The 57,185-nt window shown below is 44.6% G+C and carries 62 protein-coding genes and 1 pseudogene (1 of these 63 running past the window's edge); 13 read left to right on the top strand and 50 right to left on the bottom strand.

The genetic code is table 11. The annotated features are described in order from the left end of the window. From FZD51_RS02690 to FZD51_RS02625, 14 genes and pseudogenes are all read right to left on the bottom strand, one after another. A protein-coding gene (locus tag FZD51_RS02690) for a dienelactone hydrolase family protein (protein ID WP_148973364.1) crosses the window boundary here: on the bottom strand, window positions 1–227 show its beginning. Its footprint begins 343 nt before the window's first position; only the first 227 of its 570 coding nucleotides appear in the window; its start codon is at window positions 225–227; its stop codon lies beyond the left edge, outside the window. 484 nt (window positions 228–711) lie between these two features. Then, window positions 712–1,491 (bottom strand): ABC transporter permease, encoded by a 780-nt coding sequence (locus FZD51_RS02685; RefSeq protein WP_148973363.1) that lies wholly within the window; start codon window positions 1,489–1,491, stop codon window positions 712–714. Further along, window positions 1,488–2,393, bottom strand: coding sequence for an ABC transporter ATP-binding protein (locus tag FZD51_RS02680; protein ID WP_148973362.1), 906 nt, complete (start codon window positions 2,391–2,393; stop codon window positions 1,488–1,490). Before FZD51_RS02680 ends, FZD51_RS02685 begins: the two co-directional genes overlap by 4 nt. After that, window positions 2,393–2,596 carry a PLDc N-terminal domain-containing protein gene (locus FZD51_RS02675; protein ID WP_148973361.1) on the bottom strand — a complete coding sequence of 68 codons (204 nt, stop codon included), beginning with the start codon at window positions 2,594–2,596 and terminating at the stop codon, window positions 2,393–2,395. The genes FZD51_RS02680 and FZD51_RS02675 overlap by 1 nt, the downstream gene beginning before the upstream one ends. Window positions 2,597–2,779: 183 nt before the next feature. Next, window positions 2,780–3,331, bottom strand: coding sequence for a GNAT family N-acetyltransferase (locus tag FZD51_RS02670; protein WP_148973360.1), 552 nt, complete (start codon window positions 3,329–3,331; stop codon window positions 2,780–2,782). A 33-nt stretch (window positions 3,332–3,364) separates the two neighbouring features. Further along, window positions 3,365–3,607, bottom strand: a pseudogene (locus FZD51_RS02665) (GNAT family N-acetyltransferase); the annotation flags it as partial. A gap of 37 nt (window positions 3,608–3,644) precedes the next feature. Then, on the bottom strand, window positions 3,645–4,205 hold the full coding sequence (locus FZD51_RS02660; protein WP_148973359.1) for a GNAT family N-acetyltransferase: 561 nt from the start codon (window positions 4,203–4,205) through the stop codon (window positions 3,645–3,647). A gap of 53 nt (window positions 4,206–4,258) precedes the next feature. Then, a complete protein-coding gene (locus FZD51_RS02655) occupies window positions 4,259–4,732 on the bottom strand; it encodes a GNAT family N-acetyltransferase (RefSeq protein WP_148973358.1) in 474 nt (157 codons plus the stop codon). A gap of 49 nt (window positions 4,733–4,781) precedes the next feature. Continuing rightward, window positions 4,782–5,009 (bottom strand): hypothetical protein, encoded by a 228-nt coding sequence (locus FZD51_RS02650; RefSeq protein WP_148973357.1) that lies wholly within the window; start codon window positions 5,007–5,009, stop codon window positions 4,782–4,784. A gap of 34 nt (window positions 5,010–5,043) precedes the next feature. Next, entirely contained in the window at window positions 5,044–5,493 is a 450-nt protein-coding gene (locus tag FZD51_RS02645) for a hypothetical protein (protein ID WP_148973356.1), read from the bottom strand. Between the two features lie 274 nt (window positions 5,494–5,767). Further along, window positions 5,768–6,493, bottom strand: a complete 726-nt coding sequence (locus FZD51_RS02640; protein WP_148973355.1) for a hypothetical protein — start codon at window positions 6,491–6,493, stop codon at window positions 5,768–5,770. A gap of 52 nt (window positions 6,494–6,545) precedes the next feature. Continuing rightward, window positions 6,546–7,001: a sigma-70 family RNA polymerase sigma factor gene (locus FZD51_RS02635; RefSeq protein WP_148973354.1), complete on the bottom strand. Its 456-nt coding sequence runs from the start codon at window positions 6,999–7,001 to the stop codon at window positions 6,546–6,548. Window positions 7,002–7,187: 186 nt separating this feature from the next. Then, a complete protein-coding gene (locus FZD51_RS02630; protein WP_148973353.1) occupies window positions 7,188–7,727 on the bottom strand; it encodes a hypothetical protein in 540 nt (179 codons plus the stop codon). Window positions 7,728–7,745: 18 nt separating this feature from the next. Next, window positions 7,746–8,180, bottom strand: a complete 435-nt coding sequence (locus FZD51_RS02625) for a DUF4181 domain-containing protein (protein ID WP_187445604.1) — start codon at window positions 8,178–8,180, stop codon at window positions 7,746–7,748. 246 nt (window positions 8,181–8,426) lie between these two features. Between FZD51_RS02625 and FZD51_RS02620 the strand changes: the two genes are divergently transcribed. Next, window positions 8,427–8,828: a DUF4362 domain-containing protein gene (locus FZD51_RS02620; protein ID WP_148973351.1), complete on the top strand. Its 402-nt coding sequence runs from the start codon at window positions 8,427–8,429 to the stop codon at window positions 8,826–8,828. Window positions 8,829–8,910: 82 nt separating this feature from the next. Here FZD51_RS02620 and FZD51_RS02615 read toward each other — a convergent pair whose 3' ends face one another. From FZD51_RS02615 to modA, 6 genes are all read right to left on the bottom strand, one after another. Beyond that, window positions 8,911–9,636 (bottom strand): ABC transporter permease, encoded by a 726-nt coding sequence (locus FZD51_RS02615; protein ID WP_148973350.1) that lies wholly within the window; start codon window positions 9,634–9,636, stop codon window positions 8,911–8,913. After that, window positions 9,620–10,489, bottom strand: coding sequence for an ABC transporter ATP-binding protein (locus FZD51_RS02610; protein WP_148973349.1), 870 nt, complete (start codon window positions 10,487–10,489; stop codon window positions 9,620–9,622). The genes FZD51_RS02615 and FZD51_RS02610 overlap by 17 nt, the downstream gene beginning before the upstream one ends. 31 nt (window positions 10,490–10,520) lie before the next feature. Beyond that, complete coding sequence (locus tag FZD51_RS26470; protein ID WP_148973348.1) at window positions 10,521–10,871, bottom strand: DUF2178 domain-containing protein; 351 nt, start codon at window positions 10,869–10,871, stop codon at window positions 10,521–10,523. Continuing rightward, window positions 10,861–11,100, bottom strand: a complete 240-nt coding sequence (locus FZD51_RS02600) for a helix-turn-helix transcriptional regulator (RefSeq protein ID WP_022543327.1) — start codon at window positions 11,098–11,100, stop codon at window positions 10,861–10,863. The genes FZD51_RS26470 and FZD51_RS02600 overlap by 11 nt, the downstream gene beginning before the upstream one ends. A gap of 218 nt (window positions 11,101–11,318) precedes the next feature. Beyond that, window positions 11,319–11,888: a YdhK family protein gene (locus FZD51_RS02595; RefSeq protein WP_148973347.1), complete on the bottom strand. Its 570-nt coding sequence runs from the start codon at window positions 11,886–11,888 to the stop codon at window positions 11,319–11,321. Window positions 11,889–12,044: 156 nt separating this feature from the next. Beyond that, window positions 12,045–12,842, bottom strand: coding sequence for a molybdate ABC transporter substrate-binding protein (gene modA, locus FZD51_RS02590; protein ID WP_148973346.1), 798 nt, complete (start codon window positions 12,840–12,842; stop codon window positions 12,045–12,047). 275 nt (window positions 12,843–13,117) lie between these two features. Here modA and FZD51_RS02585 point away from each other — a divergent pair, with 275 nt between their 5' ends. Beyond that, a complete protein-coding gene (locus FZD51_RS02585; RefSeq protein WP_148973345.1) occupies window positions 13,118–13,504 on the top strand; it encodes a DUF3995 domain-containing protein in 387 nt (128 codons plus the stop codon). A gap of 57 nt (window positions 13,505–13,561) precedes the next feature. On the opposite strand, the gene FZD51_RS02580 is transcribed toward FZD51_RS02585, so the two are convergent. From FZD51_RS02580 to FZD51_RS02500, 17 genes are all read right to left on the bottom strand, one after another. After that, the gene (locus FZD51_RS02580) at window positions 13,562–14,386 is read right to left on the bottom strand and encodes a class I SAM-dependent methyltransferase (protein WP_148973344.1); all 825 of its coding nucleotides are present in this window, start codon (window positions 14,384–14,386) and stop codon (window positions 13,562–13,564) included. An 83-nt stretch (window positions 14,387–14,469) separates the two neighbouring features. Further along, window positions 14,470–15,264, bottom strand: coding sequence for an SDR family NAD(P)-dependent oxidoreductase (locus tag FZD51_RS02575; protein ID WP_148973343.1), 795 nt, complete (start codon window positions 15,262–15,264; stop codon window positions 14,470–14,472). A 42-nt stretch (window positions 15,265–15,306) separates the two neighbouring features. Continuing rightward, a complete protein-coding gene (locus FZD51_RS02570) occupies window positions 15,307–16,326 on the bottom strand; it encodes a helix-turn-helix transcriptional regulator (protein ID WP_148973342.1) in 1,020 nt (339 codons plus the stop codon). A 371-nt stretch (window positions 16,327–16,697) separates the two neighbouring features. Next, the gene (locus tag FZD51_RS02565; protein ID WP_148973341.1) at window positions 16,698–17,804 is read right to left on the bottom strand and encodes a glycosyltransferase family 2 protein; all 1,107 of its coding nucleotides are present in this window, start codon (window positions 17,802–17,804) and stop codon (window positions 16,698–16,700) included. A gap of 56 nt (window positions 17,805–17,860) precedes the next feature. Next, entirely contained in the window at window positions 17,861–19,387 is a 1,527-nt protein-coding gene (locus FZD51_RS02560; RefSeq protein ID WP_148973340.1) for a phytoene desaturase family protein, read from the bottom strand. Window positions 19,388–19,419: 32 nt separating this feature from the next. Further along, on the bottom strand, window positions 19,420–19,908 hold the full coding sequence (locus FZD51_RS02555) for a glycosyl-4,4'-diaponeurosporenoate acyltransferase CrtO family protein (RefSeq protein ID WP_148973339.1): 489 nt from the start codon (window positions 19,906–19,908) through the stop codon (window positions 19,420–19,422). Window positions 19,909–19,939: 31 nt separating this feature from the next. After that, the gene (locus tag FZD51_RS02550; RefSeq protein ID WP_148973338.1) at window positions 19,940–21,337 is read right to left on the bottom strand and encodes an aldehyde dehydrogenase family protein; all 1,398 of its coding nucleotides are present in this window, start codon (window positions 21,335–21,337) and stop codon (window positions 19,940–19,942) included. Continuing rightward, complete coding sequence (locus FZD51_RS02545; RefSeq protein ID WP_148973337.1) at window positions 21,330–22,826, bottom strand: phytoene desaturase family protein; 1,497 nt, start codon at window positions 22,824–22,826, stop codon at window positions 21,330–21,332. Before FZD51_RS02545 ends, FZD51_RS02550 begins: the two co-directional genes overlap by 8 nt. Next, window positions 22,816–23,712 carry a phytoene/squalene synthase family protein gene (locus FZD51_RS02540; protein ID WP_262380659.1) on the bottom strand — a complete coding sequence of 299 codons (897 nt, stop codon included), beginning with the start codon at window positions 23,710–23,712 and terminating at the stop codon, window positions 22,816–22,818. Before FZD51_RS02540 ends, FZD51_RS02545 begins: the two co-directional genes overlap by 11 nt. Window positions 23,713–23,880: 168 nt before the next feature. Next, window positions 23,881–24,768 (bottom strand): alpha/beta hydrolase, encoded by an 888-nt coding sequence (locus tag FZD51_RS02535; protein WP_262380658.1) that lies wholly within the window; start codon window positions 24,766–24,768, stop codon window positions 23,881–23,883. Between the two features lie 268 nt (window positions 24,769–25,036). Continuing rightward, window positions 25,037–25,378: a DUF3147 family protein gene (locus FZD51_RS02530; RefSeq protein WP_148973335.1), complete on the bottom strand. Its 342-nt coding sequence runs from the start codon at window positions 25,376–25,378 to the stop codon at window positions 25,037–25,039. Further along, window positions 25,379–25,777: a MarR family winged helix-turn-helix transcriptional regulator gene (locus FZD51_RS02525; RefSeq protein ID WP_148973334.1), complete on the bottom strand. Its 399-nt coding sequence runs from the start codon at window positions 25,775–25,777 to the stop codon at window positions 25,379–25,381. A 99-nt stretch (window positions 25,778–25,876) separates the two neighbouring features. Next, entirely contained in the window at window positions 25,877–27,247 is a 1,371-nt protein-coding gene (locus FZD51_RS02520) for an aspartate kinase (RefSeq protein WP_148973333.1), read from the bottom strand. Between the two features lie 627 nt (window positions 27,248–27,874). Continuing rightward, entirely contained in the window at window positions 27,875–28,480 is a 606-nt protein-coding gene (locus tag FZD51_RS02515; RefSeq protein WP_148973332.1) for a response regulator transcription factor, read from the bottom strand. Between the two features lie 15 nt (window positions 28,481–28,495). Then, entirely contained in the window at window positions 28,496–29,617 is a 1,122-nt protein-coding gene (locus FZD51_RS02510; RefSeq protein ID WP_148973331.1) for a sensor histidine kinase, read from the bottom strand. After that, window positions 29,618–30,358: an ABC transporter permease gene (locus FZD51_RS02505; protein WP_148973330.1), complete on the bottom strand. Its 741-nt coding sequence runs from the start codon at window positions 30,356–30,358 to the stop codon at window positions 29,618–29,620. 3 nt (window positions 30,359–30,361) lie between these two features. Beyond that, complete coding sequence (locus tag FZD51_RS02500; protein WP_338120369.1) at window positions 30,362–31,285, bottom strand: ABC transporter ATP-binding protein; 924 nt, start codon at window positions 31,283–31,285, stop codon at window positions 30,362–30,364. 327 nt (window positions 31,286–31,612) lie between these two features. On the opposite strand from FZD51_RS02500, the gene yiaA reads away from it, so the two are divergent. After that, entirely contained in the window at window positions 31,613–32,086 is a 474-nt protein-coding gene (yiaA, locus tag FZD51_RS02495; protein ID WP_148973329.1) for an inner membrane protein YiaA, read from the top strand. Between the two features lie 117 nt (window positions 32,087–32,203). Here the strand turns inward: yiaA and FZD51_RS02490 are convergent, their stop codons facing one another. From FZD51_RS02490 to FZD51_RS02470, 5 genes are all read right to left on the bottom strand, one after another. Then, window positions 32,204–34,930, bottom strand: a complete 2,727-nt coding sequence (locus FZD51_RS02490) for a dynamin family protein (protein WP_148973328.1) — start codon at window positions 34,928–34,930, stop codon at window positions 32,204–32,206. 284 nt (window positions 34,931–35,214) lie between these two features. Then, window positions 35,215–35,736 carry a YflT domain-containing protein gene (locus FZD51_RS02485; RefSeq protein ID WP_148973327.1) on the bottom strand — a complete coding sequence of 174 codons (522 nt, stop codon included), beginning with the start codon at window positions 35,734–35,736 and terminating at the stop codon, window positions 35,215–35,217. A gap of 70 nt (window positions 35,737–35,806) precedes the next feature. Beyond that, the gene (locus FZD51_RS02480) at window positions 35,807–37,003 is read right to left on the bottom strand and encodes a class I SAM-dependent rRNA methyltransferase (protein WP_148973326.1); all 1,197 of its coding nucleotides are present in this window, start codon (window positions 37,001–37,003) and stop codon (window positions 35,807–35,809) included. A 185-nt stretch (window positions 37,004–37,188) separates the two neighbouring features. Continuing rightward, window positions 37,189–38,346, bottom strand: a complete 1,158-nt coding sequence (locus FZD51_RS02475; RefSeq protein WP_187445626.1) for an MFS transporter — start codon at window positions 38,344–38,346, stop codon at window positions 37,189–37,191. A gap of 239 nt (window positions 38,347–38,585) precedes the next feature. Beyond that, entirely contained in the window at window positions 38,586–39,329 is a 744-nt protein-coding gene (locus FZD51_RS02470; protein ID WP_148973324.1) for an alpha/beta hydrolase, read from the bottom strand. Window positions 39,330–39,502: 173 nt separating this feature from the next. Here FZD51_RS02470 and FZD51_RS02465 point away from each other — a divergent pair, with 173 nt between their 5' ends. Further along, window positions 39,503–39,688, top strand: coding sequence for a hypothetical protein (locus FZD51_RS02465; RefSeq protein ID WP_148973323.1), 186 nt, complete (start codon window positions 39,503–39,505; stop codon window positions 39,686–39,688). A gap of 181 nt (window positions 39,689–39,869) precedes the next feature. Here the strand turns inward: FZD51_RS02465 and FZD51_RS02460 are convergent, their stop codons facing one another. The 3 genes from FZD51_RS02460 to FZD51_RS02450 form a co-directional block, all read right to left on the bottom strand. Continuing rightward, entirely contained in the window at window positions 39,870–40,064 is a 195-nt protein-coding gene (locus tag FZD51_RS02460) for a hypothetical protein (RefSeq protein ID WP_009792341.1), read from the bottom strand. A 39-nt stretch (window positions 40,065–40,103) separates the two neighbouring features. After that, window positions 40,104–41,009, bottom strand: coding sequence for a hypothetical protein (locus FZD51_RS02455; protein ID WP_148973322.1), 906 nt, complete (start codon window positions 41,007–41,009; stop codon window positions 40,104–40,106). 113 nt (window positions 41,010–41,122) lie between these two features. After that, the gene (locus tag FZD51_RS02450) at window positions 41,123–41,356 is read right to left on the bottom strand and encodes a hypothetical protein (protein ID WP_148973321.1); all 234 of its coding nucleotides are present in this window, start codon (window positions 41,354–41,356) and stop codon (window positions 41,123–41,125) included. A gap of 274 nt (window positions 41,357–41,630) precedes the next feature. On the opposite strand from FZD51_RS02450, the gene FZD51_RS02445 reads away from it, so the two are divergent. Together FZD51_RS02445 and FZD51_RS02440 are read left to right on the top strand one after the other, a co-directional pair. Continuing rightward, window positions 41,631–43,289, top strand: a complete 1,659-nt coding sequence (locus FZD51_RS02445) for a glutamine--tRNA ligase/YqeY domain fusion protein (RefSeq protein ID WP_148973320.1) — start codon at window positions 41,631–41,633, stop codon at window positions 43,287–43,289. 138 nt (window positions 43,290–43,427) lie between these two features. Further along, window positions 43,428–43,853: an RrF2 family transcriptional regulator gene (locus FZD51_RS02440; protein WP_148973319.1), complete on the top strand. Its 426-nt coding sequence runs from the start codon at window positions 43,428–43,430 to the stop codon at window positions 43,851–43,853. Between the two features lie 55 nt (window positions 43,854–43,908). Here FZD51_RS02440 and FZD51_RS02435 read toward each other — a convergent pair whose 3' ends face one another. Further along, entirely contained in the window at window positions 43,909–44,259 is a 351-nt protein-coding gene (locus FZD51_RS02435; RefSeq protein ID WP_148973318.1) for a hypothetical protein, read from the bottom strand. Window positions 44,260–44,480: 221 nt separating this feature from the next. Between FZD51_RS02435 and FZD51_RS02430 the strand changes: the two genes are divergently transcribed. Both FZD51_RS02430 and FZD51_RS02425 read left to right on the top strand, forming a co-directional pair. Continuing rightward, complete coding sequence (locus FZD51_RS02430; protein WP_148973317.1) at window positions 44,481–45,188, top strand: nitroreductase family protein; 708 nt, start codon at window positions 44,481–44,483, stop codon at window positions 45,186–45,188. 361 nt (window positions 45,189–45,549) lie between these two features. Further along, entirely contained in the window at window positions 45,550–47,043 is a 1,494-nt protein-coding gene (locus FZD51_RS02425; protein ID WP_009792349.1) for a peptide MFS transporter, read from the top strand. Window positions 47,044–47,538: 495 nt separating this feature from the next. Here the strand turns inward: FZD51_RS02425 and FZD51_RS02415 are convergent, their stop codons facing one another. Then, window positions 47,539–47,895 carry a DUF2383 domain-containing protein gene (locus FZD51_RS02415; RefSeq protein WP_262380655.1) on the bottom strand — a complete coding sequence of 119 codons (357 nt, stop codon included), beginning with the start codon at window positions 47,893–47,895 and terminating at the stop codon, window positions 47,539–47,541. Between the two features lie 95 nt (window positions 47,896–47,990). Between FZD51_RS02415 and FZD51_RS02410 the strand changes: the two genes are divergently transcribed. Both FZD51_RS02410 and FZD51_RS02405 read left to right on the top strand, forming a co-directional pair. Beyond that, window positions 47,991–48,755, top strand: a complete 765-nt coding sequence (locus FZD51_RS02410; RefSeq protein ID WP_148973315.1) for an ABC transporter ATP-binding protein — start codon at window positions 47,991–47,993, stop codon at window positions 48,753–48,755. Next, window positions 48,742–50,664 carry an ABC transporter permease gene (locus FZD51_RS02405; protein WP_187445602.1) on the top strand — a complete coding sequence of 641 codons (1,923 nt, stop codon included), beginning with the start codon at window positions 48,742–48,744 and terminating at the stop codon, window positions 50,662–50,664. Before FZD51_RS02410 ends, FZD51_RS02405 begins: the two co-directional genes overlap by 14 nt. Window positions 50,665–50,695: 31 nt before the next feature. On the opposite strand, the gene FZD51_RS02400 is transcribed toward FZD51_RS02405, so the two are convergent. Together FZD51_RS02400 and FZD51_RS02395 are read right to left on the bottom strand one after the other, a co-directional pair. Beyond that, a complete protein-coding gene (locus FZD51_RS02400; RefSeq protein ID WP_148973313.1) occupies window positions 50,696–51,694 on the bottom strand; it encodes a sensor histidine kinase in 999 nt (332 codons plus the stop codon). Continuing rightward, a complete protein-coding gene (locus FZD51_RS02395) occupies window positions 51,691–52,371 on the bottom strand; it encodes a response regulator transcription factor (protein WP_148973312.1) in 681 nt (226 codons plus the stop codon). Before FZD51_RS02395 ends, FZD51_RS02400 begins: the two co-directional genes overlap by 4 nt. 133 nt (window positions 52,372–52,504) lie before the next feature. On the opposite strand from FZD51_RS02395, the gene FZD51_RS02390 reads away from it, so the two are divergent. Further along, window positions 52,505–53,098 carry a hypothetical protein gene (locus FZD51_RS02390; protein ID WP_009792351.1) on the top strand — a complete coding sequence of 198 codons (594 nt, stop codon included), beginning with the start codon at window positions 52,505–52,507 and terminating at the stop codon, window positions 53,096–53,098. A 46-nt stretch (window positions 53,099–53,144) separates the two neighbouring features. On the opposite strand, the gene FZD51_RS02385 is transcribed toward FZD51_RS02390, so the two are convergent. Then, window positions 53,145–53,693: a glutathione peroxidase gene (locus FZD51_RS02385; protein ID WP_148973311.1), complete on the bottom strand. Its 549-nt coding sequence runs from the start codon at window positions 53,691–53,693 to the stop codon at window positions 53,145–53,147. A gap of 202 nt (window positions 53,694–53,895) precedes the next feature. Here FZD51_RS02385 and FZD51_RS02380 point away from each other — a divergent pair, with 202 nt between their 5' ends. Both FZD51_RS02380 and FZD51_RS02370 read left to right on the top strand, forming a co-directional pair. Continuing rightward, window positions 53,896–55,326, top strand: a complete 1,431-nt coding sequence (locus tag FZD51_RS02380; RefSeq protein WP_262380650.1) for a vWA domain-containing protein — start codon at window positions 53,896–53,898, stop codon at window positions 55,324–55,326. A 399-nt stretch (window positions 55,327–55,725) separates the two neighbouring features. Beyond that, the gene (locus FZD51_RS02370; RefSeq protein WP_148973309.1) at window positions 55,726–56,925 is read left to right on the top strand and encodes an IS256 family transposase; all 1,200 of its coding nucleotides are present in this window, start codon (window positions 55,726–55,728) and stop codon (window positions 56,923–56,925) included. The last annotated feature ends 260 nt before the right edge of the window (window positions 56,926–57,185 follow it).

Raw genomic sequence — 57,185 nt, 5'->3', positions numbered from 1 at the left:
ACAAGATTACGTGAAAGCTCGCTGGCTGCCCGAACGCCGCGCGCCGTCACTTCTTCAAATCCGATTTCCTTCACAAATGCCAAGCCTTCCTCCAGCGAGGTAAACACGCGCCCGTCAAATAAATCCGGCACGTGAACCGTATGCCCCGCATCTCTCAGTTGATCGGCGATTGCTTCAATCCCCTTCGTTCGGCCTACAACATGGTGTAACAACAAAACCTCTGCCATCGTTTCCGCCCCCAAATAATTGAATTTCATATGTCTAGCTTCGACAAGAACATCTGTTTGACCTGCAAGAACTTTAAAATTTAGATATATTCACCTTAATAAAGCTCAGCCTTTATGCCGCCCCAAGAATAAAGTTATTCCCAAATGCTTTTTTTACTTTTATTTCTAAATAAAAACATGAGTATGCCACCTATTGTGAAATATATGAAAGCCAAAAATCCGTTAACTATTTCGTATCCATTTAAAAGAACTGTACTTGTAGTCATAAGCACACCAATCCATCATTCCCCACCACTTCTATATATAGCAACCCTATTAATGAGTTCGATTTTAAGGCTAAACTCTCCTGCCCTGTGTTTGTTAAATAATAAAAGCTGCCATATTGGCAGCTGATTTAAACAAGCTATTTATAGTTTCACAGGCCCCCGGGACAGACCCCATGGCCCACAACCTCAAAACGAGCCAAGGGACCTGTCCCCTTGGCTCATTCCAAAAGCTCTTTGCGCTTAAAGATTTGTATGGATAAGATGAGAACGACGATAATAATTGCAATAGTTGTAATGAAAGCCGGCAGGAAACTGGAATCCAGTTCTCCTGACAGCAGGACCTGTCCTGTGTGCTCTGTCATTGCAGCCGGACTCCATTTCATATACTTATCCAGTAAGCTTGTAACCGCCGAAATGGCAAAAACCACTAAAATAGTGACAAAAGCGATGCCTGCATTTCCTTTCATGATCGTGCTGAAAAACAGCGTCAGTGTAACAACAAAAACTAACCATATGCTGTAAATCGCGGCACTTTGAAATACCTGACCTACAGCGACTGTTCCAATGAGTATCTTCGTATAATACCAGGAAGCTGCATATCCGATAAACAAGGAAAAAAGTGTAATTGTCAGTAATCCGGCCCATTTCGATAATATATACGAGGAATAAGGAACTGGTTTAATCATCACCATACCCGCTGCCCCGCTCTGTCTTTCTGCAGATACGATACCCATTGCACTCAATACAAGAATAAGTACACCAAGCATCCCATAATTGGATAGAACCGCCATTAATACTTCTCCACCAGTTGGAACAGGCATTTCCAGGATTGTACCTTCTGGAAGACCGCCAAAGGTATCTAAAATTTCCGGCATATAGTATGAACTGACCGGCTGCATCACACCCAGCAAAATAAAGACAATGGGAATCCATAAAATTTTATAATTCCGCTTCATTTCCAGCATTTCCTTACGATAAAGAACAGTCCATTGTGTCATGACTTCACCACTTTCAAAAATAAATCCTCTAATGTCGTCTGGGAAACCTCGAACTTTCGGATCGGAAGTTTTCTGTCCACGATATCTTTCAATAATGTTTGCTTCCCATTTACCATATCATTTAATACAATGCTGGATTTATTACCCTGGATGTTCACTTCAGATACAAAGCCATAACCTGCTATGCTCTTAAGCCATTCGGCTGCCTGTGATTCGAATTCAACTTGTATAATAGGCTGCCGAGACTCTGCCATTACACTTCCCAGGCTGCCTGATACCGCAATTTCCCCTGCATGCATGATGAGAATGTCGTCACTTATTTCTTCTGCATCGTGAAGGACATGCGTTGAGAAGAGAATGGTGGTTTCCTCTTTAATCTCCCTCATCATGTCCAATACCTCCCGCCTCCCAAGGGGGTCGAGTGCTGAAACAGGCTCATCTAAGATAAGCAGGCTTGGACGGTGAATGAGTGCCTGTGCCAATCCAAGGCGCTGCTTCATTCCGCCGGAATACCCCCTAATTCTTCTTTTCTTCGCATCCGTCAAACCCACCCGTTCAAGTAATTCTTCACTTCTTTTCTCCGCTTCTTTCCGAGTCAGCTTTGCTAATTGGCCTGTGAAAACAAGAAATTCCTTTCCGCTCATCCAATTAAAGAAAGCAGGATATTGAGGTAAATACCCAATGAACTGCCTTAAATCCTTTGCTTTCTCCCCTTTAAAATCAATGCTGCCTGAAGTCGGTTTCAGCAATCCAGATAGCATTTTCAATGTCGTTGTTTTTCCTGCTCCATTAGGTCCAAGTAATGACACGCACCTGCCTTCTTCAATATGAAAATTGATTCCTTTAACAGCACTCGTGTTTCCGTATCTTTTCACTAAATCGCTTGCCTTTAATAAATCCATCAATCATTTCTCCTTCCAACCACAAAATAAAGCACTGGTCCTATGATGTTGATCAAGAGAATAATAAGGATCCACAGCCATTTTGGTCCGTTCGTTTTTTCTTCTCTAATGCAGGAAACTAATGCGGCAACCATCAGTATTAGCTGCAAGACAAGAATGGGCGCAACCACTTCCCATGGGATTGCATTTAACAGTTCATTCATTTTCTTCTCCACCCCAATTGTTTTTTTACTTTTAATACGATTACGATCGTCGAATCGTTCACTCACGAAAAAAAATCTCAGGGATTTGATCCTGAGATTTTTCTTTTACACTTTAGACACTCATATGCTTCTTCACCTAAACTGCTGGGTGTATCAAATATGAACCTTATTACATCTATTATTCTAATTAGATTGAAACACCATAACTGGTCCGTTCCAAAGATTGCTTTCCAATATTTCCTCATGGTAAGAAGAATCTTGTGTAAACTCAGCAATCACCTTTTTCCAAAAAGCATATGCAGGTTTATTTTCAGAGGTTTGCCTCACTTCCCAAGCACCTTTAAACTGTTCGAATATAGAAAAAGCAACATGCCTGCCAATGCCTCTACCTCTAAACTTTCGCATGATGAAAAAATCGCTTATTACGTTTGTTTTTTCCCTGTTGCTTAATTTAGTGAAATCTCTTGGTACATCAAGGATGACTATTAATTTAGTGAAATCTCTTGGTACATCAAGGATGACTAATACGAACCCTGCTATTTCCCCATCAACTTTAACGATAAATGGACGTCGGTACTCTTCTGTCCATTGATGGTCCAGGTATTTATATGAATATAAACCATGCTGACTTAAAATATGGCCCTCAAACTCACTGCTGTCATAACGATATAACTGAATCAGATTAGATAGAACCGTTTTATCTTCATAAGGACAAAGCGATAATGTTACGGTCATTTGATATCCTCCCGTGGTTTTTGCTAACCTTAACTAAATGCCCTGTTCCCCGAAGAATTCATCTTTAAGAATGCTCATCCTCAGACGGTCAACAAATTCTCCATTTCTCAATCTATCCTGCCTCAGGATACCTTCTTCTTGATATCCTGCTCGGCTATATGACTTAATCGCTTTTTCATTATCCACTTCTACCCTTAGCCAAATCTTATTTAAGCCTAATTCATTAAAGCCAACCTTCAGCATTTCTTGCATAGCTGCTAAACCGAACCCCTTATGCCAGTAATTTTTACCCCGTGGTTTTTGCTAACCTTAACTAAATGCCCTGTTCCCCGAAGAATTCATCTTTAAGAATGCTCATCCTCAGACGGTCAACAAATTCTCCATTTCTCAATCTATCCTGCCTCAGGATACCTTCTTCTTGATATCCTGCTCGGCTATATGACTTAATCGCTTTTTCATTATCCACTTCTACCCTTAGCCAAATCTTATTTAAGCCTAATTCATTAAAGCCAACCTTCAGCATTTCTTGCATAGCTGCTAAACCGAACCCCTTATGCCAGTAATTTTTATCACCGATGGCTATTCCAAGCTCAGCATGTTTATTCAATTGATCTATATTCTTTAAATCTACCCAGCCAATGTGCCTTCCTTCTTCGGTCATAATCGCTCTTTGTTCATAGCCATTCGTACGGTGCATGCACATTTCAATCCACTTATGTGTCTCTTCCCTGCTAAACGGAGGATATTTATTAGGCATATTTAGATGCTTTATAACCTCTCTATCCAGACACCATTTATAACGGTCCTCAACATCATCAAAAGATAACTCCCTAAGTATTACTCTGGGTAACTGATGGCTTTCCAAACTTTCCAACTCCCTAAGAAGACTTTATGTAATGAATATGCCACGGGGACAGACCCCTTGGTTCATAAACGCAAGGTCATTTTTCTGCTGATGGTTTCCATCCCAAAATTCTCATAGAACGAAATGGCTTTTTTGTTAAACTCCCATACATTTAGATCTAAGGATGCAGCATCTTTGTTTTTAGACCATTCCACACATGCTTCAAATAAGATTTTCCCTATTCCTTTTCTTTGGCAGCTTCTCTTTATGCCAAAATCATTCATATAAGCAAATTTCCTTGTTACCATTGAGTCAAATGGCGGAGATTCATTTAATTCCATTACCGCAAACCCCACTATTTCTTCAGAGATTTTAGCAATTAAAATCTCACTCTTTGGATCTTCCAGCAACTCACGGTAGTAGCTTTCAGGCATGACCTGGTCCACCTTATTAAATATGTATGGCAGTGCTTCTGAGTGCTCATCCTGCCCCTCTTTAACTATTAAATTGATAGCGTTATGGTCATCGATCTTTGCTGTATCGATTGAAATATTCATGGATTGATCCTCCTTTAGGAGTATGATAATTCCCCCTGCAACAATTAGCTTAACTAAATTTATACATAACAAATCCAAAAAAGAAATAAACAATAGCCGCAAATACTTTTCCTTTAGTCCTTCTACTTTCGATAACTAAGGCAGCACATAGTATAGTGAAGAGAGCAAAGCCAGCAAGTCTTAATTGCCCAGCAAATGGCCCAATTTTATGCAGGATTAATACAATAATTGCAATAATAGTTAAAGGTATATAAACCTTGTTGTATGGTGACTTCATCTGCTATCTCCTAATCAAATAAGATCTTTGATGCTTAATCTTCTAAGGTAAATTCCTCGCCTTCAAACATAACCATTTCAACTTTTTCTAACTTTTCTTTGTCTAACTTGAAAACAAAAGTCCTTGGAATTCCAATGTCGTTACAGGTATTCTCTTTTTGCACGGTTTCAATTATTAAATATTCTCCTGCCTTGTCCAACTCTAATTTTTCAATTTCTTTAGGACAAGAGTTCTCCATTGTTTGTGCGATTAAAATAGCCGATTTTTCAAAATCAACACTGGGAAGTTCTTTTTCAAAGTTAAAGATCCTCCCCAATTCAGCAAATTCTTTTTCACTGTAGGCCACCTCTACAGCCTTACTCAGTTGGTCTGCTGATTGTGTTTGCTCATCATGAATTAGGCTGCCATCTTCAAAGTCTGTTTTACTGCATGACGCCATCAATAAAACAAGGATTAACATTATGGCTGATAGTATTTTTTTCAAATGGCAGCCTCCTTTTTGATAACTATTTTTCTAACTCTTATATCCCTTTATAAAAACAAGAGGCTGCATGGTTTATAAGATAATCATGAACCCATGCATCACCTCCTTGTCGTTTCTATCAATAGATTCTATTTTTATTCTCCATGTCCTTCTTTCGATATACTGTCCCTTTTTGGGTGTAGAAAAGCCGCCTGGTTTGAATGAGCCAGGGGGACAGGTCCCCTGGCCCAGTTTTCAAAAAGATCAAAGGGACCTGTCCTCATGGCTCTATATTTTACGGAGAGATTTTATTGAATTGTTTTGTTATATCATCTAGAACCTTTTCAGAATCAGCCAGTGTAAAGTTCTCGTTGATAAGAAAATCCATGAAATAGGTTCCCTCATTCGACTTAAAGCTCACCATCACGAGTTCATTATCTCTTTGAATATGTTCATACTGGATGGAGATTCCATTGAGTTCTCTTTTCTTTACTTGGTCTCCTTCAAAGAATAAATGGTTAGGGCGGTATTGAAGGCTAAATGCCCTTTTTCCTTGATAGGGTCCGTACAAAAGGTCTGCACTTTGCTCCTTTTCCCATCTTTCCCGGTTCGTTTCATTAGCGAAAGGTTGAACCCATTTTCCTGTGTTTGTACCATAATCAATCGTCAAATCCACGGCCTCTTTATTAATCGGATATGAAATTGCTGCAAAGTTAATGGAATAGCCTTCTATTTCCGGGATGAGCACCGAATGGCCAAATTCTTCTGTTGCCTGCTCTTGAATATCTGCTGATACATTATTTATATCTTCTACAAAAGGCTTAAACAGGAGGAAGGAGAACAACAGTACAAAACCCACGGCTATTGCAGGGAAAATAAATGCTGTTCGCTTGGATGGCTTTCCCTCTGGTTTCTTTTTAATACTGGAGGCAAAATGGGCAGCTTCTGTTTCTGATAAGGCAAGCTGGTCAAAGAAATGTTTATCCAGTGCCTGTTTGATGGGCTTTTGGTATTGATCCATTAAAAGTCAAACCTCCTTTTAAGCAAGTCCCTTCCGCGGATTAATCTGGTTTTTACTTATTCAGCTTTAGGCCAAGAATGATACTTATTTCGGCTGTATCGTAATCTTCATAATAGTATAGGAGGATGACTTCACGATATTTAATTGGAAGATCCATAATGGTCCTGGCGAGCTCCGTGTCCCTATCATGATCAAGCACCATCTGTTCTGTATCTCGTTTGACGGTATCCTCCTTTATTAGATTCGTAAATTGCATTGTCCTGTAATGCCAGCTTTTTAAATAATCCTTTGCCTTATTAACAGCTATTTTAATCAGCCACGTTTTCACTGAGCTTTCTCCTCGAAACTGCTCATAATTCCGATAGGCAGACCAAAACACTTCCTGAGTAATATCTTCCATTGTGTGATGGTTTCTGACATATGTGTAAACAACTTTCCGAATATCATTTACATATTCTTTAACGATCTCATCGAACTCAACGTTTCCCCCATCTTTAAATGGCTCCACATCTCAGCCCCCTTTCTCTGGCTTTCAACATAAATGACGAGGCACTATGGGGTTGCGGTTCATAAATGTTCACAAAAAATGCAGTCCGAGACATTTAGTGTGAAATACGACACTCTTATCGTCTTCTTCTCATAAAAATGCCCTTTTTACGGAATAAGAAAAGCCGCCTGGTTTGGCAACTAAACTTTAATAAAATTTTTTAAAATGATCTTTTTCTTCCCAGTCCCTAATAATTTTCAATCCATCTTCAGATGAAACGGTTAATTGTCCATTGTTTTTAATGATTTCTGCATTAGCCCCTTCACCAAGCTGGATTTCTACAGTATAAGTATAATCAGCTGTACCATCTTCATTTTTCTCCAGCTCTTTAATCTGAACATCGTTCACCTTAACGGGTTTATTTGTGTGGGACGCAATATCCGGTGCAATGCTGAAGACACGATTTGCACTCAATTCCTCTAATGCTTCTGTGCTCAAATATGTCTTTATGCGTTGAACTATTTCATCCTCTGTGGGTGGGTCAGAGGGCTCCTCAATTGTATATTGTTCCTTCTTATATACTTTCAGCAATTCTAAAACATCATCATCATTTATGGGGTTTTTCGAGCAGCCAAACAGACTTACAATCAATATGAACATAAAAAATTGGATTACTTTTCTAATAAAAATCACCTTCTCTTGGAGCCAGAGGGACAGGTCCCCTGGCCCAGTTTCAAAAAGAGCCAAGGTACCTGTCCCCCTGGCTCACCCTAATCCCCAAAAATCTGTCTGGTATAGTGTAAAGAACAATATAAGTATAAATATTAACTCACTGAGTGTTACTTTATACGCATTGGGATTCTGGGCATACTTCTTTTCCATGACTGCTGTAACTGCTTGAGAAATGACGATAAAAACAGGAAGGAAAAACCACGGCTGTAAAAACCAATACCAGTCTGATGGGTCTCTTGTGATGTTTATCGCATATCCCACCAAGATGCTGGCCATTGATGTAAGCCTGATTGTCCAATCAATCTTCATATGTTTATCGTTCACATGGTTATAAGAAAAGAATTTCTTCTTCTCTACTTTAAACCATTTTCTTGCTAACATATTGAAGCTAAATAACAATACTAGAACAATAGCTAACAACAAGGCTAATCTCGCACCAGCAGCAGGTTCAACACCGTATACGTACATAACAAAACCGCCTATCTGTATATTCAATATGTGTTTATAATATTCTTATATAATATACGGTTAACCCGGTAAAAGAGTTTCAAATTTTTCCCTTTTTTCAAAAAACCTTCCCACTTATGAAGGAAGAGAAGCTGCCTGGCTCGTCAGCTGGTCTTCGAACTATAAAGAAATGCTGGATTCACTTGTTCAATGACAATCTATTGATACGCAATAATTGATGGCATCTTACTGTTAGGGAGTGATTAAATGAGGAAATTATTTATGGGCTTTTTATTGCTATTTTTTCTTTCAGGCTGTGGCGAATATTCTCCTTCTAAGCATGATGTAGTCAATACTCACGGACAGATTGAGAATCTTAGTTTACTTGAAGAATTTACTGAAGATGTTTCTAAGAATAAGGACAGTAGAATCCGGGTAGTAAATTACACAGACGAAGGCGATCCGATTATTCATGACTTAAACTATTCCAATGGTCAACTAACCTCGATAAAGGATACAAGAGAAGATGAATTTGGGGATCAATTAGTAAAAGAAGATGTGTGTGAAAGCATAAAAAAATTAGACAAAAATAATCAAACCACTTATCAGTTAGAAGGATGTAAAGGCAAGGAAGACGTCATACATGTGACCACCATTATTAATGATTAGTATTCACACTTAGTGATGCCAAGGGGACAGGTCCCCTGGCCCAATTTCATAAAAAAGAGCCAAGGGACCTGTCCCCTTGGCTCTATATTTCGATTCTTTCACTTTTTTTAAGTACAGCCGTAAACAAAACGGCCAGTGTAAGGCAGCCAATTGAATATTGCAGAGGGGAGAGCGGATTTGATCCGACCATGATGGGATAGAAGTACCCGGGAAAGTTCTCAATGATTTTTGAGAGAAACCCGTTGTGGGTCATTCCTTGGATACTGGCCAGGGCATTGGGGAAAAACAGCAGTATGGCTGTTAAAATTCCATATACCGCACCACTGCGAAAATTATATAAGAATAACAGATAGCCTAATAAGAAATAGGTCAATACCAGGAGAAAGACATTCACAGAGAAACCAGCCAGGAAAGAGAGCTCTAAGTCACCGGACACCCCCCGCATTTTTGCCGCTTGAAACAGCACCATTCCTATCACTGCATAAAGGAAGCTTACCGAAAGTGCGATAATACCATTAGCGAAAACATAGTTTCTTCTGTTCTTCACTGAGTTATTAATCAGAGAAATCGTTTTGGCCGAGTAGTCTCTATTAATAAAGTAAAGCGGCGTTAAGACTGCTGCGAGCATGCCCAGCATACAGTAAAAATTAGAAACATGCTTGATGTTGAACGGAGTGCCTCCCTTAAGAATTACAAAAGCCATAATCAATGCAGGTACACAAGCCCCAAGCAAACCAGCTGCCAGATAGCCATTTTTAAGCAGCTCTTTCAGGTTGTAAACCACATATCTGTTAATACTGATGGTCATGATCTTCACCCCTGAATTTATTCATATACACACTGCGCAGGGTTTTCTTCTCCGCAGTAAAATCGGTCAGCCGGATGCCCAGACGGTTTATCACCTCAAAAATCTCTGCATTCTCCATAGCGGTTTCAAACTGAATATCTCTGTCACCCGAATGGATTACCCTGCCGAAATGCTGTTCCGAAGTGAAATCGGCTAAATCATCTGGATTATCAAAGACTAGCCTGATCATACGCTGCTCTTCCTGTAAAAAGTCCTGTTCAGCAGCAATTGTGCCATCCTCTATGAATAAAACCCGATCACAGACTGCTTCAATATCTTCAAGCTTATGGCTGGAAATCAAAATACCGACATTTCGCTCATCAGCCATTTTTCTCAGTTCCTGCAAAACCTCAAAAGATGTTTCCACATCCATGCCGTTAGTAGGTTCATCTAATACGATGTAGCTTGGATGATTAAGCAGGCTTATGGCGATTCCCAGCTTCTGCCGCATTCCAAGTGAATATTCTTTTACCTTTTTATTCAGCACATCGGATAACTGCAGGTTCCTCAAAAGCTCTTCATAAGAGGTTAATTCAAAAGTATTACCGTAAATCCCCGAAAAATAGGTTAAGTGGAAAAGTCCTGTTTTATTGCTGAATAGTTTTGGCTCCTCTATTAAGTATCCTACCTGATGGTTATCAGCAACTGATCCCTTATAGGTTTGAACAGTTTGCGCTATAATCCTCATCAAAGTGCTTTTTCCAGCGCCATTTCTGCCCACCAGACCAACGATTTCTCCTGGATGTAACTCTAAAGAAAGATCGTGTAAGACTGTAGATCTTCCGTATTGCTTAGTCAGATTACTTATCAACATCGTTTAACCCTCCATCCTAAGCTGGAATTCCTTACGTGAAATCCTTTTTATATTGAGCTGCCAAATAAATGCCGCAAGCCAGAATTGCCAAAGCATATTTAAATAAGAAAAATATATTCCACATATAGTCCCTCGGAAAAATGGTGTCACATAAAATAATGGCCATCAGCATAAAGTAACTGCTTTTCAAAAAGATCTTATTTGTCCGTTCGTCGTCCTTCCCAATCTTCTTGTAAAAAATGTAAGCAAAAATGGCACTGCCTATGAGCAGTAAAAAACCGATTCCCACAAGGATATTCCAATTCCCGGAGGACTGTTCGGCCCATGTCTTCAAAGGGTAAAAAATGGCGTTGGGGATATCCGATATAGACTTAATTTCCATTAGAATCATTTCCTTTCTCATAAGTGAAAATATCGTTTACATCAACCTTAAAAAATTCTGCAATACGAAAAGCCAACAGCAAAGTGGGAACATAATTCCCTTTTTCCATTACGAAGATGGTTTGTTTAGAGACCCCGACTTGCTCAGCCAATTCTTGCTGAGACATCCTGGCAAGTACCCGGTATTCATAAACCTTATTTGATATGGAGTCACCAAAATCTTTCTTCATGACCATCACCTCTTGAATAAAATATAAACCATTCATATACAAAAGTAAAGTAAACTTATACTTTATTTAACTTCGTTTTAATTTAAGCATTAAATACTTTTATAATGCCAAGGAATGCCAGGGGGTCTGGCCCCCTGGCCCAATCTCAAAAAAAGCCATGGGGTCTGTCCCCCTGGCCCAATCTCAAAAAAAAGCCATGGGGTCTGTCCCCTTGGCTTCTATTTCGCTGAAATCTCGTCTCCTGTAACCCACTGGTGATTTTCCACTTTTTCTCCACCTGTTGTCGGCGTGAAATCTACCATATAAACAGTCGTACTTTCTGCTGAATCAATTACAGCCTTAGCACCCTTCATTCCTTCCATATGCTGCACGTTCAAGGTGACTTCATCTCCCGCTTTATATGGAGAATCTCCGGCATCCTTTATATCCTCTTGGATGATCCACTTATGGTTTTCCACCTTTTCCCCACCAGTTGTTGGCGTGTAAGAAACGGCATATACTGTTGTGTCATAGGCACCGGAAACTTCTGCTTCAGCACCTTCCATTCCTTCCATATGGCCGGTTTCTAATATAACGGTGCTTCCGACTGGATATGTGGCATTATCTGCTTCTTTTAACCCTTCATGCACTTCCCCGGAACTGGAATGGTTCATTTCCGAATGCTCCGAATGATCCACCTGTCCCTCTTCAGCTTCATTATTGTAATTTTCTGTGCTTGAATCATTGCCACAGCCGCTTAGCCCAATAACTGCAGCAAGGCTAAGAACACCAATTAGTTTTTTCTTCATCCCCATTCACTCCCCAATATTATTTGTTATATATTATACCCCCATACGGTATAAATAAATATAAGAATTATGAATTATTTTTGAACTGCATTGTCCTTTTTTCTATAAAAAAAGCCGCCTGATCTGGCAGCTGAATACAAAATACCTATTCACAATTCATCTCAAACCCTTAAACCCGTGCTTTTCAAAAATCTTCATTGACGTTTCGTTTTGCAGATAATCGTAAAATAAATGGGCTTCTTCAGGATGGGCACTATCCTTGATCACACCCACAGGATAAATGATAGGAGCATGGGCACCCTCTTCCGCAGTTGCTGCAATCTTTACCTTCTGCGAAACCAAGGCATCTGTTTTATAGACGATGCCTGCGTCAACATTGTTTGTTTCTACATATGTAAGGACCTGCCTGACATCCTTCGCATAAACAACCTGGCCTTCGATAGATTTCCAGACATTTAAATGTTCCAGTGTATCTTTGGCATATTGTCCTGCTGGCACAGCCGCCGGGGTGCCGATTGATATTTTGTCAGCTTTAGCCAGGTCTTCAAACGACTGAATGTTTTTATCAGAATTCTTTGGCACAATCAGCACAAGGTCATTTCCGACCAGATCCAATCCTTCGGCACTATCAATTACCCCATCCTCTGCCAGTTTATCGAATTTGTCTTCTGCCGCTGAGAAAAAAAGATCCACCGGTGCTCCTTGGGATATTTGCTGCTGGAGTGCCCCTGAACCCCCAAAGTTAAAGTTGACTATCACATTAGGATGTTCTTTTTCAAAAGAAGCTTTTATATCATTTAAAGCATCTTGAAGGCTTGCCGCAGCAGAAACTGTCAATTCCTGTTTCTTTTCACTGTTCCCATCTTGTCCTTCCTTTGCTTCATTACCCGAACACCCTGCCATCACTCCAAATAGCAGCAGGACATAAAACAAAATAACAAATTGCTTTTTCACATCTTTCTTCCTTTCCAACTAAACATAACTAATTATACATAATCATAACTAGTTATAGCTGTAAAGGCCAAGGGGACAGGTCCCTCGGCCCAAAAAGAGCCAAGGGACCTGTCCCCTTGGTTCTTTCCCCTTGGTTCTTCCTTGGCAAAATTTGTGCTGAATTGAGAAATAAATAAGTATAATTATGATGCAGCAAGTTAGTAACGGAGGATCATAACATGCAGAAGAGGTGGTCTTTTGGTAAACGTTATAATAAGTATAACGTCTCTTAATTAATCAGTATTGGTATATTACACGTTTTTTGGGCATTTGGGGGTAAGTTGGGATTAGATATGGTGCTTCCAACTAAGGATGATGGTCACTTGCCAGTTTTACAGCCAAGAATGGCAGGCACACTTTTTATCGGGCTTCTTTGCTTTTTTGCATCTGTACTTTTAATAGTTCAAGCAGATTTGCTCACCATCATCAAATCCTCCACTCTTTCAAAATGGCTTTGTATAGCTGGTGGAACTGTTTTCCTGCTGCGCGCTATTGGAGATGGCAGATATGTAGGCTTTTTCAAGAAAATCAAACATACCAGATTTGCAAAACAAGATACCGCCCTATATTCACCACTTTGTGTATGGATCTGCCTTAGTTTTTTCCTGGCATCATTTATATAAAGGCCAAAGGGACAGCTCCCCCGCCTCAAAAAGAGCCAAGGGACCTGTCCCCTTGGCTCAACTTCCACAAAGTATAAAACTATCAAGAGACCTTTCATTAGCATTGCTGTGATTCATCAGTTCATAATAGCTGTTCACTAAGGTCTGAATCATTTCAGGTGCTTTTGAGAATTGGGGCCGGATGCTGTTCGCAAAATCTTTTTCCCATTTGGCATCCTGCAGATAAGACGCATCTACAGTCAATTGTCCCTCAACTGTAAATCCTGCCTCCTTCAGCAGCTCCTGGATACGAGATTTATGGAATAAGTTCTGGATATTCCCCTCGTTGTCTACAAAATTAGAATATAAAGCGAGAATGGAAGCAGCACAAAAATGGGCACGCTGGTCCATTCTTGTGAAATCCAGGTCCCACTCTGCAAAACAAATCCTTTTTGCCAGCTGGCGCAGCATGATAAAAGTGCGAAGCAAATCCTCAGGGTGCTTAAAATACCATGAGCAATGGGACAGAACAGCCACATCAAAAGGAGCTTCCCCTGTAAAGTCTTCAAGATTCGCTTCAAAGTGAAAAGAAACCCGCTCTCCTATGGAGGATTTCTTAATCCTTTCTGCAGCTTCTCCCAAAGTGAATGGAGCTCCATATTCCGGACTGGCCACATCCATCGCCGTAACAAACCCGTCATTCCCTACTGCATCTGCAAGTGCCGCCGTAGTGTCTCCTTGCCCGCAGCCCACCTCAAGCACACGCATGCCTTCCTTAATCTGAAAGGCCGCAGCCAGATTCAGCCGGTGCTGCAGCTGGATCTGCTGTACAATATCCTCTTCAAAGAGTTTATATTTCCTGATAAAGGCTTGAGTCATTTCATTGATCTCGAATTTTGTCATTCATCTGCCTCCTAGAGGCCATGGGGACAGACCCCCCGGCCCAATTTCAAAAAAGAGCCACGGGGTCTGTCCCCTTGGTTCTTCTAATAAATAGTTGGCACCATTCCTCCGTCCATACGGATAGGGGACCCTTTAAACGCATTTGCATAGGGACTGCAAACAAATGCAGCCAGTCGTCCTATTTCTATTGGTCTGATAAATCGCTGTAACTCGGATTGAGGTAAGTTTAAATTCATGAATTTTTTCTCTTTATCCTGGAAGCTCATATCCTCATTTGGATAAATCCCATCAATTATTTGATGGACATTTTCAGAGAGTGTCGGTCCTGGCATAATGGTATTGACTGTGACTTCCGTACCTTTTGTTAATTTAGATAAGCTTTTAGACAATGATAATACCATTGATTTTGTCATACAATATTGCGGCATCTGACCAGAAGGCATAACTGCCTCCTCGCTTGCAATAAAGATAACACGGCCAAAGCCATTATTCAGCATTTTCGGTAAATAAAATTTAGTTAATCCATTTGCAGCAAGAACATTAGTCCGAAAGTACTTTTCCCAAATCTCATCGTCAACGTCCTCATATTCCATGATTTCGTAAATACCCATATTGTTAACCAAAATATCAATATTGGGGTACTTTCTAAACAAGGCTTCTCTTTGATTGCGATCCACTATGTCGGCTGTTGCATTTCCGGGAGAGGTATCCGGAAAATCCACCTTCATTTCATTCACAATCCGTTCTACCTCTGCGTCGTTTCTTCCATTAATCAGTACATTCACACCTTCTTTGGCAAGTTCAATAGCAATTGCTCTCCCAATGCCTCGGGTGGAACCTGTAACTAGAGCTGTTTTATTTTTTAGACCCATGTCCATAAATTTTCCCCCTGCTCGTAATATCGTAATAAAAAGACAAGGTTAATGTATTGAGTTTGCCTTTGCCTCCATATGTTCATTACGCCAATTTGAAGGAGTATCTCCTTCCCAGAGGCGAAAGGCTCGGAAAAATGCATTTTGATCTTCGTAGCCAACCAGAAATGCCACTTCTTTAATATCTATAGAAGGGTTTAATAAATACTTTCGCGCCTGGCTATGCCGAACTTCTGCGAGCAGATGATTGAACCTTGTACCTTCTTCCGTTAGCCGGCGCTGTAGGGTACGATCACTCATTCCCAGTTCGCTCGCTACAGTATGAATGTTGGGGCGCCCATCTGCTAAGCTGCGTTCGATGATCCACTTAACCACTTCGGTGTTTGAGCGGCTGTGCTGCTCTTCATTCAATGATTTATCCAATACAGGCGTCAAAGCTTCCAGCAATTCTAGGTTATACGAGACAAAAGGGAGGGCCAGATCTTTTCGGTGCAGGGTTAACCGGTTTCTATCTGCTCCGATTCGGATACTGCAGCCGAAATAAGCTTCAAGCGTGTTTACATTGCCCATTGGGTGCGAAAATTCAACGAATCTCGCAGTCAAAGGTTTACCTGTGCCTCGTCTCCCTAACTCCATAAGAAATGATAATGTAATGCCGACCAGCATCGGAGGAACAGTTTCCCCGGTATGCTGCCAGTCCAAATCGATATGGCAATACTCGCCTTCCTCAGTGACACGTAAGCTTTCAGGAGGACACAGCTGCTTATACCGGACCATTCGGTGTAGTGCATCGCGGTAATCACGAGCATGGTAGGTCGCTAAAATTGCCGGTGGATAATGAGACGTTTCAAAGACTGTTGTAAGTTTGATGATTCCTTTCGCTATGTCGTCAACCATGTCTGAATATGCCTGCCAGATTGCAAAATACTGAGCAGCAGTAACAACTGGTTCATTCAAGATAGTGAGGGGCACTCGTGCTTTTCGAACCACGTCTTGTGCCGAGATCCCTAATTGCTGTAACCCAGTCCAAAATCCTGCTGGCATCTTAATCCGGGTAAGAGAAGTCATAATCGTCCCTCCTTTGGCCATCTGCACACTTGCAAATTTAATTACCGTTTCAGCTTGTTTAACAGAACAGATATTATATTATCATCCCTAACCTGCCCTGTGACTAGCCAATGACGACTTTCCACTTGCAAACTGCGTCAAATTTAAAAGACCACAGGAACAGGCCCTCGGCCCAGGCTAAAATATGAGCCAAGCGGTCTTTCCCCCTGGCCCTGCTCCAAAAATGAGCCATGGGGTCTGTCCCTCCGGCTCTGCTCCAAAAAATGAGCCATGGGGTCTGTCCCCCCGGCCCTGCTCCAAAAAAATGAGCCATGGGGTCTGTCCCCCCGGCCCTGCTTCAAAAAAAGAGCCATGGGGTCTGTCCCCCTGGCTCAAACCTTAATATTACGCCCCTTCCACTTCACTGAGTGGAATATGTTGACGCGGATGAAGGAATATAGATAGATTCCTGCGAAGAACAGGAATAGTACCGGGTAGAAAGGGAAGATGGCCCATCTGAAGTTGCCGACTCTGCGGGCAAACCATGCTGTTTGTATACTGTAGAGGATATACAATATTCCGCTGACTATCATGGCGGCAGGGTTCCAGTCAGTGATGGATGAGATCAATGCCCCTGCAGCGATGAAACTGCCGGCGATCCAGAAGATGACCATAAGCATGACGGCGGGATGAGTGGATTTGCTTCCGACGGCAAAGCTTTTGCACCAGCCTTCGATAAGGCTGCCCAATCCTTCCGGATACATGCGCAAGGAAATAATCCCTTTGCCGCCGAGGCAGCGGACCGGGAGATCATGCTCCAGAAATGCCTCACCCAGTGCCAGGTCATCCATGATGGCTCCCTCGATTTTTTTATGACCTCCGCTCAAAAAGTAATCGTCCCGATTGCAAAGAATGCACGGACCGAAAGAGCCGGCAGTTTTAAACCGCGATCCCCAGATCGTAAATAGATTCATTCCCGCCACGACAATGATGTTAAACACAACGGAGAGGTGTTCATACAAGCGCTCAACAGTATGAAAGGGCTGTAATGCCACAATGCCCCTGGCTCCCTTGCCCTGATAGAAATGGAGCAGATTTCTCAGCCCGTCCACGCTGGTGAATTTTGTATCTGCGTCTAAAAATAACAGCCAATTTCCTTTGGCCTGCTCAGCACCCTGCCAGCAGGCTGATGATTTACCCGAGCCTGTATTCTTCAGAATCCTGGCACCATAGCTTTCCGCAACAGCCCTGGTATTGTCCGATGAATCGTCATCAATGACCAAAATTTCAAAATGCCTGAAGCGCTGCTCCTGCAATGATTGCAGAAGCGGTGATATCCTGCCTTCTTCATTTCTGGCAGGAATAATGATGGACAGAAACGGGAGATCCTCTTTAAGCCTGGAGGAGAAAACAGGGACAGGCAAAGACCAGAACATCATAATGCCAACGATAAATGCCAGAAATCCAACAGCAAGATTAATTGCTTCAGCAGCTGCCATACCTGCCCCCTTCCTCTGCGTGCCGGCACACAGCTTTTATCATCCCCGGCAAGTCCTTATTTTGCTGAGTAATCATACAGAATGCCTGTATCGTCCTGTATCAGTTCCTGTGCGGTGATCCTGGCGGAGAGCAGCACGATCGGGACACCGGCGCCGGGATGTGTGCTGCTTCCGGTAAAGTACAGATTTTCACAAGTGCTGGCCTTGCTTTGCGGGCGATAGTGGTTGCTTTGTTTCAAAATGGGCTGTAAACCGAACGTGGCACCATTATAGGCATTGAATTTCGACTCAAAATCCTGTGGTGTTGTATACGTTTCAGTGACAATCTCATTTTCGATATTTTCAAAGCCGCGGATTTTTTTCAACTCACTCAAGATGTAGCCTCGATAATATGAAATGGTTTCCTCGTCCCATTCGTAGTCTGCTGTAGATTTGTCGGAGACGGGCATCAGGATATACAATCCATCCTTCCCCTCGGGTGCAAGGGAGGGATCCATTTTTGAAGCGATATATACATAAAAGGAGGCATTCTCCAGTTTCTTCCCGGAAAAAATGTCCTCCAGATTCTTATTAAGATTTTCGTTGAAAATAAAGTTATGTACATGGTCGATTTCTTCATATTTCCGGTCCATGCCGAGATATAAAAGAAAACATGAACAGGAGTATTTCATGCTGTCGATTTTTTTATCGGTATATTTCCCTTTGGCGGCCGTGTCTTTCACCAGGTGCTTCATCGCATGCGGGAAGTCAGCATTGCAGACAACATAATCTGATGAAACCTTTTGGCCATCCACGATTATTCCGTCTGCCTGGCCATTTTGAATGGATATTTCCTGCACATCCCTGCCATAGTGAATGGTTCCTCCAAGTTCCCCGAAGAGCCTCTCCATGGCCAGGGCCATCGTATACATACCGCCTTTAATAAACCATACTCCATACAAAAATTGAATCATCGGGATCATGGTGTAAAAAGAAGGGCTTTTAAGAGGGGAAATGCCTATGTACAATGTTTGAAAACTGATCAGCTGTTTCAGCCGTTCATTCTTAATATATTTTCCTATGAACGTTTCGGCAGTGTCATATGGTTTCAGTTTCAAGGCTTTCTTCAGCATCGGGAGGTTATAAAAATCGGACCTTTTGCGGAATGGCCTTTGAAGAATATGATGCTTCGCGATGACAAAGCGCTTGTAAATTTCCTGCAGATACTGAAAAAAGCCTGCAGTGTCATCTTCGCTGATCGATTCAATCATCTTTGTCAATTTGGTAAGATCTGATGAGATATCAAAAGGCTGGTCGGGAATATCACTGAAATAAGCCCGGTAAATCGGGTCCAGCTTTTCCATTGGAATATAATCATCCGGATCGCGGCCGCACAGTTCGAATATTTCCTGATATAAATCCGGCATCATGACGATGCTTGGCCCCAGATCAAATTTATAGCCATCCAGTTCAATCCGGTTCATTTTGCCGCCGGGTGTCTGTCCTTTTTCATATATCTCCACCTGGTATCCTGCATGCTGCAGCCTTATGGCAGTGGCAAGCCCGGCTACACCCGCGCCGATGACAATCACTTTCTTACTCATGTAAATCCCTCTTTTCCAAACAATATTCCGCTTCATCTTTTAGCAAGACCTGAAGCAATGCTAGTCATGCGCCCCCGATTGTAGCGTTGAACCACGATAATGGGAAGATTGAAACCAAGGGCATACAGTATCATTGCCCAGCCTGCGCCTGCCGGATTCCACAAGAAGAACAGCGGAGCAGGCAGGATGGAAAGCCAGTGCGTCAATTCAGCGCGCTTTGTTTCCGCGGCAAAGATAGTCAAGTCCCTCGGCCCGATGCCATGCAGTTCCGTCTTACTGTATCCTTTTTTGAGAAAAATCGTGCCATCTATCAGATAGCCTTTCCATTTTTTCACCCGGAATAAACGCTGCCACAGCTCACCTGACTTTTCCCAGGAGAAGATCCGAAACCAGAATGTGTCTTTTAGAAACCAGGATAAAGGCAGCTTCAGGCAAATGGCCGAGATGGATAGATGAAAGAAAGCCCATGCAAGTACATCAATGACCATGATCCAATGAAACGGGAGTGATGAAGCAATCATGATAAAACTCCTTATGATGATGAGGCTTCTATTAAAGCAGCCATTTTCTCAACTTTTTCAAAGCTTTCATATCGGTATCAGAATATGGCGGGAATTTACCTTGAAAATGGATGTAATGATGTGTTTTGTATTCTGTTTTTTCATAACTGAAAGCCAGAAAACCCGCTTTGCCGTGATAAGCTCCGTATCCGCTTGTCCCCACTCCGCCAAATGCGATATGCGGACTTGCGGCATGGTGGATGACTTGATTGACGCTGATGGTTGATGACCGCATATGTTCCTTGAACAGCTGGATGTTGTCCTTGTTCTTGCTGAAAATATATCCTGTAAGTGCATCACGCTGAATCCTGCCGCTGGATAATAATGTTCTCATGTCTGTATAAGGAATGACAGGAAGGACCGGGCCGAATATTTCTTCCTGCAGGATCGGACTTCCCGGTTCTAAATCCGTCAGCACGGTTGGGGCAATGAACCGGTCGGAGCGATCATAGGACCCTCCATGCCGGACTTCACCCTGTCCGATAAATTCAATCACCTTCTGAAAATGGGCATCGGTACAGATCCGTCCATAATCACTGCTTTCCCTGGGCTGCTCGCCATAGAAAGCAGAAACTGCTGCAGAAATTTCATTCAGCGTTTTTTCATATACGGACTGATGGACAAAAAGAGTGTCTGGTGCAATGCAGGTTTGTCCCGCATTCAGGAACTTACCCCAGACGATTTCCCTGATGGCGGCCATAGAACAACCGGACTCATCCATGATGCACGGATTTTTCCCGCCGAGTTCGAGTATCACCGGAGTGAGCTGCCTGGCTGCCTGCTCTGCCACAGCCTTCCCTGTCTGGCCGCTGCCTGTAAAGAAAATCAGGTCAAATGGGGCTGCAGTCAACTGGCTCGCGGTCTGTGCATCTCCTGTCACAACAAGCAGCTGTTCGGGAGGAAATGCATCATTGATGATCCTTTTCAGCAGTTCAGCTGTTGCCGGTGCATGTTCAGATGGCTTGATCACGCAGCGGTTCCCCGCGGCTATTGCGCCGATGGCAGGCATCAGGGAAAGCTGGAGCGGATAATTCCACGAACCGATAATGAGTACACTCCCATAGGGATGCCGCTTCCTTTTAACCGATTCTACATATCCCATTTTAAGATAGCGGGACCGGGAATTCCGGTTCCATTTTGCTATATGCTTGCATACATGATCGATCTCGTTCAATAAAACGGCAATTTCAGAGGAAAAGGCTTCGAATGCCGGTTTCCCCAAATCTGCATGAAGGGCTCTGGTAAATGCCTCTTCATGTTCCACAATCATTGCTTTCAGCTTTGAAAGCTGTTTTTTGCGCGCTTCAAGAGAGGGGCTCCCCGCCGAAAACAGATCCTCCCTCTGCCTCTCCGGCAATGATTTCAGAGAATGGCTGTCATTGTCAGGCATGAGAAGAATCCCGCTGAACAATTTTCTTGCCTACAAGCTGGCCGCTTAAGGTGACCATAGGCATACCGCCGCCCGGGTTCACGGTTCCGCCGACAAAATATAGATTGTTATAGCGTTCACTTTGTTTCGGGTGCTTGAATCCTTTATTTTTCTTGCGGTCAGATACTGTTCCATAGATGGCACCACGGTCAGAGCCATACATCCGTCTGATATCTTCCGGTGTCCATACATCCTTTGTGACAATATTTTCCCGCAGGTCGTGGAGTCCCATTCTTTCCAGTTTGATGAGGACCTTCTCAGCGAATTGTTCATAGTCCTGCTGCGTAAAAGGCTTCTGATCCCGGATATAGGGAATATGGGGGAGGACTTTTATATTTTCATGCCCTTCAGGCGCCTGCGAAGGATCTGTTTTATTGACGTTGACCAAATATATGACCGGGTCTTCCGGCAGTTCATGTTTATGGAAAATCGACTGCATTTGCTGCTTCATATTTTCGGCGAAGAAGAAATTATGATGGCGCAGCTGCGGATAGCTCTTTTTCACCCCTAAATGCATCACGAGTCCGGAACTGGCAGGCTCGAATTTTTTCTTTAATTTTTTCACGTAAGAGCTGTCTTCCTCCAATAATCTTTCATAGACCGGTATAACTTCCATATTGGAAACAAAATAATCTGCTGTCAGCATTGTCCCGTCTTCCAGAACAGCTCCTGTAATTTCGCCGTTGCTCTTTTCAAGCTTGGCGATCTGCCTGCCGAGGTGGAACTTGACACCAACTTCTTCAGCCAGCTTCACCAGGCCGCCCGCCAGATTATGCAGTCCGCCCGGTACATACCATACCCCCTGGTCATGCTGCATATAGATCATCATATTTAAAACCGCCGGTGCATCATAAGGGGAAGAACCTACGTACTTGATAAAATACGAAAGCATATCTCGGAATTGTTCATTGCTGATCCGCTTGTCGATGGCTCCATGAACAGTAGAAAATAAATCAAAGTTCCTCAAAGCTGTGAACAGACCCGTATGCTTCATGATTTCTCTCGTTGTATCAACGCCATGCTGAAAGTAGGTTTTATCTGTCAGATCATAAATCCGTTTTGAATAATCGAGCAGATTTTGATATTCCTGCATGTCCTTTTCACTCAGGGACGCGTTCTTCTCTTGCATTTCCTTCAGATCTTCATACAAATCTATGACATTTCCATCAGGAAAAAAGGAGCGCCATTGATGATCCAGCTTTTCAATCGGGACATAATCCTTCATGGATTTCCCGCTGGCAGCAAACAATTTTTCAAAAATCTGCGGCATCGTCAGGATGGACGGGCCAAGATCAAATCCAAAGCCATCCTGATCGAGCCGGTTCAGCTTCCCTCCGATATGGTCATTTTTCTCATATAAGGAGACATCGTATCCGGCCTGGGCAAGTGAAATGGCAGCCGACAGCCCTCCGAGCCCGCCTCCGATGACTAGTACGGTTTTATTTTTCAACTGTTAATGCATCTCCTTCCCGCAAATCAAAGACTCTTTTCACTGCAGCATTGATTTGGGCCATTTTCTCTTTTGTGACATAATTCCGTTTGGTGAGACATTGATATCCATTATTCCGTACAGCGTCAAGTATGCCCCTGTATACGTGAGCAGACAAATAGACCGGTATCCGGCTATCCTCATCCAGCAGCTCTATATTGAGCAAGAACTCGTTATATAATGATTCAGCACGTGCAGCAAGCTTCTCCCATAAGCTGATGAAATTTTCATTGATGATGCCTTTATGTAAATCTTCCTGTGAATATTGAAAATGGCTTAATTCTTCTCCGGGCAGATAGATGCGGTTTTTTTCATGATAATCTTCGCCAATATCACGCAGGATATTGGTTATCTGCATGGCTACGCCAAGGTTTACCACGGTTGAATGCAAATCCGCCGAAGGTTTTGAAGCGATGACAGGCAAAAGCATTAAACCAACAGACCCCGCTACATAGTAGCTGTATCTTTCCAGTTCATTCATTGTGTTCGGGGCGGTAAAAGATAAATCCATGGACTGCCCGGCCAGCTGGTCATAAAATGGGCCGATATCCATTTCGTATGTATTGAACACTTGTCTGAGCGCGCGCCATAGCGGCTTATCCAATTCAGCATGATCATTAAACAGATCAAGTTCTTTCTTTAGCTGCCTCAGCAGCTGAACCTTTTTCTTAAATGAATGTTTTCCATCTGCACACTCATCTGCGGTCCGGCAAAAAGCATAGATGGCATAAACAGCATTCGCTTTTTCACGCGGGAGCTGTGAAAAAGCATAGTAAAAGCTTTTGGAATGTTTTTTTATGATTCTTTCACAATAATCAAAGTCCGCTTGCCTTTGCTCTGTTTCCATATTCATCTCCTTTGGATCTCTATTAACAGATCATTGAAATATGACAGTCCATCAATTGGCTTTTTATCTGCTGCCGCGGAGGTCTGCAGCCTTAAAAGTATTTTATACCCTTGTTTCCACCTGCAAAAACTTGAATGTGCTGAAAAGACACATTATACAAGTGGTGCCTCAATTTCCATACGATTCAGCTGCAGCTTTGATTGCAGATGCAATCATCCTCCAGGCCTCTTCGGCACTTTCTTTTGGGCCATTATGGGTGAAAGCATGCTTACAGTCCCTGAACAGCTCCTCTTGGACGTTCACCCCGGCTGCTTTCAATTTCTCAGCATAATATTCGGCTTCCGGCCTGAATGCATCGTATTCCGCTATCAGGATAAGAGCGGAAGCTAACCGTCCGCTCACTTCTGCACGGACAGGGGAAGCGTGGGGATGCTCCGCCTGCTCTTTGCCAGGTACATAGCACATATTTAAAAAATGGGCCGCTTGCGGATATCGGGCGCGCCACTTGTCCGGTTCCGGCTTATCAGCATGCGGGGTGGCAAAATCCAGCATCGGGCAGGACAGCACCTGGAGCAGCGGCTGACTGTCCCCTTTCTCTTCCAGATAGAGACAGAGCGCTGCTGCTATATTTGCCCCTGAGCTTTGTCCGCCAACCATGATTTTCTCCTCATCGATATTTAACTCACCGGCGTTTCTTTTTAACCATTGAATCACTTCATAGCCCTGTTCAATCGGTTTTGGAAAAGGGTACTCCGGTGCTTTTGCATAATCAACATTTATAACAACACATTTTGCCTGATTGGCCAGGTAGCGGCAATAAGGATCATCCATCTCTTTCTCATTCATGATGAACGCTCCCCCATGGAAATTGATATAGACAGGAAAGTTTTTCTGTTCTGCTTCCAGCGGATAATATAAGGAAATCCCGGCATGCTGAACAGAAGTTTCAACTGTCACATCTTTTTTCATTTTTACAGGCTGCCTGGTAATCAAAGGGTTCTTTTTTGCTTGATTAGGAAGGAGGCGCAGCATTTTTGCAACCATAAGAGTGAACATAAAAGTAACCTCACTTTTTATCATTTTAGCTGGAATGAAACGCATTTATACCTGATCGCCTCAGCAGTGGAAGTGATTTTATTTCCACCGGTTTCTCTGAATTTCAGTTTTCATTTTTCTCCATTCCCGTTTTCGCTTCCGGGTAATAGTCATGCTGCGAAACATTTTCAAGCTTGTGTTTACTTTTCTATAAAACTATTCCACAAAAAGAAGCGTAACCCTGCTTTGGAGTTACGCCTGTTACTTGTATGATGGACGGGATTCCTTTTCATCTAATAAATGATTGCATGAAATAATTTTGAATCAGCAGGAAAATCCCCCATGATGCGATTCCCATTATAATTGCCAAAGGCAGCTGGATTGCATGTTTGAAGGCGGTGTAAATGACAAGCAGCATAATGATCGTGGCGGGGAGTCCGGACAGAACGCCCAGGGTGAAACGGGTGACATTCTGTGCAGGTTCCCCCTGGACAGACAGCCAGATGATGCTCAGCAGACTGACCAGCGGCAAGGCGGCAATCATGCCTCCATATACCGGGAATCTCCTTGCCAATTCCGTTATGATGCCAATGATTGCTGCAGAGCTTAATATTTTGATGAGCATATACATTTATTTGGATGCCTCACTCAGCAGCTTAAAGGCTTTGAAAATCTGCTGCCTTTCTTCCGCAGACAATTTTTCGAGTGCCGCCTTCAGCTTTTCTCCGTCCAGTTCTGTATTCTTTTTGAGAACCGCTATTCCTGATTCAGTGAGGTGCAAATATACCTTTCGCTGATCCCCTTCATCCCTCTCTTTATAAAGCCATCCGCCCGCTGTCAGTTTTTTCACATGCTCTGAAGCTGTGTTATGCGAAATAGACAGCAGTGAAGCAATATCGCGGATCATGACGATTTCTTTTTTATCTACCATTTGCAATATCCGTACGCTTTGGTGAGAAATAGGCTCATGCTGTTCAGGGTGAAGATGGAAATAAATATCGGTAAAGTATTCATTGATTTGATTGATCATCTTATCCCTCCGCTTTTAATCGTTATTTACGATTATATCGTATATAACGATATAATTACATAAAAAAATACCTGACTGCCATGCAATCAGGTTCTTATATTATCTTACAGCTGTCCGGGCCGGTTCAAAAAACTCTTCATAAAGCGCTTTGACTGCCCTTTTTTCATCATTTTCTTTCACCCCGAACATCATGCTCACTTCGGATGAGCCCTGGTTGATCATCTCTATATTTACCTTCGCTGCTGCCAGCGCCTTTGAAGCCCTGGCCATCGTGCCTACATTATGCCTCATCCCTTCGCCGACAACCATAATGAGGGCAAGATCATGTTCAATGATCACCTCGTCTGCCTCCAGCTCTTCTTTGATCCTTGCCGCTATTTGTTCCTCGGCAGCTTGATCAAATTGATGCTGCCTGAGAATAATGGACAGGTCATCGATCCCCGAAGGAGTGTGTTCATAGGATAATCCGAAATCCTCAAGAATCTGCAGGATCCTGCGGCCAAAGCCGATTTCCCGGTTCATCAGATATTTGCTCACATAGATGCTGCAGAATCCTTTATCACTGGCAATTCCGATGACCGGCCCGTTTGTATTGTCCCTCTCGCCAACAATCCTGGTGCCTGGCGCCTCAGGATTATTCGTGTTTTTCACATTCACGGTAATGCCGGCCTTGTAGGCAGGTATCAGCGCTTCATCATGGAATACAGAAAATCCTGCGTATGACAGCTCCCGCATCTCCCTGTATGTGAGTTCCCTGATTTCCTTCGGCGATCTTACTGTATGGGGATTCACCGAATAGACAGCATCCACATCGGTGAAGTTTTCATAAAGCTCCGCTTCAATGCCATTTGCCAATATGGATCCGGTGATATCCGAACCGCTCCTTGAAAAAGTAAGCACATCGCCCTGTTTGCTGTAGCCGAAAAAGCCGGGAAAAATAATGATGCCTTTGCGGTCCCGCAATGACTTTAAATGGAAGTAGGCTTCAGGAAGAGCTCTTGCATTGCCAGGTTCATCTGTCACATAAAGCCCAGCCTCCCCCGGATTTACATATGATGCCTCAACTCCCCTGGAGGTGAAATATTCCGCTATCAATCTCGCATTCAAATCCTCGCCGCATGCCTTTACTTTTTCAAGAAAATATTCCGGCCGCTCTTTGCCTGTGGCCATTGTATCGAGGAGGCGGCCCCTTACTTCTTCTTCTGCCTCTGCCCCAAGGCCCAGCTCAGCTGCTATCCGGCTGTACCGTTCAACGATCTTTTCCAGCTTCGGAGGCACCCCCTCTTTTTCAAGGGCATATATCCCGCAGTCAATCAGCATGTCTGTCACTTTCTCGTCCTCCGGGAATCGCTTGCCCGGAGCTGATACAACAATGATCTTGCGGCTCTCATCGGCTGCTGCAATCTCAAAGACCTTTTCGACTGCACGGCCGGAAGCAAGAGAAGAACCGCCAAACTTTACAACCTTCATTTTCACATCTCCCATAGCTGCAGTTTCCCTGCTAAAATTTAACTCTTATTATCACGCTTTAAAGCAGAAAAATCAATAGTTTTTCCTTCCAGAAAGCACAAATGTTTTTTACCGGCGTACAAAAAGGCTGATTAGTATTTGGGTTTGAAGTGAATGCAGGTATGTATTGCGCGGATTCCGATGGCGGGATACACGACTTCCTCTTTTTCACACCACTCATGTACTTCAGGACAATCACGAGATATACGACTCCCTCCTTTCCAAAGCACTCATGTACTCCAAAACTCTCCCGAGATACACGACTCCCTCTTTTCCGAAGCACTCGTGTACTCCAAAACAATTCCGGCATACATGACTTCCTTTTTTTCACACCACTCATGTACTTCAGGACGATCCCGGGATACATGACTTCCTCTTCTCGACACTACTCATGTACTCCAAAACTCTCCCGAGATACATGACTTCCTCTTCTTCCCCCCACTCATGTACTCCAAACCCCGATCCCGCCATACATAACTTGCCCTTCCCTCCGCCAGTCATGTACTTATTGGCGCCCGAGCAGGCGCCTGCCCGACAAAAAAAGCCCCGGCAAAAAGCCAGAGCCTGATTCCCACTTATTCTCTTTCGCTATTTAATCCAGCCCTTCGCCTTTGCCTGGTTGACGGCTTCAATCCGGTTGGCGGCACCTAGCTTGCCGATGATTTCGGACATATAATTTCGGACTGTGCCGTGCGACAGGTACAGCTGTGACGCGATTTGGGCCATTGTATGCCCTGCGGCAGCGGATTCAAGTATCTCGGTTTCCCTTGGTGTGAGCGGGCTTTTTTCCTCCCACATGGCAAGGGAAAGCTCCGGTGAAATCATTCTGTTCCCGGCATGCACCCGGCGGACTGCTTCCGCCAGATCCCTGCTTGGGGTATCCTTCAGCAGATAGCCGCCCACCCCTGCCGCGATCGCCCGCTGAAAATAGCCTGGCCTTGCAAAAGTGGTCAGAATGATCACTTTGCAGGAAGATCCGGCTTCCTTCAGCGCCTCTGCCACCTCCAGCCCGGTCATTAAAGGCATTTCAATATCGACGATTAATACATCCGGCTGGTGCTTTTCGACGAGCTCCAGGGTTTGCCTGCCATTTTCCCCCTGCGCAGCCACTTCAATATCATCCTCCAGCTCAAGCAGAGAGGCGAGTGCGCCAAGCAGAAGACGCTGGTCCTCACCCAGTACAATCCTGATCATTTGCCATCTCCCCCTTTAAAATCCTTCCCTGATGACCAGTGGTATGCTCATCCTAATATCCGTTCCTTTTCCTGGTGCTGAACGGACCTGGAGGCTCCCCTCTACAAGCTGGAGCCTTTCCTTCATCCCTGCAAGGCCATTTCCCGAATGTTTGGCGATCACCGATAAATCAAACCCGATCCCATTGTCCCTTACAGAAAGGTGAATTTTATCATCTGTTTCGGCAGCTGACAGAGTGCATCTGGCTGCCCTGCTGTATTTGACCATATTGGTGATGGACTCGCGTAAGCACATGGCCAGGATCCTTTCCTGGAGCGGAGTCAGACCGGATGGCACAGGCGTTTTTTCACAGATGAATTCAATGCCGGCCGCGGCGCAAAGCGTCTGGGCATGCCCGATTTCCTCTTCAAGCCGGACAAGATTCATATCTGAAACAAGATCACGCATCTCCTTCAAGGCCGTCCGCGCCGTGAGCTGAATGTCCATTGCTTCCTTCTCCGTCCTGATTGCGTCCTTGGAGGCCAGCCTGGCTGTCAGCTCGCTTTTCAGTGCGATCAGGGAAAGGGTGTGGCCGAGTGTGTCGTGAAGCTCCCTTGCAATCCTTTGCCTTTCCTCCTGCTGTGCCAGGCGCTCGATCTGCATATTGGCCACCTGCAGCTGCTCTGACATATCCTTATATTTCGCAGAAGCTTTAACAACGAAAGGAAGGATCGTCCCCCCGAATAATGGCGGACTGATGCCGGAGAGCATGAGGGGTTCAAGATAAAGGCCCGACTGGACCAGGACAGCTGCACTGGCTGCACCAAAGCAAGCACACATGATATAGATCGTTTTTAGCGGCAGCCTTACCAGATGATTGAGCACCAGAAAGATCAGATACAGATACAGAGGATTATAAAAAAAGCTGAATAACAGCGTCATACCGACCATCAAAGCAATGATGAGAGTTTCAAATTTTCTGGACCAGTACAGATGCCTGTAAAAAAAGAGGTAGGCCAGCAGCAGGAAAAAGCCCGCTTCCCTCTTAAGCGGGGCTTCTCCGAGCATAAAATATACAGGCAGTGCAAAGTTGGCCAGATAGATATACGGAGGCCAGCCTTCCGAGGCAGGAAATAATCTTTTCCAGTAAGGATTCACTTATACCGCATCCCGTTTCTTTAGAATATAGCTTGATAGTATCATAAATAAAACCGTGCAGGCGCCAAGATAGAAAATATTTTCCAATGAGATGAGATTGCCTGAAAGCACTTCCCATGCCCCATTTGCATAATGGTAGGATGGCAGCCATTTGCCGATGCTCTGCAGCCACACCGGCAGTGCCTCCAATGGCATCCACAGCCCGCCGGCGATCGCCAGCCCCATCAAGAGGACATTGGAAATCGCAATGGCGGCATCTGCATTCTTCATTGTTCCGACAAGGGCGCCCAGCGCCAGGAACGGAAGACTTCCGAACAGCAGCCAGATCGTGCAGGCTGCCCACTGCAGGGGAGTAAGATGAAGGTCATAAACAACAGCTGCCAGCGGGAAAAGCAGCAGGATGATCAGCAGATGGATAAGCATCTGCGAGGCAACTTTTGCGCTGATCCAGGTGAAGTGGGACAAAGGTGTAAGCTGAAGCTGGCGGATCCACCCTTCCTTCCTTTCAAAAGCAAGGCGGATGCCAAACTGGGAAGTCGCCGTCCCTATCAGTGAAAAAGCGGTCATGGACATAAGCGAGTATGCCCCCCATGAAGTGCCCGCTATTTCCTTATCCGCGCCATTCAAGCTGGCGAACAGAAAGTAAAACACAAATGGCATCAAAAGGGAAAACAGCAGGAAAAATGGGCTTCTGATGATCCGGAGGCTCTCTGCCTTCCATTGGGAAATAAACATGTTCATATTTTACGCACCTTCCTTATTTTCTGAATGCTGATCCTGTATGTCTGTCAGCTGCCTGAAAGCAGCTTCGAGGCTGCCGGAGGATACCTGGACATCCCTGATTTCCCAGCCTGATGAAATGATGTTTCGCAATAATTCATCTGTTTCCTTTGCATAAAGAGAATAAGCATTCCCGCTTTTCTCCGCCCTCTCGACGCCCGGCAGCCCATTCAGGAGATTCAGATCCAGCTCCTGGGAAGTACGGAACGAAACAGTCCTGGATGATACCCTTGCCTTCAATGCCTGCGGAGTCCCGGAAGCGACGAGCTTTCCTTCTGCCATCACACAGATCTGGTCAGAAACAGCATCCGCCTCCTCCAGGTAGTGAGTGGTCAGGAGAATGGTCTTCCCATCATTCGCAAGAGCGCTGATCACTTCCCAAAAGCGGAATCTCGATTCCACATCCATCCCGACAGTCGGTTCATCCAGAATAATAAGGCTCGGATTTCCGGCAAGTGCCTGTGCGAATGCAAGCCTTCTCCGCTGGCCCCCTGAAAGCGCAGTGGCCTTCCTTTTTTCTTCCTTATGCAGCCCCGAAAGATCCAGCAGCCTTTCATACGATAAGGGATTTTTATAATAGCTGCGGAAAAGCTGGAGGATTTCGCCTGTACGCAAGCCGTCTGCAGGCTTTGTTTCCTGGAGCAGGGCCCCCGTCATTTCCCGAAGCTCCTTGCTCTTCGGCTCCCGCCCGAATATTTCAATTTTGCCTGAGGAAGGCCTGAGCATATTCAGCATCAGCCCCACTGCCGTAGTCTTGCCGGCTCCATTCGGACCCAGGAGTGCCGTAACCTCCCCCGCATTGACCTTCAAGTTTAATCCATCAAGCGCCCTGAAGGACCCAAAAGCCTTCACCACATTTTCAAAAACAACTGCCTGTTGCATACTCATCAGCTCCGTCTCCTTTAATTAACTTCATTGTAAAACTTTCCAGCCATGCTCATTAGTACCTGTTGTCATCAAAATCATATGACAAATGTCATTTGGTACCAGGTACGCGAAAAAGACACTTTGGCCCATTCTGTCCACGGATGATGCCTGGCACCCTAAAAAGACACTTTCGCCCTATTTGTCCACGAAAGGTACCTGGCACGCTGGAATCTGCGCAAATTTTTCTATTAATTTCAAAAATTTTCTATATAATAGATGTTGGAAGTAGAGTGCTGCAGACATTTGCGGTGCTTTAATTTAATTTGACTGGCTGGAGGCGATTTGGGAATGGCTTATGAAGATGATGTTTTATTAGATAAAGGAACTAATAATGCTCCGAAAAAGAAGGAAGAACGGAAAGAAGGGGAACCGACTGCCGCTTTTAAAGGAGCTTCCTGGGTTGCTTTAATGGTCGGGGCTGGGGCCTATCTGATCGGGCTATTCAATGCTGACACCATGCAGCTGAACGAGAAAGGATATTATTTTGCTGTCCTGATTTTCGGGCTCTACTCTGCGGTCTCTTTGCAAAAGGCGGTACGGGACAAGGAAGAGGGAATACCGGTTACAGGCATCTATTATGGATTGAGCTGGTTCGCACTTATTGTGGCCGTACTGTTGATGGCGATCGGCTTGTACAATGCAGGAAGCATCATCCTGAGCGAAAAAGGATTTTATGCGATGTCATTCGTGCTCAGCGTCTTTGCCGCTGTTACAGTCCAGAAGAATATCCGGGATACCCAGCAGGCCAAAGACAGAGATTGAAGCAGCAAAGCACATTGCTTTGAAACAGATCATGACATGAACCATGCTGAAAAAAATGCAAAAAGACTGGCCGGAATAATCCTGGCCAGTCTTTTATCTAATGAAGTACAAACTCCCCTACGCACGAACCATCCGCTCATACTGCAGCTTCCTAAGCTCAAACAAAGTGATCGGATCGCGGTAAGCCTCCGGATTTTCCTTCATTTTGCTGAGAGCCACCCCGTTCGCTTCAATGATGTTCAGGGTTTCCTCAACTGTCATATTGAGCACACTGAATGGATTGCGGAAGAAAATTTTAATATCCCTCTCCAGTGCTTTTTCGAACAGTTCAAACTGCTGCATGAACTTGCTGACGATCGCGTTGACGCTTTCGCTGTAATCCTCATTTTCGAGGAATTGTTTATATCGATTGTAAAGCATGCCTTTGTTCTGCGGGATTGAGCCAAACAGCTTTCCGGCGCTCTTCAGCAGGAATTGCGAAGGAGTGAAGCGCAATAGGATGTTCACCTTCTCCATCCTTACCCCGCTTGTCATCCTGTCGGCATCCCTCCGCCAGTCATCCAGCACTTTGAAGTCGCACTCCAGCCGGATTTTTTCTTCTCCATATAATTCATTGAACCCTTCGCCCATTTCATACAGGTAAGCCTGGCTGTGATTGAACTCTTCAGTCGTGAGGGCAATCCACTTCTGGATGCTGCCGTAGAATTCAGGCAGGACAGAATTCTCCAGATACTGCTCGACACGCTCGTTCATTGCATCGTTCAGCTCCAGATGGATTTTCCGGAAGTCGCTGTCTTCTGTGACCAGCTCGGAAGTGCCCCGCAGGATCCCGGGAATTTCCTCCTCAAGCTTCTTCCTCATCCTGTCTTTTATAGATTGATAGGATTTTGTGATCGTCCTTGTCTTTTCTTCTTCAATATCGCTGAGCTGATTGATGGCGCCATTCAGCTTCGTGACCATCTCTTCGTTCCAGCGGATATCCTCCTGCAGCGAGTTCTCCACCTCTACCCGCTTATCGAGCAGATAGCTTAAGGCGCGCTGGATATAGATGAGCATACTTTGTGTCCGGAGCTCATACCAGTCGCGGCTCAGGCTGTCATCGAAAAATCCGGCCAAATCTGCCAGCTGCTCCCTGCTTCCATAATGGGATGAAAAGGCAAACACTTTTCCTTGCGGGAAATAAGACTGGATTTGTGCGGATATCTCGTCGACCAGCCTCTCTGCCTCACGCTGATCATGAATGGCATCCACCTTGTTCAGCAGGAAGTGCACCTTTTTGAAAGGAGCAGATTCACGAATTCTTTCCAGCACCAGAAGGTCCTCCTCTACAAGGCCTTCTGCTGCATTAATGACATATAAAATGCTGTCTGCAAGCGGGAGATAATGAACAAGCTCTCCACTTGCCCTGCCGCTCCCTTTGACTCCCGGGGTGTCAATGAGCGCAATCCTGTTTTCCTGCAGGAATGGAACCGGTACCCGGCAGTTGAAAGCAACCTTTTCTCCTTCAAGACCGGCTGCAGCTTCATTTTCCTGATATTGCGGAAGATCTTTCATCATAATCAGCCTGCTGTCGGTAACTTCACTGAAAGCAGCGTCTTCGCCAGCCTTGAACATACTGATGGAAGATGTGTCCTCTCCAAGAACCGGCTTGCCCAGCACATAATTGATGAATGCGGACTTCCCGCTTCCTGGCCTGCCGGCAACAAGGACATGGCTGTTATCTAGATCAAGGAGCTCTTCGACGATCCATTCCAGCCTCTGTCCAAGCGGGAGATCATTTTTGAGAGCCCATTTCTTAATATCCATAAACAATTTGCAGCTGTCTTCCAGCCCTCCATTATAAAGGCTTGAGCGTTCAATCAGATTTTCTGCATCCGCTACAGCGTCAGAGTCTATTCCGGCAAATAGCTTATTCCAGGCAAGCAATGCAGCGGAAGCGTGCACCGCGTTGGCGGAATCTGTGATCCGCACCCAGTTCACAAGCAGCTCAGGAACGAGCGGAGTCAATTCCTTCACATAATAATTGCCTGTGATAAGCTGAAGGTAGGTCTCCCTGTACATAGCGGAAAGTTCATGCCATGCATAAGATCGGTCCGCTTCAAGCTCCAGCATCATCCCGTTAAAATCCTTAAGCCATTGATGGCTGCTGCTCTGATTCTGATAATGCTGCCAAAGGGAAACAGACAGCTTTTCAAATCTTGATTCATCTTTATAAAGGACCGTTTTCAGCGCGTCAAGGAAATAAACAGGCTCAAGCTTCCTTGCCGCCCCTTGATCAATATAGCCATTCAGGACCTCAAACCATTTGAGCGAGCTTGTGCGGACTCCTTCATTGACAGCGAGTTCAATGGCATTGCCCCAATCCTGGTGTTTTTCGAAAAAGGCTCTTGCCAGCTCAGTTACATCCGGATAATCCGGATTGAGGAGGACAGCTTCTTTGATTGTCTGCACGGCCTTGTCAAGCTTGCCCTGATGGACATATAAGGAAAACAGCTGGAGCAGGACCTCAGTCTGGAGCACAAGTGACTCTGTCCTGATGGCCTTGTAGATTTCCTCGGCTGTTGCATGCAGCTCCAGTTCCATATAGGCGTCAGCGGTATTTTTCTTGGCCCACTCCCCCAATTCGTTATGTATGTTTTCCCATTTAAAGATGGCTGCTTCATAGTCTTTATGGTGGAAGTAGATTTCACCCTGTGCGAACCTGATGACTGAAAGCTCCGGTATTTCTTTTTTCTGCTCCAGGAAATATGCCTCGCCGAGCACCTGTGCAGGCTGCTCCCCGCTATTGACTTCCATAAACATTTCGTAATATGATTTATCGATTAATTGTTGTTCTATCGTCATTGTTATCCCCTTATGTAAATAGATTGACCTACTATATGCTAAAGAGATTCCTATTATTCTGCGCTCTCTATCCTTGTATTCTAGCAAAGAATGGAATGCAACAAATTTCATTTTACTTTCATTTTTGATACAGAAATGTTTCCTTCTGTAATAATTCTAACAGCAACCTTCAGATATGGTAAATTTTACGCAGGATCTTCTGTCTGTACTGCCTGACACACCCTGAATCAAGCAAAACCCGCCTCTAGAGAAGGCGGGTTCGCGCTGATGAAGGATGGAAGCCCTTAGCGGGAGCCTCTTCTCAGGTTGTTTTGTTCATCTGTTGTATAGACGGTTTGCTCCCCGGATAATGATGGGCTTCCTGACGCGCCGTCCCCTTCATTACCGCTCTCGATCTGGCCTGCTCCATACCACTCATCAGCACCTGTTTCAGCATTGGCAAAAGCAGAATCTGCGTTCACAGCCAGGAGAATCTTGTCATTATCCATATCTGCTGCATATGATTCTACATTTTCCTCAGCAATCCCATACTTTGTCAGCCTTTCATGGGATTCGCCAAAATCGCCGTCCAGCGAGAACGCATCTTTGAGTTTATCCCAGAAAGATTCATCATCATGCTCTTTCGGCGCTGAGCCGGCAGCCTTTTCCACATCTGCATTTGTGTACGAATCAAGGGTGTAAATATCCTGCCGCTTCGAAATGACAGCCAAATCCTTTGAATCATAGCCTTTCGCCGTCAGTTCCCTGATTGCCTCGATCGTTTCATCTATTGAACTGTATACACCGATAATATCCCGTTTCATCATTATGCCTCCTATATGAAAATTATATATAGGCTGTTTACCCTTTAGTGCTGCAGGCAAAACGCAGGCATACTCAAGACAGCTTGCGGATGAATGCCACTTTTAAATAATTCCCTTCCTTGAACTCGCTGATGGTCCGGAAATCCTTTGGCAGGGAGAATTCCTCCAGCAGCTTGTACTTTCCGCCGCTTTCCTTAAAGGCGGCCTCAATAAATCCTTTGAACTTGCTCATTCCAAAAGTGCTGCAGTTGGTAGAGGCGACGATGATCCCATCCTTTTCCGTAATCGCAATCGCTTCCTTCAGCAGGTTCTTATAATCCTTGCTTGCACTGAAGGTATGCTTCTTGGAGCGGGCAAAGCTTGGAGGATCGAGGATCACCATATCGAAAAGAAGCTTTTTCCTTACGGCATATTTAAAATAATTGAAAACATCTTCTACAATGATATCCTGTGCCTCATAGTCGATCCCATTGATGCTGAACTGTTCAATCGTTTTGCTTTTGCTCCTGTTCGCAAGGTCCACGCTTGTCGTTTTCACAGCTCCGCCTTTTGCCGCAAAAATGGAGAATGCCCCTGTATAGGAAAACGTATTGAGGACTGTCCTGCCTTTCGCATATACATCCCTGATTGTTTTCCTGACATCGCGCTGATCAAGGAACACGCCGGTCATCGCCCCATCGTTCAGGTAGATGGCAAAGTTTTCGCCATTTTCTTTGACAATGAGCGGGAACTCTCCGCGCTCTCCTTCAACAAAGTCATCATCCTCCATATAAGAGCCTTTCGCATCAAAGCGTTTCTTTTCATAGATCCCTTTAAAATCAGCCAGATTCCTTAAAGACTGGAGGATTTCCTCTTTAAACCGGTATATGCCTTCACTGTACCATGTCAGCAGATAATAGCCGGCAAAAAAATCGATTGTCAGCCCGCCGATCCCGTCGCCTTCGCCATTGAAAACGCGGAAAGCAGTCGTATCGGAGCTGTCGAAGAAAGTTTCCCGATGCTTAAGAGCCTTCTGAAGTTTTTTCTCGAAAAATCCCTGGTCGATCACTTCTTGCTCATCACGCGTCAGGATCCAGCCGCAGCCCTTGTTCTGCAGGCCGTAATAGCCTTTGCCGATGAATTTATTCCTGCTGTCTGAAAGCCGGAAGATTGCCCCCTCTTCCTTTAAATCAGCAAGATTCTCGATTCTATCTTTATAAACAAGGGGCAGCCCCTTTCTATACTCTTCATCAGAACGCGCCTTCAGACGCAGTTTTATTTCCTGTGCCATATTATCACCCTTCTATATCCTGAGATCAGCCGCCCAGTTTGCCAGCTGAATCTTTTGCTTGTTCTATCTTATCATTCCAGCAGCAGGAGAAGCCAATCGCTGAGAAAATCCTAAAAAAGCAGGGTGTCAAAAATCCCTCAGCCATCCAGCCCAGCAGCAAAAAAGACCGGGGAAGCATCCCGGCCTTATACGGCAGCAGCCTGTTTTTTTATGCTGTTTTTCCGCCTCCGCCCTTCGGCCATGATCATAGCGATGGCGATCAGCAGGAAGATACTTGAGATTTGGAACAGCCTCCCTGTTTCCACGTACTGGGCTATGACGCCGAATACCAGTCCGCTCAAGCCGATGCCAAGGTCGATGGCTGAAAAGAACATGCCATTGGCAACGCCCCTGCGGTTTGGCGGCGTAAGGGATAATGTCCACGACTGAAGCGTCGGAATCAGCGATCCAAAGCCGATCCCGAACAAAATTCCGGCGGCCGCAATCAAAGCATTAGAATGGGCAAAGGACAGCACCCACATCCCGGCGAATGTAATGAGTGTACAGAACAGGACGAGCCCTCTCGGCCCATTTCTGTCAAACCATTTCCCGGCTGCCGGACGCGAGGCCGATGCCAGTACGGCATTGAACAGGTAGAAAAGGAAAATCTGCTCTATCCCCCGCTCTTCCCCAAAAATGACAATGAACGTGACAATGGATCCATAGCCGAAGGTGACGATGACCGTGATAAGTGCGGGGTACCAGCTCGTTTTTTCAATCAGCGATCCTAAATAGGAGAAAGTTAACTCCTCTTTTTTCGCTTCCTTAACCGACTGGGGCGTTCTGTAGCTGACAAGCGACAGGAGTATGATGCTGATAATGCCAAGACCGGCCGATATATAAACCAGATTTTCGAAGCTCGTAACCTGGAATAAATAAATGCCGAGGCTTGGCGCAATGATCATCCCGAGAGTTACAGACAATCCATAATAGCCCATCCCCTCGCCGAGGCGGGAGTCCGGGACAACATCTACTGCTGCCGTCCCGTTGACCGTAGTCGACCATCCCCAGGCAAGCCCGTGCACCAGCCTGAAAAGAAGGAACATAACAACTGCGCCGGAAAGCGGGTAGACCAGCGTGATGATCAGCAGGGCGGCTGCACCGGCCAGGACGAGTGGCTTTCTTGTCCTGTACTCAAGCATATAGCCGATAAAGGGCCTGCACAGAATTGCGCCAGCAGAGAATAGAGTTGTGACCAGGCCGATTTCCAAGCCGGAGGCGCCTATTGATTTTATGTATGGCGGCATTGTCGGGATCAGCATTTGGAAGGACATAAAGACAAACAGATTCCCTGCCATCAGCATGATGAAGGATTTCGTCCATAGTTTTTCTTTTTGGTCGCTCAAGCGGCCCAGCCTCCTTTTCAAAAAATAATCTATTTCTAAAAAATTTTGTTTTATTTCCCTTTGCACAAGGCTTAAAACAAATACTCTATTTAGAATATATTTCGACTCACTAAATGTTAACACAGTTATTTAATTGATGGCAATGCTGTATCTTTGCCCTGCTCCAACAAAAAAAGGCGGCCGCAGCCCCCCCGTTCTTATTGATATTTTTTTATAAACGCCAATGTCTCATCAATGATCAGCTGCTGATCATTATCCAGGGTGGCGACATGATAGCTGTTTTCCATCGTAATCAGTTTTTTGTCTTTGCTTGAGATGCGGTCAAGGATGAGCCGGGAATTATCAGGCGGGACAACGTGGTCTTCGCTGGAAACAAAAATCAATGCCGGACACTCGATGTCAGCCAGCCCTCCTTTTACCAGCTCCATTAACTGGACGATTTCACCGATGGATTTGACCGGGGTCTTCTCATAGGCAAGCTCTTTTACATCAGCCTTCTTTATATCTGAGCCGATGGCATCGAGGAAGCGGACATCCTGCAGGCCTGCTGCCCCTTTCATATCCGAAATCTCTACGGCTGCATTGATCGGGATGATGGCCTTGATTTCGGGATGCTTCTCAGCCATATAAAGTGTCAGTGTCCCTCCCATGGATAAGCCTGTGACAAAAATATCATCGCAGCGTTCTTTCAGCCATTGAAAGCCTTCTTCGATGCTTGCAATCCAGTCGCTGTACTGCGTTTGCTCCATTTCCTCATAATGGGTCCCATGGCCTTTAAGCCTTGGGCCGCAGACAGTATAGCCCGCTTTCGCATATGCCTCCCCGAGCGGCCGCATGCTTTGTGCAGAGCCTGTAAAACCGTGCGAAACCAGGATGCCTGTCCTGCCGCCTTCAAAATAAAAGGATTCTGCTCCGTTTAATACTGGATAGTTATCCGCCATTTCTTTCCCTCCTCTTTCTCACTTTGAAAAAGTTCGACTCCCTATGCCGCAAACCCTGCCAGCTCCGGAAAAAAGCCCGTTTTTCTCTATACACACAAATTTCATTTCCCGTATAGTACTGCCTGCATAGAATACAATAAGGAGAGCATTCGAGTTGGAGGCGGAAAACAGAAATGGATGAATTTAATTTCTCAAAGCTATTTGCCAATGCAGAAAGCTTTTTTCATAAAAAGGGACAGCGGGAGATCCAATACCCAAAAGGCAGCCCCATCAATAAGGTGCACCGGTCCTCCCAAATCGTCGGAAACAGCCACAATATGCAGCAGGTCTTGTCCAAATATCTGGGCATAAAAAAATAACCTGCATACGCAAGTTACAAGAGCCCTTATGGCTTGTCCATCTAAAAAACTATCAGGCCGGAATCAGCGGACCTTTCCGGGTTCCTAAGATACCGCTTTTCGCCCGTGAATCGGGCGTTTTTTATTTCAGCCCTGCCAAATGCCTGCAGCCGGTCCCCTTTGGACCAGCTTTGCCGATTCATCAGGCCTTGGCAGCGAAAAGTCCTTTCACGATGGAGCTTTTCCTTGAAATTGATGCTCCGCGCGGATATTGAATATCCTGCTGGTCTGCTTTTTTATTATAATTGGCAGCATCTTTGAATAACCGATCAAAATCAAAAATGTCTTCCTCGCCACTTGGCTTCTGGACTTTTAACACATGCTTTTTGGCTGACATTTTTAACCACCTCTTTACTATAAGTTTACCTCATTAGGGCTAAAGATTCAATCTTTCCCGAAGCTTTGTAAGCCCCAAGTTCTCCCATGCCCGTTTATGGAGCTCCGAAACAAGGGAAGTAATGCCTGCGACCAGATAGCCGTCATTTTCATTGAATTCAGATCTGTAGCTTGAAACACAAATGACATAGTCGACGACTTCTGTACCGCTTGTATAAATATTTTCCTCTTCTGAGGTGGTATAAACCAGATAATTTTTATCATGGATAACTTCCGGATTTTCCTTGTTGATCGGAATCCCTGTTTTGTATAAGTCCACAAGCTCGAGCGACCTCTCTACAGCCGGAGGAAATGATGCCTGATGAAACTCGGCAAGCGTCATTACTTCAAAGGTAAGATGTTCATCCCATTCACTTAAATAGAATTCCTGCATTTTGGCAAGTGCAAAATCGAGCGCATCATGGAATCTTGGATGCTCTGAATCAAAGCTCGTTTTCAGGACATTCTTGTTTTCTTCCTTCATTAAATACGTCAGGAATTTAAACTTTCTCATCTGGTCATCAATGATGGATATGACTTCCTTCTGGCTCTGGTCCAGGTCAAACTCCAGATTCCCGAGCTTGAAGCGGATGATCCTCCTGGAAGCGGAAGGCACTAAAAGCCAAAGCAGCAGCCATAAAAGCAGGTAGAAAAGATATTCAAAAATGACCTGGAATTTCGGTGACTCGGCAATCGGCTTGATAATCAGGCTTGTGACCGTATCCTGTGCAGCCGCCTGGCCCCCTGCATCCGGCTGGCCTGTGCCATCCGGCAGCTGTGCAGCATGATATAAGCTGATAGCCGCAAACAAAATGATGATCCCTACTCCCGTCCAATACACAATCGCAGACCATTTCCTTACCTTATCTTCAATGACAGGCAGATCTTTAACCATCATCCTTTCCATTTTCATCCCCCTTTAGCCTGTTCGTCATTCAGCAATGTTGGAGGTTTCATGGTGTAATTGAAAGATTCGGAAACGATAACGCTGTGGGTAAAAAAACCATATGATCCATTATATTACCTTAACAGTTTATCATACCAGGAAGATTTCTCCCCTAGTTCTTTCGCTTCAATTGGAGCAGCAGCCTGGCTCAAGGGCAATGAAGATGGGTACATAAAGCTATTGTATGCAGCCGCAGGCCGGCAGGCAGCTTTGCCCAAAAGTTTTTTCCCGCCAAGCCCCTCCGCTTTCCTGATTTTGCTTGCCTGCTCCTTGTTTTTATCCTTCTTAATGAGTAGTATTAAGTTCATGGCATATCTTTTCAGATTCCATTAGACTATAAGTGAACGAGCCCGGTTTTTTTTAGACTATTGTAACTGCATGTTGATTTTGGGCTTATTTTAGCTGTGCTGAAATGCGTGTGAAACAGAGTTTCACACACATGAGCCCAAAATCAACAACAATGTCAATACAACTATTTTAAAAAAGGGCTATTTTAATAAAAAATGTTTGGACGCCGATTGAGCTTCTGGCAAAAAGAATTTATAATTTCCTAAAGTATATAAAAGAAAGGCTGATACTGGTTTGGAACAAAACTCATCCAATTTTATTCGAACGATCATTAAGGAGGACCTGGAATCCGGAAAAAGGAATGAAGTCGTTACCCGCTTCCCTCCAGAGCCGAACGGCTATCTTCATATCGGACATGCGAAGTCCATCATCATCAACTTCGGACTCGCCGATGATTTTAACGGCAAAACCAATCTGCGCTTTGATGACACCAATCCGCTGAAGGAAGACCAGGAGTATGTCGATGCCATTAAAGAGGATGTAAAATGGCTTGGCTTTGAATGGGATGAGCTCCGCTTTGCCTCCGATTATTTTGAGGAAATGTACGAGCGTGCAGTCCTGCTGATCAAAAAAGACCTTGCTTATGTTGATGACCTGAATGCAGATGAAATCAGGGAATATCGCGGAACTTTGACAGAGCCCGGAAAGGACAGCCCATACCGCAGCCGTTCTGTCGAGGAAAACCTGGACCTGTTCAAGCGCATGCGTGCAGGAGAATTCCAGAATGGAGAAAAGGTGCTCAGGGCGAAAATCGATATGAGCTCACCCAATATCAACCTGAGGGACCCGGTCATTTACCGTGTATCACATGCCCATCACCATAACACAGGCGACAAATGGTGCATTTATCCGATGTATGCATTTGCCCATCCGATCGAGGATGCAATCGAGGGCGTCACCCACTCACTCTGCACAACAGAATTTGAGGATCAAAGACCGCTGTATAACTGGGTCATTGAAGCTTGTGAGATGGAAAGCAAGCCGCAGCAGATTGAGTTCGGGCGCTTGAACCTGATCAATACAGTCATGAGCAAAAGAAAGCTGAAGCAGCTCGTTGATGAAGGATATGTGGATGGCTGGGATGATCCGCGCATGCCGACTGTCTCAGGGCTGAGAAGAAAAGGCTTCACGCCTGGCGCCATCCGTGAATTTGTTGAAGCGACAGGCGTCTCAAAAGGTTCCGGAGCTGTTGATACTGCGATGCTTGAGCATTTTGTCCGTGAAGACCTTAAGCTGTCTTCCCCCCGGACAATGGGGATTCTGAAGCCGCTGAAGGTTGTGATCACCAATTATCCTGAAGGACAGACAGAAATGCTTGAAGCGGAAATCAATCCTGAAAATCCGGAAATGGGCAGCCGCCAGATCCCATTTTCAAGAGAGATTTATATCGAGCAGGATGATTTCATGGAAGATCCGCCGAAGAAATATTTCCGCCTCTTCCCCGGAAATGAAGTGCGCCTGAAGCATGCCTATTTCATTAAATGCGAAGATGTCATCAAGGATGAAAACGGCGAAGTTGTTGAAATCCATTGCACATATGATCCGGAAACCAAGAGCGGCACCGGCTTTACCGGACGGAAGGTAAAGGGGACCATCCACTGGGTCGAGGCGTCCCAGGCAGTTCCGGCTGAATTCCGCCTGTATGAGCCGCTGATCCTTGACGAAGAATTGAACAGCGAAGAAAATGAAGGCAAAACCTTCCTTGACCATGTAAATGAAAATTCTTTGGAAATCGTCAATGGCTTCATCGAGCCTAATATGAAGGATGTCAAGCCTCAAGATAAGTTCCAGTTCTTCCGCCACGGCTATTTCAATGTCGATCCTAAGCATACAGCAGAAGATCACATTGTATTCAACCGGATCGTTTCGCTGAAGAGCTCATTTAAATTATAAAAGCAAAACCACCAGCCAGTGGGTGCTATATTCAGGAGGAGAACGGCTGCAGAGCCGTTCTCTTTTTTCTAACAATTTTTTCAAGGGGATTGTCTTTTTAGCAGAAAATACGATACAGTTAAAGCAGAGGTGAGTATATTGAACGAGAAAACACCCTCTGCCTCCAGCATAAGATGGTTCAGCCTGGCCCTGCAGGCCTTGCTTATCATGGCAGATAATGAGGGCCTGTGCCCAAGTGCAAAACTGGCCGACAAAATCGGTTCAGAATCAGGGTTTCTCCGGAAAATTCTGCGCAATTTGGTCAAAGAAGGCCTTGTACAGGCAAAGGAAGGCCGGGACGGCGGCTATTTTCTCGCAAAACCGCCAGAGGATATCAGGCTTTCTGATGTATATGCGGGGATGCGCGCAGAGCCATTTTCAAAAGGTTTCCTGGATGTCAGCAGCAAAGAGTGCTTTGAACCATGCACCCGAAGCGCCTTATCCGGCCTGAAGAATGAAATGGAGCAATGGATCCTGAACGGATTAGAAGAAAAGACCCTTAAAGACCTGATGGGTAAAAAATAAAGGAAACGGGACATCATTGTGTTTCGTTTCCTTTTTTATATTCGCGCAGCGGCTGTTAATGAGATACGTATAATAGAAATACCATGATGATGGAGTCAATCAGTATCAGCCACAAAAAAATATAGAAAAGTCTCCGCTGTGTAAAATACAGCCGGACCAGCATGAAGTAGGCAAAGCCTGCTGCAAAAACAAAAGACAGAAATTCCTCCAGCTTTTCTCCCTTCAGGACCAGCCTGTTATCATAATACAGCTTCAGCTCTTCATTCAATGAAAAAGGTACAGTAAAAATGCTGGCCAGCAGGCCCAGCAGCATGAAGCTCCCGGCCATGTTGAGCAGTTTTTGAAAGGATATTCCTTTATCAGCCTTCAGCATCTGCTCTGAAGCCGGCTTATAATCAACCTGCAAAACCATCCCTCCTTTTATAACATTTACGGGCCGGGATACAATTGGTTTCAGCTTTCTGAGTCAGGAAGGCAATCCTATTCTTACAGGAAACTTCTCAACGGCAAATAGACAGTCCTCCCTTTTCATGCATATTTTATCGGAAAATAAACTGTGTTTGACAAAAGAACAGTAACGCCATATACTGTTCTTGTAATAACCACAGTTAAAGGGAGATGGCATAGATGAGTGATAATACAATGAGCAAAGAAGAGTATTTAAATAAAGTAAAAGATCTTGACCAAACCACTGAAGCTCCAAAGGAGCTGGAAGATACAGATTTCTTCACGGTGGCAAAAGAGCGCCGCTCTGTCCGCCAGTATGATGCCGATTATATGATGGAAGACAGCGAAATCCGTGAAATCCTTGAAGCAGCCATCCTGGCACCGTCTTCTTCTAACCTCCAGCCATGGAGATTCCTTGTCATCAAGGACCAGGAAGCGAAAAAAGAACTGCTGCCAATTGCAAACAACCAGCAGCAGATCACAGATGCTTCTGTCGTCGTTGCAGTACTTGCTGATGTAGATGCCTATAAGAATGCAGGCGAAATTTACGGAGGCCTTGTAAAGATGGGCCGCATGACGGAAGAAATCAAAGATTCCTATGTAGCATCCATCATGAAAACCTATGGCGGTTTCTCTGATGAGAGAGCGCTTAAGACTGCCATGATCGACGGCGGCCTTGTCTCTATGCAGCTGATGCTGGCAGCTAAAGCAAAAGGCTATGACACGGTTCCTATGGGCGGCTATGACGAAGGGAAATTTGTTGAAGCCTTTAATGTACCGGAAAACTTCAAGCCAGTGATGCTTATTTCCTTAGGAAAAGGCAAAAAGGCCGGCTTTGAGAAAAACCGTCTGCCTTTGGACGATGTTTTAAACTGGAACAAATTCTAATCAACTTGCCCGGGCCTGAATGCCCGGGTATTTTTTGCGGATTGATTCAGGAGGATATAAATGGGAATTGTTTATCACTAAATGATTAGTTTTATTCTCCAGAAGGGCATCTTATAAACAGATAGCCCGAAAGCTGCAGAAGTGGCAGGATCCAGCGCCTGAATTAGCCTACCATCAATGATTCATTTATCCTGGTTTGAGGCAAAAATTATAGGGTAAACTCTCAATTGTTTCCAAATAAAGAAAGAGGAGTAGATATATGGTATAGATGCCTGGTACTTTTTTATTATATTCCTATAATTTTTTGACAATCACAATTTAATTTTAGTATGATGGTTTTTGTACTAAAGGAGGCAGAAAAATGACAGCTTTTGATAAACAGAAAATTGTGAATAGCGTGCCGCAGAAAGGCTTTTTCGGCCACCCCAAGGGCTTGTTCACGCTCTTCTTCACAGAGTTCTGGGAACGCTTCTCCTACTATGGGATGAAAGCAATCCTGCTATACTATATGTATTACGAAGTATCTAAGGGCGGACTTGGGATCGATGAGACGACAGCCGCTTCTGTAATGGCCGTGTACGGCTCACTCGTATATATGTCCGGGGTAATCGGAGGCTGGATTGCCGACCGTATACTCGGAACTGCCAGGACTGTATTCTATGGCGGGGTCCTGATCATGCTTGGCCATATCGCCCTTGCATTCCCTGGAGGCATTACGGCCCTGTTCATCTCCATGGCATTGATTGTCATTGGTACGGGACTATTAAAACCTAACGTTTCGAGCGTTGTCGGCGACCTTTACAGCAAAGAAGATGTCCGCCGTGATTCCGGTTTCTCCATTTTCTATATGGGAATCAACGCTGGTGCTTTCATTGCACCGTTAATTGTCGGAACAATCGGTGAAAAGTATAACTTCCATTGGGGCTTCGGCATTGCAGCAATCGGTATGCTGATTGGATTGATCACTTATCTTGCTACAAGAAAGAAAAATCTGGGGCTTGCAGGCAGCTATGTACCAAACCCGCTGCTCCCTGAAGAGCGCAAAAAAGTATTCGGCCGCATTGCCATTGCCGCAGTTATTATTGCTATTATTGCTTTTATCAGTATTTCAACCGGGTTCTTAACGATTAACCGCTTCACGGTACTGATCAGTATCCTCGGGATTGCCATTCCGACAGCATACTTTATAGTGATGTACCGCAGTCCGAAAACAACTTCAGATGAGCGGTCAAGGATTATCGCCTACATCCCGCTGTTTATAGCATCGGTTATGTTCTGGGCGATCCAGGAACAAGGTTCCATCATCCTTGCCCAATATGCGGACAAGCGTACTGACCTGGACTTTGCAGGGATCCATCTGCAGGCGTCATGGTTCCAGTCCCTTAATCCATTGTTCATCATCGCACTCGCACCATTGTTTGCGTGGCTTTGGGTTAAGTTAGGAAACAGGCAGCCATCAACGCCTAAAAAGTTCTCACTTGGCTTGATTTTCGCGGGCTTGTCTTTCCTTGTCCTGATTATCCCTGCTTATATGAGCGGCGGAGAATCATTAGTTAATCCATTATGGCTTGTACTGAGCTTCTTCCTTGTCGTTATCGGTGAGCTGTGCCTGTCCCCTGTAGGGCTGTCAGCTACAACAAAGCTTGCGCCGGCGGCTTTCTCAGCTCAGACGATGAGCTTATGGTTCTTATCCAATGCAGCGGCACAGGCGGTAAATGCTCAGCTTGTTAAGCTGTATGATCCTAATAATGAGATTATGTATTTTGGTACGCTTGGACTTTTGGCTGTCGTTTTAGGCGGCGTCCTGATTTTCATGTCTCCTTCCATTCAGAGATTGATGAAGGGTATTAAATAAAAAATGCAGTGCATCGATGCACTGCTGAGGCTGCAGACAAATTCAGGAGACCTGAGTTTGCCTGCAGTCTTTTTTTGCTTATAAATGAAGTCTGCTGATTTCCGTTCCAGGCACTTCGCTTTCCGCGGGGCGACGCTGAGCCTCCTCGCGCTGCGCGCTGCGGGGTCTCAGCCTTGCCGCTATCTCCCACAGGAGTCTTCGTGCCTTCCACTCCAATCAACAGGGTTTGATACGTGTTTTTGCTATTCCAATTACAATTTTATGTAGTTCTTTGATCAATGACATGGATACTTCCTCAAATGTAGTCTGCTGATTTCCGTTCCAGGCACTTCGCTTTCCGCGGGGCGGCGCTGAGCCTCCTTGTCGTGCCTCCTGCGGGGTCTCAGCTTTGCCGCTGCATTCCCGCTGGAGTCTTCGTGCCTTCCGCTCCAATCAGCAGGGTTTAATAATTTGTTTGGCTGACCCCTCTAGTAACCCTTACCTTTGGGGAGGGCTTCAGACTTTGCCCTTCAATGTATTTAAATACTCCACATGCTTCCGGTCTGTGTCGAGGACTTTTTCGACTAGACGGCGGCTCTCCGGGTCGAGGTCGCCTCTTACGTTTTCTTCGGACATTTGAATGGCGTAATAGTCTTCGCCGGTGAGGGTTTTATCGAGGGCTGCATTCTGCTTATGCTCCTGCTGCATCCTCTGGAATTCGGCTCTGACACCTTCATCTGCAATTTTTTCAATGAAATGCTCGTAGGCATGGATACCCATGTACATCCCTTTCAAAAACTTGTTCAGCTCCTTGGCAACTGAGTGATTGTCCACCTTGCTTCCTCCATTTTCTGTTTCTGACAAAAATGTCATCTTTAGCCTTCATATTGTAAGCTTAAGCTATGGATGGCATACCTGATTTCTCATATAGTTAGCTTAGAAAAAGAAAATTCAGGAGGAATTCCGCCATGCTTCTTCGTGCAAAGGGAATCAGGAAAACATATGGGACTAAGAATAACTTGTATAATGCGCTTGAGCATATTGATCTTGAGATAGAAAGAGGGGAATTTACAGGGATCATGGGGCCATCCGGTGCCGGGAAATCAACACTGCTCAATATTCTGGCTTCGATTGACAATCCCTCTGCAGGCAGCATCCATATCAAAGATCAAGATATCCTGCGGATGGAGGAGGAAGAGCTGTCCCGTTTCCGGAGAGAGCAGCTCGGCTTCATCTTCCAGGATTTTAACCTGCTGGATACTTTGAATGTAAGGGAAAATATCACTCTTCCCCTTGCTTTGTCAGGAATGGCATCCAATCAGATTGACGCAAGAATCCAAAAGCTTGCACAATGGTTTGAAATTGAAAGGATATTAGAGCAGTATCCAAGAGAGATTTCAGGCGGGCAAAAGCAGCGGACCGCTGCAGCACGGGCGCTGATTACAGAACCTTCCCTTCTTCTTGCCGATGAGCCTACAGGAGCCCTTGACTCCAAGTCCGCATTTGGACTGCTTCAGGCGCTCCAAAGGCTGAATGCAGAGCAGCAGGCAACCATCTTGATGGTGACGCACGATCCCCTTGCAGCCAGCTTTTGCAGCAGAGTGCTTTTTATCAAGGATGGGCATATCTTTACAGAAGTTCGCAAAGGTGAGTCTGATCGAAAGCAATTTTTCCAGCAGATCATCGATATTCTTGCTGCTTTGGGAGGCGGTGGCTGCCATGACGCTATTTGAACTTGCCAGACGCAGTTTTAAAGGCAACAGGACCCAGTACCTGCTGTATTTTAACCCAATGGTATTCAGCATCCTTATTTACTATACGTTTGTGTCACTGCAGTATAATCAGGGTATTTCATCGTCCGTTACTGCTTTGGGCAAGCTTGAGCCTGCCTTTGCTGCGGCTTCTGTTATGCTGCTGGCTTTCGCGGCAATCTTTATTTGGTATTCTAACGCCTACTTTATGAAAAAAAGGAAAAAAGAAATTGCCCTCTATGCCTTATACGGACTTAAAAAGAAACAGATTGGCCGCCTGCTCTTCTTGGAGCAGCTGATGATAGGCGCTTTCGCCCTGTCTGCAGGCATTGTGTCAGGTATGCTGATGTCTAAATTCTTTGCCATGCTGCTCATAAAAGTAATGGGCCTTTCCACTATTACCGGCTTTGCTTTTTCCGGGGCTGCCATCCTGCAGACCTCTGCTGTTTTTTCTTTGATCATCCTGCTCACTTCGATTTATAATTTCAGGCTTGTGTACAGGCATACACTGCTCGAGCTGTTTCAGGCCGAAAAGAAAGCAGAAAAACAGCCGAAAGGCTCTGCTATGGGCGCTGTGCTCTCACTGCTGCTGGCTGGTTCAGGCTACTTTCTTCTTTTGGAGCCTTCAAGCTCCGGTGTATGGAAAGACTTTGGCTTCCTGGCTATTTTAGTATCACTGGGAGCAATCGGCCTTGGGACTTTCTTATTCTTAAACTGTTTTATTATTATTCTGTTAAAACGCCTTAAAGCGATTAAGAGGGTTTATTATAAAGGCATCAATTTAATCAGCCTTTCCCATTTATTATTCAGAATTAAAGGCAATATTCTGGTGCTGACAATCATATCCCTTCTCAGCACCTTTACATTATTCACAATTGGAACGGCTGGCAGCCTCTACTCCAACATGAATGCACTTGCCAAAAAAAACTACCCGCTCAGCCTTTTGTATACCGTACAAAGCGGAGAGCAGAATGAGCATATTTTGAAAATGATCGAAAAAAATCAAAAAAACCCTCTCCAGTTTGCCTCTGAAATCCCTTATCTTGCTGTAAATGCGGATTTGTCGGCAACAGGCAGGTATCCCGATGACTACCCGGCTCTGCTCATTCCCGAGGCTGCCTATAAAAAACTCGCGGACGGACTCGGCCAGAGTACCTCACCTATATCCGGGGAAAATGGAGCCATTGCCTTTTATGATGGGAACCTGAAGCAGGATGAAGACCCTTATTCAGGAAAAAACATGGTGCTGCCCGGGGGCAGGGAGATTCGTTTTACTTCATATGAAGAAAATCCGCTCCTTAACCAGGGTTTGTATTCGTTCCCGGTCGTCATAACTGATGAACTCTATCGGGAGCTGAGGGGAAATTATCCTGAAAACACTTTACAGGCTGTCAGCTGGAAAAATGATAAGAATGCCGGAACAATCGCCAACCAGATTCAGGCCTATTATGATAGTGAAATGCCTGATCTGGAGACAGCCATTTTTTCGACCTTCTTCCATCAGCATGAGAAGCTGATGCAAATATATGGAATCCTTATTTTTATAAGCAGCTTTCTCGGATTGACATTCCTGCTCGCAACCGGCAGCATGCTTCACTACAAACAACTGTCAGAGGCTGTCGCAGACCAGGACAGATATAGAGTCCTAAAGAAAATTGGAATGGGCAGAAAGCAGATCAATGCCGCCATTCTGAGGCAGCTGTTCCTTATTTTCGCTCTTCCGTTCCTGGGCGCTGTCCTGCACAGTTCTGTCATTATGCTGGCATTGACGCGGTTCCTGAAGATAGACACGCTGATTCCCTTCATTTTAGCAGCGGCTTTGTATGCACTGATTTACTTTGTTTACTATTTCGCTACAGCAAGAACATATAGCCGCATCGTTAATGAATGAATAATGAAAGCAGCCCGTCATAAGGCTGCTTTCATAGTTTTTCTATATAAGGATCTCTCAGATCAGGGAATAGGATCTCAAACGAGCAGAACTGACCTTTTTCTGATCGGCAGACAAGCTTATGCCCCAGCTTCCCGGCCAATTCATTGGCCAGATACAGCCCCATTCCTGTAGAAGCAGCCATCTGCCTGCCGTTTTTCCCTGTAAATCCTTTTTCAAAAACACGGGGAATATCCTCCTGCGGAATACCAATCCCGTTATCACGGATCGTGAGCTTCCTCTCAGCAGGCTGGATGCAGATACTGATCATGCCCCGGTCTCCTGTATACTTCAGTGCATTACCGATAATCTGGCTGACAATAAACAACAATGCTTTTCTGTCTGTTAAAACAGAAAAAGGCTCAAGGGACAGCTCCAGTTTGATCTTTTTAGAAAGAAACAGCTTCATATGCTGCTTGGCGGCATCCTTGATTGTCTGCTGGATATCAATCTCCTGGATCAAATAATCTTTATTAAAATGGCTCAGCCGGGATACGTACAATGCCTGCTCCGCAAAATGCTCGATCTTGCGCATTTCCTCTGCAAGACTATCAATATCTCCGTCTGTTTCGTAATGCATCCTGCTGACAGATATCGGTGTTTTTATCTCATGGAACCAGAGTGCCATATACTCAAGCCAGTCCTTTTGATTCCTCGCCAAGGCATCTTCTCTTTCGTGCTGGTTCATATACTGGCTCCGGAAAAGCTGCAATATCAGGAGCTCTTCCTGAGACATGCCCCGCCACTCGCCAGGCAGGCTGTCCTGTTCAACTGCAGGCGCCAAATGACTATAAAACCTCATCTTGGAAAAATAGCCGGCTGCCAGATATACAGCTATAACAATAAGAGAAATGGCTGCCATATAGAGCAGACTGGAGGGCCGCAGGGCTGAACCGGGCTCAAGCCAGACGATTATCCAATTGAAAGCTAATATAATACAGATGGCAGCCAGGTGCGCCCTTTGGTCCAGCAGATACTTCCCCCAGCTCATAGAAGCATATACCCCAATCCTTTTTTCGTAGAAATTCTGTCCTTCAATCCTGCTGATTCAAGCTTTTTCCGTAATCGCCCTACATTGACGGTCAAAGTATTATCATCTATGAATTGCTCATCCTGCCAAAGCGCCCGCATGATTTCATCACGGGAAACAATCTGTTCAGGCTTTTTCATCAGCGTATATAATATCAGGAACTCATTCTTAGTCAAAGAAACCTCCGTCCCCTCGTAAATAAAAGCCGCAGTTCCCAAACTAAGCGATATTGGCCCTGCAGTAATGAGATCGGTTTCCTTTTCATCTCCCTTTCCCCTGCCGGCCCTTCTTAGAACCGCATTGATTTTAGCGACCAGCACTTCCAGCGAAAAAGGCTTCTGGATGTAATCATCGCCCCCCATATTCATGGCCATGATGATATCCATATTCTGCGAGCGTGAGGAAATGAATATAACAGGCACATCAGACATCTCTCTTATTCTCCCGCACCAATAATAGCCATCCCGTTCAGGAAGATTGATATCAAGGAGGACCAGATCCGGACTGCAGGCGCTGAACTGCTCAGCTATCATGCTGAAATCATCGACTGGCGGCACTGAAAAGCCCCAGTTTTTTAAAAATTGCCCGATAAGCCCTCTCATTTTGCTGTCATCTTCAATAATCATGATTTTCTGCATCGGAATTTATCCTTTTCTTTTTCCTTAAGTATACAAAACTCCCCATTTTCATGGTAGGATTTTCAATAGACTGAAATTTTTATATATTCCACATCAGGCAGTCTGGTATTATCAAATCAGAGGTGGTTCAACAATGTCCAGCAGCTATACCATTACTAAAAAAAAGAAACGGGACAAAAATCAATATATCCTTGGCATTTCCTTTGTTCTTCTGTTGGGATCATTCTTTATACCGCTGGTGGTGCTGCTCCCTCTTCAGCAGGCCCTGTATCATCCATTCGGATACTGGTTTCTGGAACCGCCGAGATCAGCCTACTTTATATTCACCGGCTCCCTCATTTTATTAAGCCTCAGCCTGCTCCTGATGATTTCCGGCTTGGCAAAAAATAAAATGGCCAAGGGATTGATTGCAGCGGGCATCTTTGCAAGCATCCTGCTGTCCGTCTTGAGTGTAGACCATTATCACTATATGAACGGCAATGGCATTTATATCAATCCCTTCTTCGGCTTTGGCGAAAAGGAATTTCTGTGGGCGGATGTAGAGGAAGCGAAGCAGATTGCAGTTGAAGAAAAAAATGGACTTAAGGATAAGAATCTGACATTTGTGTTTAAGGACGGGGAACAGTACAGCTTCCTCATTACAGAAACCGTCCGGAAGGCTTATCCGATCTTTAATGTGAAGCTCCAGGAAAAGGGCATCCAGGTGACCAGGGAGTTTCCGGAATAACTGCAGACACAAAAGGAGCTCCGGCAATCGGAGCTCCTTTTTGCTATCAGCCCAGCAGCTGTTCTATGTCCGCTTCCATCTCGAACGGATCTGTCGTAGCCTCAAACCTTTTCACCGCATTTCCCTCTCCATCAACTAGGAACTTAGTGAAATTCCACTTAATTGAGTCGCCGAACAGGTATTCAGGATGCTTTTCCTTCAACAGAGGAATGAGGATTTTTGCAACCGGATGATTCTCATTGAATCCTTGGAATGGCTTCTGTGCAGTCAGGTAATTGAATAAAGGATGGGCATTTCCGTCGCGCACATCCATTTTTTGAAACATCGGGAATGATACACCATAGCGGAGCTCACAGAAGGATTGGACTTCCTCGTCACTCCCAGGCTCCTGATTATCAAATTGATTGCATGGGAACCCCAATATAACCAGCCCTTTTTCTTTGTAGCGGTCGTAAAGCTTCTGCAGATCCTGATATTGAAAAGTAAAGCCGCACTGGCTTGCTGTATTGACAATCAGCATTACTTTCCCCCTGTATTCCTCCAGAGAGATTTGTCTTCCGTTCATGGCCGGAGCTGAAAATTGATAAACACTCATTGTAATTCCCCTATCTGTATAGTCATTATATAATAGTTCTTTATAACCATAAAGACATTTCCCTTGTTTAGAAAGTTTAAACTCTCTGGACCTCTTTTTTCCTATATTTTTAATAGAGCAGGTTACTAAATGCCTGATTTTGGGTAAAAAAGGGCAGCAGCTTAGTAAATATTGTAAAATCTCTAAAGAGGAGGGCAGAATAATGAAAAGAAAAATACATATTCTTGCGAGCTTATTCGCACTTCTATGCATCCTGGTTCTGGCAGGCTGCAGCGGGGAAGATGAAAAGGCTTCAGGCGAAAAGAAAAATGATGCACACCCGGAGGAAGCCCGGGAACAGGAAACATCTTCCGATGAAAAGATACCAGAAGCAGCGGATGATATTGAGGGCATGGTCGCACAAGAGCCTGGAAAGATACTTGAAGGCAAACTGGAACCTGAGGTGGAAATTGCCGATCTATGGGACTCCAAAAAATATACCGGCTTTAATGAGCAGACACTCCAGCCGGCAGCAGAAGAAGAAATGAAAGCATATTTCTCTGAGCACAAGGATTTATCCGGCAGCCAGGTATACGACTACCTGGTCTATCAGCTGGGCTCAGGCTTGTACCAATCCTACTATGATGAACTGGTTTCCTTTGAGCATGGTCATGAGATGCCAGAACTCCCTGATGGAGAAGATGAAATCCAGCAGGCAAAGAAGCAGAAATCTAATATAGTCATCTTAATGGATGCAAGCGGAAGCATGAAAGCTGATGTCAGCGGCGGCAATAAAATGATGCTTGCCAAAGAAACCATCAAGGAATTTACAAGTTCTCTGGAGGATGATGCCAGTGTTTCCTTAATGGCGTACGGCCATGTAGGAACAGGGAACGATGAAGATAAAGCTGAATCCTGCAGCCGCATAGATGAGGTATTCCCTTTGGGGGCCTATGAGAAAACTGCCTTCAACCAATCCATGGATTCATTTGAGGCCAGCGGCTGGACCCCGCTGGCTGGAGCGATTGACAAAGCACGTGAGCTTTTATCCGCCTATAACAGCACGGATTATAAAAACACCATCTATATTGTCAGCGATGGGGTTGAGACCTGTGACGGAGACCCTGTAGAAGCAGCACGGCAGCTTCAGGGCAGCAATATTGAGGCAAAGGTCAATATCATCGGCTTCGATGTTGATGACGAAGGGCAGCAACAGCTGAAAGAGGTTGCGGAGGCCGGCGGCGGAACTTATGCGACCGTAAGGGATAAAGACGAGCTGGAAGACCAGGTGCTGAAAAAATGGAAGCCGAGCCTGGGGCAAATATTTTCCCAGCTGGGAATACCATTGCACGAGACGGTAGACCAGAAAGAAAGGCTCCTTGATATATCCAACCCGATCAGATTGATATCAGATAGAGAGAAAGACAGGATTAAAAGTGCAGTATCCTTCCTGGAGAGCGAAGAGCTGATCAGTCCTGAAGCGGCAGAAGAAGCAGAGGAACTGGCGGAAACCAGGCATGAAATCCGCGACTCGCATTTCAAGGACTTATACGAACAAAAAGAAGAAGAAGCACAAAAGGCAAGAGATGAAATCAACAGCAAAGTAGAAGCCTGGAAGGATAAATGGTATGAGGTTTTAAAGAACGAAAACTAATGCGAAAAGGCCCCGGACATTGCCGGGGGACAGTGCGGAAAATGTTGTGTAAATAAGTATGAAAGCAATCCTCCTTGGCGAGAATTAGGATAAATAATTTTGTCGAGGAGGATTTTGTTATGAAATTACCAAAGGAAGTTGTTAAAGATCTTGTAAAGGAAAAAAAGTTCACAAGCACCAATGAAATCATGGAGACCATCAAAGAAATGTTTTCTGATATTTTGGAAGAAGTACTCCAATGTGAGATTGAAGAGCAGCTGGGTTATGAGAAGCACCAACGCCGGAGTAATGGGCCCAGCAATTACCGNGACAGTGCGGAAAATGTTGTGTAAATAAGTATGAAAGCAATCCTCCTTGGCGAGAATTAGGATAAATAATTTTGTCGAGGAGGATTTTGTTATGAAATTACCAAAGGAAGTTGTTAAAGATCTTGTAAAGGAAAAAAAGTTCACAAGCACCAATGAAATCATGGAGACCATCAAAGAAATGTTTTCTGATATTTTGGAAGAAGTACTCCAATGTGAGATTGAAGAGCAGCTGGGTTATGAGAAGCACCAACGCCGGAGTAATGGGCCCAGCAATTACCGAAATGGCGCAACTAAACGTAAATTAAAAACGCAATTTGGTGAAGTTGAAGTAAGTGTTCCCCGGGACAGAAATGGCTCGTACGAGCCACAAATTCTGGACAAATATCAAAGGAATGCCGATGGTTTGGAAGAAAGAATACTGTCCTTATATTCTCATGGAATGTCCACTAGGGATATCCAGGAACAGGTCAAGGATCTCTATAACCTTGAAATCTCATCTGAATTAGTAAGTAAAATTAGTGAGARAATTATGCCTCAGGTGAATGAGTGGCAAAGCCGTCCGCTTGAAGCCTATTACCCTTTTATTTTTATGGATGCCATCCATTATAAAATTCGYGATAATCACCAAATTGTCTCGAAAGCAGCCTACATTGTTTTGGGAATCAACAATGAAGGATATAAAGAAATACTGGGGATCTGGGTTGGAGGAAATGAAAGCAGTAAGTTTTGGCTAGGTGTGTTGAATGATTTGAAAACCCGCGGGGTGAAAAACGTTAATCTCTTCTGTGTTGATGGGCTTACAGGCTTTAAAGAAGCCATTGAAGCTGTGTATCCATTTGCCGGTATTCAACGCTGTATCATTCACCAGATTCGCTCAAGTACCAAATATGTATCTTATAAACACTTAAAGGAATTTGTCGCTGATTTAAAGCTAATCTATACTTCAATCAACGAAGAAACGGCAAGGGAAAGATTGATGGAATTTAAAGAAAAGTGGGGGAAAGAATATCCTTCTTCGGTTAGGTCCTGGGAAGAAAATTGGGATATTTTGGCCRCCTTCTTTGCATATCCACCAGAAATTAGGAARATAATATATACTACGAATATTATTGAGGGTCTTCACCGCCAATTTAGAAAAGTAACAAAAACTAAGTCTATTTTTCCTAATGATGACAGCTTAAGAAAAATGCTTTATTTGGCCGCTCAAAATATTACGAAGAAATGGACAATGCGTTACCGTAATTGGGATATGATATTGAACCAGCTTGAGATCTTAAACCAAACATCATGATTGGGGACTCTGTCCCCAAACCCCTGAAGTTTATCGCTTTTGTTTTCCCTAAAACGGACAAACAAAAAAACGGACAGCATAATCTATCCGTTTTAGTGTAAAAGCCATAAAACCGCTCAGGTTGCACTTCTGCATTGCCCTATCCTGTTTTATGGTAAAAGGCAATTATAGTATTGCCAGCCTATATCTTTTTATACCTATAATTTCTTGCCTTGAGAAGATTGTCGAATATTACTTACACAAGATTTTACGCAGACCCT

The sequence above is a fragment of the Bacillus infantis genome, from assembly GCF_008180445.1.
Lineage (GTDB): Bacteria > Bacillota > Bacilli > Bacillales > Cytobacillaceae > Bacillus_AB > Bacillus_AB infantis_B.
The sequence above is the reverse complement of the archived record's forward strand: the minus strand, read 5'-3'. Positions and strand labels throughout refer to the sequence as shown.

Bases quoted from the DNA above. Each gene is read 5' to 3' on its own strand.
- FZD51_RS02685 (WP_148973363.1), bottom strand. From the start codon at position 1,491: ATGACACAATGGACTGTTCTTTATCGTAAGGAAATGCTGGAAATGAAG.
- FZD51_RS02680 (WP_148973362.1), bottom strand. From the start codon at position 2,393: ATGGATTTATTAAAGGCAAGCGATTTAGTGAAAAGATACGGAAACACG.
- FZD51_RS02675 (WP_148973361.1), bottom strand. From the start codon at position 2,596: ATGAATGAACTGTTAAATGCAATCCCATGGGAAGTGGTTGCGCCCATT.
- FZD51_RS02670 (WP_148973360.1), bottom strand. From the start codon at position 3,331: ATGACCGTAACATTATCGCTTTGTCCTTATGAAGATAAAACGGTTCTA.
- FZD51_RS02655 (WP_148973358.1), bottom strand. From the start codon at position 4,732: ATGAATATTTCAATCGATACAGCAAAGATCGATGACCATAACGCTATC.
- FZD51_RS02650 (WP_148973357.1), bottom strand. From the start codon at position 5,009: ATGAAGTCACCATACAACAAGGTTTATATACCTTTAACTATTATTGCA.
- FZD51_RS02640 (WP_148973355.1), bottom strand. From the start codon at position 6,493: ATGGATCAATACCAAAAGCCCATCAAACAGGCACTGGATAAACATTTC.
- FZD51_RS02625 (WP_187445604.1), bottom strand. From the start codon at position 8,180: ATGTACGTATACGGTGTTGAACCTGCTGCTGGTGCGAGATTAGCCTTG.
- FZD51_RS02620 (WP_148973351.1), top strand. From the start codon at position 8,427: ATGAGGAAATTATTTATGGGCTTTTTATTGCTATTTTTTCTTTCAGGC.
- FZD51_RS02615 (WP_148973350.1), bottom strand. From the start codon at position 9,636: ATGACCATCAGTATTAACAGATATGTGGTTTACAACCTGAAAGAGCTG.
- FZD51_RS02610 (WP_148973349.1), bottom strand. From the start codon at position 10,489: ATGTTGATAAGTAATCTGACTAAGCAATACGGAAGATCTACAGTCTTA.
- FZD51_RS26470 (WP_148973348.1), bottom strand. From the start codon at position 10,871: ATGGAAATTAAGTCTATATCGGATATCCCCAACGCCATTTTTTACCCT.
- FZD51_RS02600 (WP_022543327.1), bottom strand. From the start codon at position 11,100: ATGAAGAAAGATTTTGGTGACTCCATATCAAATAAGGTTTATGAATAC.
- FZD51_RS02595 (WP_148973347.1), bottom strand. From the start codon at position 11,888: ATGAAGAAAAAACTAATTGGTGTTCTTAGCCTTGCTGCAGTTATTGGG.
- FZD51_RS02580 (WP_148973344.1), bottom strand. From the start codon at position 14,386: ATGACAAAATTCGAGATCAATGAAATGACTCAAGCCTTTATCAGGAAA.
- FZD51_RS02575 (WP_148973343.1), bottom strand. From the start codon at position 15,264: ATGGACATGGGTCTAAAAAATAAAACAGCTCTAGTTACAGGTTCCACC.
- FZD51_RS02570 (WP_148973342.1), bottom strand. From the start codon at position 16,326: ATGACTTCTCTTACCCGGATTAAGATGCCAGCAGGATTTTGGACTGGG.
- FZD51_RS02565 (WP_148973341.1), bottom strand. From the start codon at position 17,804: ATGGCAGCTGCTGAAGCAATTAATCTTGCTGTTGGATTTCTGGCATTT.
- FZD51_RS02560 (WP_148973340.1), bottom strand. From the start codon at position 19,387: ATGAGTAAGAAAGTGATTGTCATCGGCGCGGGTGTAGCCGGGCTTGCC.
- FZD51_RS02555 (WP_148973339.1), bottom strand. From the start codon at position 19,908: ATGATTGCTTCATCACTCCCGTTTCATTGGATCATGGTCATTGATGTA.
- FZD51_RS02550 (WP_148973338.1), bottom strand. From the start codon at position 21,337: ATGCCTGACAATGACAGCCATTCTCTGAAATCATTGCCGGAGAGGCAG.
- FZD51_RS02540 (WP_262380659.1), bottom strand. From the start codon at position 23,712: ATGGAAACAGAGCAAAGGCAAGCGGACTTTGATTATTGTGAAAGAATC.
- FZD51_RS02535 (WP_262380658.1), bottom strand. From the start codon at position 24,768: ATGTTCACTCTTATGGTTGCAAAAATGCTGCGCCTCCTTCCTAATCAA.
- FZD51_RS02530 (WP_148973335.1), bottom strand. From the start codon at position 25,378: ATGTATATGCTCATCAAAATATTAAGCTCTGCAGCAATCATTGGCATC.
- FZD51_RS02525 (WP_148973334.1), bottom strand. From the start codon at position 25,777: ATGATCAATCAAATCAATGAATACTTTACCGATATTTATTTCCATCTT.
- FZD51_RS02520 (WP_148973333.1), bottom strand. From the start codon at position 27,247: ATGAAGGTTGTAAAGTTTGGCGGTTCTTCTCTTGCTTCCGGCCGTGCA.
- FZD51_RS02515 (WP_148973332.1), bottom strand. From the start codon at position 28,480: ATGATCAGGATTGTACTGGGTGAGGACCAGCGTCTTCTGCTTGGCGCA.
- FZD51_RS02505 (WP_148973330.1), bottom strand. From the start codon at position 30,358: ATGAACATGTTTATTTCCCAATGGAAGGCAGAGAGCCTCCGGATCATC.
- FZD51_RS02500 (WP_338120369.1), bottom strand. From the start codon at position 31,285: ATGAGTATGCAACAGGCAGTTGTTTTTGAAAATGTGGTGAAGGCTTTT.
- yiaA (WP_148973329.1), top strand. From the start codon at position 31,613: ATGGCTTATGAAGATGATGTTTTATTAGATAAAGGAACTAATAATGCT.
- FZD51_RS02490 (WP_148973328.1), bottom strand. From the start codon at position 34,930: ATGACGATAGAACAACAATTAATCGATAAATCATATTACGAAATGTTT.
- FZD51_RS02485 (WP_148973327.1), bottom strand. From the start codon at position 35,736: ATGATGAAACGGGATATTATCGGTGTATACAGTTCAATAGATGAAACG.
- FZD51_RS02480 (WP_148973326.1), bottom strand. From the start codon at position 37,003: ATGGCACAGGAAATAAAACTGCGTCTGAAGGCGCGTTCTGATGAAGAG.
- FZD51_RS02475 (WP_187445626.1), bottom strand. From the start codon at position 38,346: ATGCTGATGGCAGGGAATCTGTTTGTCTTTATGTCCTTCCAAATGCTG.
- FZD51_RS02470 (WP_148973324.1), bottom strand. From the start codon at position 39,329: ATGGCGGATAACTATCCAGTATTAAACGGAGCAGAATCCTTTTATTTT.
- FZD51_RS02465 (WP_148973323.1), top strand. From the start codon at position 39,503: ATGGATGAATTTAATTTCTCAAAGCTATTTGCCAATGCAGAAAGCTTT.
- FZD51_RS02460 (WP_009792341.1), bottom strand. From the start codon at position 40,064: ATGTCAGCCAAAAAGCATGTGTTAAAAGTCCAGAAGCCAAGTGGCGAG.
- FZD51_RS02455 (WP_148973322.1), bottom strand. From the start codon at position 41,009: ATGGAAAGGATGATGGTTAAAGATCTGCCTGTCATTGAAGATAAGGTA.
- FZD51_RS02450 (WP_148973321.1), bottom strand. From the start codon at position 41,356: ATGAACTTAATACTACTCATTAAGAAGGATAAAAACAAGGAGCAGGCA.
- FZD51_RS02430 (WP_148973317.1), top strand. From the start codon at position 44,481: ATGAGTGATAATACAATGAGCAAAGAAGAGTATTTAAATAAAGTAAAA.
- FZD51_RS02425 (WP_009792349.1), top strand. From the start codon at position 45,550: ATGACAGCTTTTGATAAACAGAAAATTGTGAATAGCGTGCCGCAGAAA.
- FZD51_RS02415 (WP_262380655.1), bottom strand. From the start codon at position 47,895: ATGACATTTTTGTCAGAAACAGAAAATGGAGGAAGCAAGGTGGACAAT.
- FZD51_RS02410 (WP_148973315.1), top strand. From the start codon at position 47,991: ATGCTTCTTCGTGCAAAGGGAATCAGGAAAACATATGGGACTAAGAAT.
- FZD51_RS02405 (WP_187445602.1), top strand. From the start codon at position 48,742: ATGACGCTATTTGAACTTGCCAGACGCAGTTTTAAAGGCAACAGGACC.
- FZD51_RS02400 (WP_148973313.1), bottom strand. From the start codon at position 51,694: ATGAGCTGGGGGAAGTATCTGCTGGACCAAAGGGCGCACCTGGCTGCC.
- FZD51_RS02395 (WP_148973312.1), bottom strand. From the start codon at position 52,371: ATGCAGAAAATCATGATTATTGAAGATGACAGCAAAATGAGAGGGCTT.
- FZD51_RS02390 (WP_009792351.1), top strand. From the start codon at position 52,505: ATGTCCAGCAGCTATACCATTACTAAAAAAAAGAAACGGGACAAAAAT.
- FZD51_RS02385 (WP_148973311.1), bottom strand. From the start codon at position 53,693: ATGAGTGTTTATCAATTTTCAGCTCCGGCCATGAACGGAAGACAAATC.
- FZD51_RS02380 (WP_262380650.1), top strand. From the start codon at position 53,896: ATGAAAAGAAAAATACATATTCTTGCGAGCTTATTCGCACTTCTATGC.